This window comes from Microbacterium sp. SA39 (assembly GCF_000967865.1).
Lineage (GTDB): Bacteria > Actinomycetota > Actinomycetes > Actinomycetales > Microbacteriaceae > Microbacterium.
Genome location: NZ_JXRU01000032.1, coordinates 113,235 through 169,907, shown reverse-complemented (window position 1 = coordinate 169,907; position 56,673 = coordinate 113,235). Strand labels below are relative to the sequence as shown.

General features: G+C 68.1%; 57 protein-coding genes and 1 tRNA gene (2 of these 58 running past the window's edge). 28 read left to right on the top strand and 30 right to left on the bottom strand.

Annotation, left to right across the window (positions count from 1 at the left end; translation table 11 throughout):
* Positions 1–1,404, bottom strand: the 5' portion of a protein-coding gene (locus tag RS85_RS08515; RefSeq protein WP_046012994.1) for an NAD(P)H-quinone dehydrogenase. The gene continues 45 nt to the left of window position 1, outside the view; 1,404 of the gene's 1,449 nt are visible here — the first part of the coding sequence; its start codon is at positions 1,402–1,404; its stop codon lies beyond the left edge, outside the window.
* Positions 1,405–1,452: 48 nt separating this feature from the next.
* Here RS85_RS08515 and RS85_RS08510 point away from each other — a divergent pair, with 48 nt between their 5' ends.
* The 3 genes from RS85_RS08510 to RS85_RS08500 are packed head-to-tail and all read left to right on the top strand — an operon-like array spanning position 1,453 to position 4,264.
* Entirely contained in the window at positions 1,453–2,286 is an 834-nt protein-coding gene (locus RS85_RS08510; RefSeq protein ID WP_046012993.1) for a purine-nucleoside phosphorylase, read from the top strand.
* Positions 2,287–2,327: 41 nt separating this feature from the next.
* The gene (locus RS85_RS08505; protein WP_046013074.1) at positions 2,328–3,998 is read left to right on the top strand and encodes a phospho-sugar mutase; all 1,671 of its coding nucleotides are present in this window, start codon (positions 2,328–2,330) and stop codon (positions 3,996–3,998) included.
* A gap of 2 nt (positions 3,999–4,000) precedes the next feature.
* Positions 4,001–4,264, top strand: coding sequence for an HPr family phosphocarrier protein (locus RS85_RS08500; RefSeq protein WP_046012992.1), 264 nt, complete (start codon positions 4,001–4,003; stop codon positions 4,262–4,264).
* Between the two features lie 9 nt (positions 4,265–4,273).
* Here the strand turns inward: RS85_RS08500 and RS85_RS08495 are convergent, their stop codons facing one another.
* Complete coding sequence (locus RS85_RS08495) at positions 4,274–6,196, bottom strand: BglG family transcription antiterminator (protein ID WP_046012991.1); 1,923 nt, start codon at positions 6,194–6,196, stop codon at positions 4,274–4,276.
* A gap of 168 nt (positions 6,197–6,364) precedes the next feature.
* On the opposite strand from RS85_RS08495, the gene RS85_RS08490 reads away from it, so the two are divergent.
* From RS85_RS08490 to RS85_RS08455, 8 genes are all read left to right on the top strand, one after another.
* Complete coding sequence (locus RS85_RS08490; RefSeq protein ID WP_046012990.1) at positions 6,365–6,682, top strand: PTS sugar transporter subunit IIB; 318 nt, start codon at positions 6,365–6,367, stop codon at positions 6,680–6,682.
* A complete protein-coding gene (locus tag RS85_RS08485; protein WP_046012989.1) occupies positions 6,679–6,960 on the top strand; it encodes an HPr family phosphocarrier protein in 282 nt (93 codons plus the stop codon). Before RS85_RS08490 ends, RS85_RS08485 begins: the two co-directional genes overlap by 4 nt.
* Positions 6,957–8,642 carry a phosphoenolpyruvate--protein phosphotransferase gene (ptsP, locus tag RS85_RS08480; RefSeq protein WP_082087548.1) on the top strand — a complete coding sequence of 562 codons (1,686 nt, stop codon included), beginning with the start codon at positions 6,957–6,959 and terminating at the stop codon, positions 8,640–8,642. The genes RS85_RS08485 and ptsP overlap by 4 nt, the downstream gene beginning before the upstream one ends.
* Positions 8,639–10,261, top strand: coding sequence for a PTS mannitol transporter subunit IICB (locus RS85_RS08475; protein WP_046012988.1), 1,623 nt, complete (start codon positions 8,639–8,641; stop codon positions 10,259–10,261). Before ptsP ends, RS85_RS08475 begins: the two co-directional genes overlap by 4 nt.
* On the top strand, positions 10,261–10,692 hold the full coding sequence (locus tag RS85_RS08470; RefSeq protein ID WP_046012987.1) for a PTS sugar transporter subunit IIA: 432 nt from the start codon (positions 10,261–10,263) through the stop codon (positions 10,690–10,692). Before RS85_RS08475 ends, RS85_RS08470 begins: the two co-directional genes overlap by 1 nt.
* Before the next feature lie 17 nt (positions 10,693–10,709).
* Positions 10,710–11,867, top strand: coding sequence for a mannitol-1-phosphate 5-dehydrogenase (locus RS85_RS08465; protein WP_046013072.1), 1,158 nt, complete (start codon positions 10,710–10,712; stop codon positions 11,865–11,867).
* 104 nt (positions 11,868–11,971) lie between these two features.
* Positions 11,972–13,267, top strand: a complete 1,296-nt coding sequence (locus RS85_RS08460; RefSeq protein WP_046012986.1) for a flavin-containing monooxygenase — start codon at positions 11,972–11,974, stop codon at positions 13,265–13,267.
* 45 nt (positions 13,268–13,312) lie between these two features.
* Entirely contained in the window at positions 13,313–14,059 is a 747-nt protein-coding gene (locus RS85_RS08455) for an alpha/beta hydrolase (RefSeq protein WP_046012985.1), read from the top strand.
* 19 nt (positions 14,060–14,078) lie between these two features.
* On the opposite strand, the gene RS85_RS08450 is transcribed toward RS85_RS08455, so the two are convergent.
* The 9 genes from RS85_RS08450 to RS85_RS08410 form a co-directional block, all read right to left on the bottom strand.
* Entirely contained in the window at positions 14,079–15,179 is a 1,101-nt protein-coding gene (locus RS85_RS08450; protein ID WP_052703494.1) for a polysaccharide deacetylase family protein, read from the bottom strand.
* Between the two features lie 35 nt (positions 15,180–15,214).
* The gene (locus tag RS85_RS08445; RefSeq protein WP_046012984.1) at positions 15,215–16,330 is read right to left on the bottom strand and encodes an adenosine deaminase; all 1,116 of its coding nucleotides are present in this window, start codon (positions 16,328–16,330) and stop codon (positions 15,215–15,217) included.
* Between the two features lie 55 nt (positions 16,331–16,385).
* Entirely contained in the window at positions 16,386–17,690 is a 1,305-nt protein-coding gene (locus RS85_RS08440) for a thymidine phosphorylase (protein WP_046012983.1), read from the bottom strand.
* On the bottom strand, positions 17,687–18,085 hold the full coding sequence (locus RS85_RS08435; RefSeq protein WP_046012982.1) for a cytidine deaminase: 399 nt from the start codon (positions 18,083–18,085) through the stop codon (positions 17,687–17,689). Before RS85_RS08435 ends, RS85_RS08440 begins: the two co-directional genes overlap by 4 nt.
* A 26-nt stretch (positions 18,086–18,111) precedes the next feature.
* Complete coding sequence (locus RS85_RS08430; RefSeq protein ID WP_046012981.1) at positions 18,112–19,398, bottom strand: ABC transporter permease; 1,287 nt, start codon at positions 19,396–19,398, stop codon at positions 18,112–18,114.
* A complete protein-coding gene (locus tag RS85_RS08425) occupies positions 19,395–20,714 on the bottom strand; it encodes an ABC transporter permease (RefSeq protein WP_046012980.1) in 1,320 nt (439 codons plus the stop codon). The genes RS85_RS08430 and RS85_RS08425 overlap by 4 nt, the downstream gene beginning before the upstream one ends.
* Positions 20,711–22,225 (bottom strand): ABC transporter ATP-binding protein, encoded by a 1,515-nt coding sequence (locus tag RS85_RS08420; protein ID WP_046012979.1) that lies wholly within the window; start codon positions 22,223–22,225, stop codon positions 20,711–20,713. The genes RS85_RS08425 and RS85_RS08420 overlap by 4 nt, the downstream gene beginning before the upstream one ends.
* 118 nt (positions 22,226–22,343) lie before the next feature.
* A complete protein-coding gene (locus RS85_RS08415; RefSeq protein WP_046012978.1) occupies positions 22,344–23,456 on the bottom strand; it encodes a BMP family lipoprotein in 1,113 nt (370 codons plus the stop codon).
* 148 nt (positions 23,457–23,604) lie between these two features.
* The gene (locus RS85_RS08410) at positions 23,605–24,720 is read right to left on the bottom strand and encodes a mannose-1-phosphate guanylyltransferase (RefSeq protein WP_046012977.1); all 1,116 of its coding nucleotides are present in this window, start codon (positions 24,718–24,720) and stop codon (positions 23,605–23,607) included.
* Positions 24,721–24,912: 192 nt separating this feature from the next.
* Between RS85_RS08410 and sdhC the strand changes: the two genes are divergently transcribed.
* The 6 genes from sdhC (at position 24,913) to RS85_RS08380 (ending at position 30,542) form a co-directional block, all read left to right on the top strand.
* Entirely contained in the window at positions 24,913–25,347 is a 435-nt protein-coding gene (gene sdhC / locus RS85_RS08405) for a succinate dehydrogenase, cytochrome b556 subunit (RefSeq protein ID WP_082087547.1), read from the top strand.
* Positions 25,347–25,790, top strand: a complete 444-nt coding sequence (locus tag RS85_RS08400) for a succinate dehydrogenase hydrophobic membrane anchor subunit (protein WP_046012975.1) — start codon at positions 25,347–25,349, stop codon at positions 25,788–25,790. The genes sdhC and RS85_RS08400 overlap by 1 nt, the downstream gene beginning before the upstream one ends.
* Before the next feature lie 19 nt (positions 25,791–25,809).
* Positions 25,810–27,636, top strand: coding sequence for a succinate dehydrogenase flavoprotein subunit (gene sdhA / locus RS85_RS08395; protein ID WP_046012974.1), 1,827 nt, complete (start codon positions 25,810–25,812; stop codon positions 27,634–27,636).
* Positions 27,637–27,638: 2 nt separating this feature from the next.
* Positions 27,639–28,406: a succinate dehydrogenase iron-sulfur subunit gene (locus tag RS85_RS08390; RefSeq protein WP_046012973.1), complete on the top strand. Its 768-nt coding sequence runs from the start codon at positions 27,639–27,641 to the stop codon at positions 28,404–28,406.
* Positions 28,407–28,483: 77 nt separating this feature from the next.
* On the top strand, positions 28,484–29,692 hold the full coding sequence (locus RS85_RS08385; protein WP_046012972.1) for a YihY/virulence factor BrkB family protein: 1,209 nt from the start codon (positions 28,484–28,486) through the stop codon (positions 29,690–29,692).
* 10 nt (positions 29,693–29,702) lie between these two features.
* Complete coding sequence (locus RS85_RS08380; RefSeq protein WP_046012971.1) at positions 29,703–30,542, top strand: exodeoxyribonuclease III; 840 nt, start codon at positions 29,703–29,705, stop codon at positions 30,540–30,542.
* A 25-nt stretch (positions 30,543–30,567) separates the two neighbouring features.
* On the opposite strand, the gene RS85_RS08375 is transcribed toward RS85_RS08380, so the two are convergent.
* From RS85_RS08375 to RS85_RS08365, 3 genes are all read right to left on the bottom strand, one after another.
* Entirely contained in the window at positions 30,568–30,882 is a 315-nt protein-coding gene (locus tag RS85_RS08375; RefSeq protein WP_152642369.1) for a hypothetical protein, read from the bottom strand.
* 10 nt (positions 30,883–30,892) lie between these two features.
* Entirely contained in the window at positions 30,893–31,534 is a 642-nt protein-coding gene (locus RS85_RS08370; RefSeq protein WP_046012970.1) for a DUF4166 domain-containing protein, read from the bottom strand.
* A gap of 73 nt (positions 31,535–31,607) precedes the next feature.
* Positions 31,608–31,856 carry a hypothetical protein gene (locus RS85_RS08365; RefSeq protein ID WP_152642368.1) on the bottom strand — a complete coding sequence of 83 codons (249 nt, stop codon included), beginning with the start codon at positions 31,854–31,856 and terminating at the stop codon, positions 31,608–31,610.
* Between the two features lie 63 nt (positions 31,857–31,919).
* On the opposite strand from RS85_RS08365, the gene trpS reads away from it, so the two are divergent.
* The gene (gene trpS / locus RS85_RS08360) at positions 31,920–32,924 is read left to right on the top strand and encodes a tryptophan--tRNA ligase (protein WP_082087545.1); all 1,005 of its coding nucleotides are present in this window, start codon (positions 31,920–31,922) and stop codon (positions 32,922–32,924) included.
* A gap of 26 nt (positions 32,925–32,950) precedes the next feature.
* Positions 32,951–33,607: a hypothetical protein gene (locus tag RS85_RS08355; RefSeq protein ID WP_046012968.1), complete on the top strand. Its 657-nt coding sequence runs from the start codon at positions 32,951–32,953 to the stop codon at positions 33,605–33,607.
* A 15-nt stretch (positions 33,608–33,622) separates the two neighbouring features.
* Here the strand turns inward: RS85_RS08355 and pth are convergent, their stop codons facing one another.
* Together pth and RS85_RS08345 are read right to left on the bottom strand one after the other, a co-directional pair.
* Entirely contained in the window at positions 33,623–34,204 is a 582-nt protein-coding gene (pth, locus tag RS85_RS08350; protein WP_046012967.1) for an aminoacyl-tRNA hydrolase, read from the bottom strand.
* 101 nt (positions 34,205–34,305) lie between these two features.
* Positions 34,306–34,935: a 50S ribosomal protein L25/general stress protein Ctc gene (locus RS85_RS08345; RefSeq protein ID WP_046012966.1), complete on the bottom strand. Its 630-nt coding sequence runs from the start codon at positions 34,933–34,935 to the stop codon at positions 34,306–34,308.
* 224 nt (positions 34,936–35,159) lie between these two features.
* Between RS85_RS08345 and RS85_RS20135 the strand changes: the two genes are divergently transcribed.
* The gene (locus RS85_RS20135) at positions 35,160–35,285 is read left to right on the top strand and encodes a hypothetical protein (protein WP_268748004.1); all 126 of its coding nucleotides are present in this window, start codon (positions 35,160–35,162) and stop codon (positions 35,283–35,285) included.
* A gap of 25 nt (positions 35,286–35,310) precedes the next feature.
* On the opposite strand, the gene RS85_RS08340 is transcribed toward RS85_RS20135, so the two are convergent.
* The gene (locus RS85_RS08340; RefSeq protein WP_082087544.1) at positions 35,311–36,366 is read right to left on the bottom strand and encodes a D-2-hydroxyacid dehydrogenase; all 1,056 of its coding nucleotides are present in this window, start codon (positions 36,364–36,366) and stop codon (positions 35,311–35,313) included.
* 164 nt (positions 36,367–36,530) lie between these two features.
* On the opposite strand from RS85_RS08340, the gene gndA reads away from it, so the two are divergent.
* Positions 36,531–38,000, top strand: coding sequence for an NADP-dependent phosphogluconate dehydrogenase (gene gndA / locus RS85_RS08335; protein ID WP_046012965.1), 1,470 nt, complete (start codon positions 36,531–36,533; stop codon positions 37,998–38,000).
* Positions 38,001–38,060: 60 nt separating this feature from the next.
* Here the strand turns inward: gndA and RS85_RS08330 are convergent, their stop codons facing one another.
* The gene (locus RS85_RS08330) at positions 38,061–39,311 is read right to left on the bottom strand and encodes an FAD-binding oxidoreductase (protein WP_082087543.1); all 1,251 of its coding nucleotides are present in this window, start codon (positions 39,309–39,311) and stop codon (positions 38,061–38,063) included.
* A gap of 93 nt (positions 39,312–39,404) precedes the next feature.
* On the opposite strand from RS85_RS08330, the gene RS85_RS08325 reads away from it, so the two are divergent.
* From RS85_RS08325 to RS85_RS08315, 3 genes are all read left to right on the top strand, one after another.
* Positions 39,405–40,133 (top strand): response regulator transcription factor, encoded by a 729-nt coding sequence (locus RS85_RS08325; RefSeq protein WP_046012964.1) that lies wholly within the window; start codon positions 39,405–39,407, stop codon positions 40,131–40,133.
* 26 nt (positions 40,134–40,159) lie between these two features.
* Positions 40,160–41,653: a sensor histidine kinase gene (locus RS85_RS08320; protein WP_082087554.1), complete on the top strand. Its 1,494-nt coding sequence runs from the start codon at positions 40,160–40,162 to the stop codon at positions 41,651–41,653.
* Between the two features lie 188 nt (positions 41,654–41,841).
* Positions 41,842–42,675, top strand: a complete 834-nt coding sequence (locus tag RS85_RS08315; RefSeq protein ID WP_052703490.1) for a type IV toxin-antitoxin system AbiEi family antitoxin domain-containing protein — start codon at positions 41,842–41,844, stop codon at positions 42,673–42,675.
* A 141-nt stretch (positions 42,676–42,816) separates the two neighbouring features.
* Here RS85_RS08315 and RS85_RS08310 read toward each other — a convergent pair whose 3' ends face one another.
* The 6 genes from RS85_RS08310 to RS85_RS08285 all read right to left on the bottom strand — a co-directional run bounded on the left by RS85_RS08310 (position 42,817) and on the right by RS85_RS08285 (position 48,414).
* Entirely contained in the window at positions 42,817–44,391 is a 1,575-nt protein-coding gene (locus RS85_RS08310; protein ID WP_046012962.1) for an FAD-dependent oxidoreductase, read from the bottom strand.
* A 15-nt stretch (positions 44,392–44,406) separates the two neighbouring features.
* Positions 44,407–45,294: an FAD:protein FMN transferase gene (locus RS85_RS08305; protein ID WP_046012961.1), complete on the bottom strand. Its 888-nt coding sequence runs from the start codon at positions 45,292–45,294 to the stop codon at positions 44,407–44,409.
* A gap of 18 nt (positions 45,295–45,312) precedes the next feature.
* Positions 45,313–45,780 carry an FMN-binding protein gene (locus RS85_RS08300; RefSeq protein ID WP_046012960.1) on the bottom strand — a complete coding sequence of 156 codons (468 nt, stop codon included), beginning with the start codon at positions 45,778–45,780 and terminating at the stop codon, positions 45,313–45,315.
* Between the two features lie 92 nt (positions 45,781–45,872).
* Positions 45,873–46,907: a ribose-phosphate diphosphokinase gene (locus RS85_RS08295; protein WP_046012959.1), complete on the bottom strand. Its 1,035-nt coding sequence runs from the start codon at positions 46,905–46,907 to the stop codon at positions 45,873–45,875.
* Between the two features lie 6 nt (positions 46,908–46,913).
* Positions 46,914–48,341, bottom strand: a complete 1,428-nt coding sequence (glmU, locus tag RS85_RS08290) for a bifunctional UDP-N-acetylglucosamine diphosphorylase/glucosamine-1-phosphate N-acetyltransferase GlmU (RefSeq protein WP_046013065.1) — start codon at positions 48,339–48,341, stop codon at positions 46,914–46,916.
* A 1-nt stretch (position 48,342) separates the two neighbouring features.
* A tRNA-Gln gene (locus RS85_RS08285) sits at positions 48,343–48,414 on the bottom strand.
* A 113-nt stretch (positions 48,415–48,527) separates the two neighbouring features.
* Between RS85_RS08285 and RS85_RS08280 the strand changes: the two genes are divergently transcribed.
* The 3 genes from RS85_RS08280 to RS85_RS08270 are packed head-to-tail and all read left to right on the top strand — an operon-like array spanning position 48,528 to position 50,470.
* Positions 48,528–49,034, top strand: a complete 507-nt coding sequence (locus RS85_RS08280; protein ID WP_082087542.1) for a GNAT family N-acetyltransferase — start codon at positions 48,528–48,530, stop codon at positions 49,032–49,034.
* Between the two features lie 7 nt (positions 49,035–49,041).
* A complete protein-coding gene (locus RS85_RS08275) occupies positions 49,042–49,533 on the top strand; it encodes a MarR family winged helix-turn-helix transcriptional regulator (protein ID WP_046012958.1) in 492 nt (163 codons plus the stop codon).
* Between the two features lie 22 nt (positions 49,534–49,555).
* Positions 49,556–50,470 carry a pseudouridine synthase gene (locus RS85_RS08270; protein ID WP_200894809.1) on the top strand — a complete coding sequence of 305 codons (915 nt, stop codon included), beginning with the start codon at positions 49,556–49,558 and terminating at the stop codon, positions 50,468–50,470.
* On the opposite strand, the gene RS85_RS08265 is transcribed toward RS85_RS08270, so the two are convergent.
* The 5 genes from RS85_RS08265 to RS85_RS08245 form a co-directional block, all read right to left on the bottom strand.
* A complete protein-coding gene (locus RS85_RS08265; RefSeq protein WP_052703489.1) occupies positions 50,433–51,134 on the bottom strand; it encodes an HAD-IA family hydrolase in 702 nt (233 codons plus the stop codon). The genes RS85_RS08270 and RS85_RS08265 overlap by 38 nt on opposite strands.
* An 8-nt stretch (positions 51,135–51,142) precedes the next feature.
* Positions 51,143–52,192: an NAD(P)-dependent alcohol dehydrogenase gene (locus RS85_RS08260; RefSeq protein ID WP_046012956.1), complete on the bottom strand. Its 1,050-nt coding sequence runs from the start codon at positions 52,190–52,192 to the stop codon at positions 51,143–51,145.
* Between the two features lie 31 nt (positions 52,193–52,223).
* Complete coding sequence (locus tag RS85_RS08255; RefSeq protein WP_052703488.1) at positions 52,224–53,093, bottom strand: carbohydrate ABC transporter permease; 870 nt, start codon at positions 53,091–53,093, stop codon at positions 52,224–52,226.
* On the bottom strand, positions 53,090–53,947 hold the full coding sequence (locus RS85_RS08250; protein ID WP_152642367.1) for a carbohydrate ABC transporter permease: 858 nt from the start codon (positions 53,945–53,947) through the stop codon (positions 53,090–53,092). The genes RS85_RS08255 and RS85_RS08250 overlap by 4 nt, the downstream gene beginning before the upstream one ends.
* 62 nt (positions 53,948–54,009) lie before the next feature.
* The gene (locus tag RS85_RS08245) at positions 54,010–55,389 is read right to left on the bottom strand and encodes an ABC transporter substrate-binding protein (RefSeq protein ID WP_052703486.1); all 1,380 of its coding nucleotides are present in this window, start codon (positions 55,387–55,389) and stop codon (positions 54,010–54,012) included.
* A gap of 135 nt (positions 55,390–55,524) precedes the next feature.
* On the opposite strand from RS85_RS08245, the gene RS85_RS08240 reads away from it, so the two are divergent.
* Positions 55,525–56,433 (top strand): sugar-binding transcriptional regulator, encoded by a 909-nt coding sequence (locus RS85_RS08240; protein ID WP_160298616.1) that lies wholly within the window; start codon positions 55,525–55,527, stop codon positions 56,431–56,433.
* Here the strand turns inward: RS85_RS08240 and RS85_RS08235 are convergent.
* Positions 56,368–56,673, bottom strand: partial view of a hypothetical protein gene (locus RS85_RS08235; protein ID WP_046012954.1) — the 3' portion only. Its footprint extends 69 nt past the window's final position; only the last 306 of its 375 coding nucleotides appear in the window; its start codon lies off the right edge, out of view; the stop codon is at positions 56,368–56,370. The two genes, RS85_RS08240 and RS85_RS08235, sit on opposite strands and share 66 nt — an antisense overlap.

Here is a 56,673-nt window from a genome sequence, read left to right as displayed (position 1 = left end):
ACTGCTCGACAGCGACGGGTACGCGGCGAAGACGCGGGAGACCTGATCGACCGTGAGACGCCGTTCCACGGCGACCGCGATCGGGTAGATGAGCTCGGAGGCCTTCGGCGCCACGATCACACCGCCGATCACCGTGCCCGACCCCTTGCGCGCGATGATCTTCACGAAGCCGTCCTTGATACCCATCATCTTCGCGCGAGGGTTGGCGGCGAGCGGCAGCTTGTAGACCAGGCCGTCGGCGATGCCGTCTTCGACATCCTTCTCGGAGTAGCCGACCGTGGCGATCTCGGGTGCCGTGAAGATGTTCGAGGTGATCTTGATCAGCTCGAGCGGGATGACGATGTCGCCCAGCGCGTGGAACACCGCGGTGCGTCCCTGCATGGAGGCGACGGATGCCAGCGGGAAGAAGTTGGTGCAGTCTCCGACGGCGTACACATTCGGCACGGAGGTGCGCGCGACCTTGTTGACCCGCACGTGGCCCGACTCGTTGAGTTCGACGCCGGCCTCCTCGAGTCCGATCCCGGCGGTGTTCGGGATGGAGCCGACCGCCATCAGGCAGTGGCTGCCCTCGACGGTCCGACCGTCCGAGAGCGTGACCGTCACGCCCTCCTTCGTGGCCTCGACCTTGTCGGCGCGGGACTTCGAGAGCACCGTCATCCCGCCGCGCTTGAAGACCTTCTCCAGCACGTGGGCCGCATCCTTGTCTTCGCCGGGCAGCACCTGGTCGCGGCTGGAGACGAGCGTGACCTTCGCGCCGAGGTTCATGTAGGCGGAGGCGAACTCCGCGCCCGTCACGCCGGACCCCACGACGATGAGGTGCTCGGGGAGGGCCTTCATGTCGTACAGCTGCGTCCAGGTGAGGATGCGCTTGCCATCGGGCTTGGCGGAATCCAGCTCGCGCGGCGAGGCGCCGACGGCGACGATGATCGTGTCGGCCTCCACCCGGTCGAAGTCGGTGCCGTCCTGCCCGGTGGAGACGATGATCGCGGTGGCGCCCTCCAGGCGGCCGTGACCGGAGAGGATGCGCACGCCCGCGTCCATCAGGGTCGCGCGCATGTCCTCGGACTGCTGACCGGCGAGCGCGACCAGCCGCTTGTTCACAGCGGCCAGGTTGATCGCGATCTCGGGCTTGAGCGGCTTGCCGGTGTCGCCCTTGGCGTAGAAGTTCACGCCCAGGTCGCTCGCCTCGGAGATGGCGACGGCCGCGTCGGCCGTCGCGATCAGGCTCTTCGAGGGCACGACGTCGGTCAGGACGGCGGCTCCGCCGACACCCACCCGCTCGATCAGCGTCACCTCGGCTCCGAGCTGGGCGGCCGCCAGGGCCGCCTCGTATCCGCCGGGTCCGCCGCCGAGGACGGCGACGCGCTGAGTGCGCTCGAAAGGGGTGGAAGTCATGGAATCCATTCTTCCGCAATCCTGGCCCCCGAGCTTGCACCTTCCTAGAGTGGATCCATGCCCGAAACCCACAGCAACCCCCTCGACGACCCGACCGCGAACCCGTTCGAGGTCGCTGCACAGGCCGCCGCCGACATCGCGCGCCTGACCGGAGTCGAGAAGCACGACATCGCCCTCACCCTCGGCAGCGGCTGGGGCAAGGCCGCCGACATCATCGGCGAGACCGTCGCGACCGTCCCCGCCACCGAGGTGACCGGATTCTCGAAGCCCGCTCTGGAGGGCCATGTCGGCACGCTCCGCAGCATCCGCACCCCCGGCGGGAAGAACGTGCTGGTGATCGGCGCTCGCACCCACTACTACGAGGACCACGGCGTGCGCCGGGTCGTGCACAGCGTCCGTACCGCCGCCGCCACGGGGGCGAAGATCATGGTCCTGACCAATGGTGCCGGCGGCATCCGCGAGACGTGGACGCCCGGGCAGCCCGTGCTGATCAGCGACCACATCAACCTCACGGCCGACTCGCCTCTCGAAGGTGCGACCTTCATCGACCTGACCGACCTCTACGCGAAGCGACTGCGCGACATCGCTCGAACGATCGACCCGTCGCTGGACGAGGGCGTCTACACGCAGTTCCGCGGACCGCACTACGAGACCCCGGCCGAGGTGCAGATGGCGAAGCACATCGGCGGGCACATCGTCGGCATGTCCACCGCCCTCGAGGCGATCGCCGCGCGCGAAGCCGGCATGGAGATTCTCGGCTTCTCGCTCATCACGAACCTCGCCGCCGGCATCCAGCAGACCCCGCTCAGCCACGCCGAGGTCATCGAGGCGGGCCGCGAGGCCGAACCCGTGATCTCCGCGCTCCTCGCCAAGGTGGTCGAGGCACTGTGAGCGAGCAGCAGGTGAGCGAGCAGCAGGTGAGCGAGCAGCAGGTGAGCGACGAGCTGCTGGCCACGGCGCGCGCCTGGCTCCGCCAGGATCCGGACCCCGAGACGCGCGACGAGCTCGCCGGCCTGATCACGCGCGCCGGAGGTGGCGACACCACCGCCGTGGCGGATCTGGACGACCGCTTCGGTGCGCGTCTCGCCTTCGGCACCGCGGGTCTGCGCGGAGAGCTCGGCGCGGGCAGCAACCGGATGAACCGCGTGCTGGTGGCACAGGCGGCCGCGGGTTTCGCAGCCTACCTCCGGCAGAAGTCGCAGGGCGGGACTCCCACCGTCGTGATCGGCTACGACGGTCGCCGCAACTCGCGCCGGTTCGCCACCGACTCGGCGGAGCTGTTCGCCGGTGCCGGACTCCGGGCGATCCTGCTGCCCCGGCTGCTGCCGACCCCCGTGCTGGCCTTCGCGGTGCGTCATCTGGGGGCGGATGCCGGTGTCATGGTCACCGCCAGCCACAATCCGCCGAACGACAACGGCTACAAGGTGTACCTCGGCGGGTCCGACCAGGGGTCGCAGATCGTCGCGCCCGCGGATGCCGAGATCGCCGCGCACATCCAGCGGGTCGCGGATGACGCCGACGCGTCGCTCCTCCCCCGTTCGACCGCGTACGAGACAGCCGGCGACGAGATCGTCGAGGCGTACATCTCGGCGACCGCTGCGGTCGCTCCGGCACCGGCAGGGGCGTCGGCGCTGCGCTGGGTCTACACCGCGATGCACGGCGTGGGCTGGGAGACGCTGTCGCGCATCCTGAGGGCGGCGGGCTATCCGCAGCCGGTGGTCGTCGACGAGCAGCTGAAACCCGACGCCACGTTCCGCACGGTCTCGTTCCCGAATCCCGAGGAACCGGGGGCGATGGATCTCTCGTTCGCCACGGCCCGCCGCGCCCGCGCGGACTTCATCCTCGCGAACGACCCTGATGCCGACCGGCTCGCGCTCGCGATCCCCGACGACACCGTGCCTGGCGGGTGGCGGCGCCTGACCGGGAACGAGGTGGGACTGTTGCTCGGCGCCCGCGCGGCGCGTGCCGCCGCCGGAACCCCCGGAGCGTCGCTCGCGTGCTCGCTGGTCTCCTCCCCCGGTCTCGGAGCCGTCGCCGCTCACCACGGTCTCGATTTCCATGAGACCCTGACCGGCTTCAAGTGGATCTCGCGGGCCCCCGGCATCGTCTTCGGTTTCGAGGAGGCTCTCGGCTACCTGGTCAACCCGGAGACGGTCCGCGACAAGGACGGCATCTCCGCCGCGATCGCCATCCTCGGCCTGGCCGCCGAGGCCCACGGACGTGGAGCGACGCTCGCCGACCTCCTCCGCGAGCTGGGAGAGACCTACGGCCACTTCGCCAGCGGGCAGGTCTCGGTGCGCGTCGACGACCTCTCCGTGATCGGGAACGTCATGCTGGCCTTGCGCACGCTGCCGCCGACGCAGATCGCGGGCCGGTCGATCGCCTCGGTCGAGGATCTGCTGCACGTAGGGCCGGGGCAGCCGTCCGGCGATGTGCTGCGGTACCGCCTCACCGACGGCTCCCGTGTGATCGTGCGACCGAGCGGCACCGAGCCGAAGCTCAAGGTCTACATCGACGCCCGTGCAGAATCCGCCGACGGCGCCATCGCGGCGGTGGCGGAGCTCGAGACCGGCGTGCGGGCACTGCTCGACGAGCGTTCCTGACGATGCCGAGCAGACGAGTCATCGTCAGCGCCCACAACGGCGTGCACGCCCGGCCGGTCGCCGAGCTCGTGCGACTCGCGCAGTCGCACGAGCGGGCGATCACTCTCCGCACCGCTGACGGGTCGACGGTCGACCTCAGCAGCGTGCTGGCCGTGATGGACCTCGCGATCGGCCCGGGCGACGCCGTCGTGCTCGAGACGGCGGAGTCGGCGTCGGCTCATACGGTGCTCGATCAGCTGGCCGAGGTGCTCGACCCTCGAGCGTGAGCGGTTCGATCAGCCGTCGATGACGGCGACGAGCTCGTCGAGAAAAGCCTCGAAGGTCGTTCCCCGGCGGACGATGCGCTGCACGCTCTCGCGCTCGCTGAACACCTCGACGAGCTGCTCGAACACGGTCTGGAACGCGGCGCGGTCGCTCTCGCTGAAGGCCGCGAGCGCGACGACCTGCACGCGACCGCCGCCCCACGCCGCCGAGCCGTCGGCGACCCCGATCGCGATGGCCGTGCGTGTCGCCGTCATCTGCAGCGCATGCGGCACCGCGAGAGCATCCGTGAACGCGGTCGACGACATCCGCTCTCGGAGGATGGTGTTCTCGACGTAGTCCTCGCCGATGAGACCGGCGTCGACGAGCAGCCCGCCGAGGCGCCGGATGATCGCCTCCTCCCCCTCGTCGGGGAGCGGGAAGACGAAGGCATCTGCGTCGAAGTAGCGCGCGAGTTCGCCGCGGAGGCGGGTGAGCCTGCGGCCGCGGCGGACCCGCGCTGCGGCCTGCTGGATGCGGTCGACGTCGGCATCCGTGAGGAACGGCTGGATGCGGACGAAGCGATCGCCGGGCGACCCCGGCTCGATGGTGCTGAGGACGAGATCGGTGTCGAACGACGCCCAGTCCGGGTCGACGTTGGTGATCACGCTGGTCACCTCGATGGCGGAACCGAGGGACCGGTCGACGCTCGAGCGCAGCAGCTCATGCAGCTCGTAGTAGCCGGGGCAGACGATGGTCGCCGTCAGGATGGACTCCGCCTTCCTGCTGCGTTCCAGGCGGCCGCCGACGTGCATGGCGATGTAGGCGATCTCGTCGTCGTGGATCGGCGTGCCGACGCGGTCGTGCAGCCCGCTCGCGATCGAGACCGCGACCTCGAAGATCATCGGGTAGGTCGTCTTGAGCGAGCGGGTGAGCGGGTTGCGGGTCAGCGCGCTCTCCTCAGCTCGCCGCAACAGGTTCTGCACATGCAGGGCGAGCCGCAGGACGAAGGTCTCGTCGACGAGGTCGACCTGGTAGTCCTCGGCGGCGCGGGCGATCTCGGCCCGAACGGCCGCTTCCACCTCGGGTTCCACTCCGCTGCGCGCGACATCGCGCGTGGCATCCTCCCCCGGTGCGACGATCCGTGTGAGGACGAGCGAGGCGAGGTGGCTGCTGTCGCCCTCGCCGAGCACGACGTCGAAGTTCTCCTCGGCGAGACGCGCGATGACAGCCCCGACCCGGGGGATCTCCTCCCGGGCACCGACCGGCGATGAATCCAGCGCGTGACCTGCGGCGACCCTCTCCGCGGCGATCGCGATGTGCAGCAGCACGTCCGCGATCGCGAGTTCGTTCACGTAGTAGCCGAGCTCGCCGAGCTCGCGAACGAGCGCGGTCTTGAACGGCCCGACGGCGTGTGCGGCGACGGCACTGCCCGACAGGGCGCGGCGGAACGTCTCCGGGTGGAAGGAGGCATCGTCCATCTCGTCGTGGGCCAGCCTGCTGAGCAGGCGCCGCTGGGCCGTCTCGTTGCCCCGCAGCCGCACCGTCTCGCGCTCGCGCTCCAGCGCGAGGTCGGTGCCGTCGAGCAGACCCCGGACGCGCACGAGGTCCGCCTCCAGCGTCGCCTCGCTCACGTGCAGGTCATCTGCGGTGTCGAAGACGTCGATGCCGGCGGGTACATCGAGGAGCGTGCGCACCAGCGCGTGCAAGCGGTCGCGCGGCGCCGACTCCCCGGTCTGCCGCAGGCGGATCGCGCCGCGGGCGCCGGGACCGGCCCGGTATCCCGCCGGTCCCGATTCGATCACCCCGGCGCCGGGCGTGCGGGCGTTGAGCGCGGCGACATAGGAGCGGATGCTGCGCGGCGTGACGCCGAGCATGTCGGCCAGGCTCGCGGCGGTCGCCCATCCCTCCTGCCGGAGCAGGGTGGCGAGGAGCAGGTCCTGACGCTGTCGCGACATGATCCTCCCGCTCTCCCTGCTGACTGCACTGTCCTCGCGTGCTCTCCATGATGTCAGCTACGGGCGCGCCGGTGCGCGGAAGCCGCCGTTCCGCAGGGGCGGAAAGGAACCTGTTGGCGCGAGACCCCCTCCCGTTCACAGACTGTTCTCAGGAAGGTGGAACGATCGATGAGGATCCTCGTGGTGTGCGGCGCCGGTGCGTCCAGCACGTTCGTCGCCCAGCGTCTCCGGCGCGCGGCGACCAATGCCGGTCTGGATTGGGATGCCTCCGCAGGGATGGAGCATTCCGTCCCCGGAAGCGACCATGACCTGATCCTCGTCGGCCCGCATCTCGCCGATCGCCTCGATGTGATCCGCCAGCACGCGCACTCCCCCGTCGCGGTGCTGCCGGACGACGTGTTCGCCGACCGCGACGGCGCGCTCACGCTCGCCTTCGCGCGCTCCTTCCTCGACGACCTCAGGACCACCCCGAAAGGAACACCATGACCGCCACACGCACCGTTCGGATCGGCTCCTCCCACGGACTGCACGCGCGGCCGGCGAAGCTCTTCGCGCAGGCCGCCAAGGAGTCGGGCCTCGCCGTCACGATCGCGAAGGACTCCGGCAAGCCCGTGAACGCCGCGAGCATCCTCGGCGTGATCTCGCTCGCGGTGGAATACGGCGACTACGTGACGCTCACCGCCGAGGGCGACGGCGCCGAAGGCGTGCTGGACACCCTCACCGAACTGCTCACGACCGACCACGACCAGGACGCCGCCGGATGAGCGAGCTCCGCGGCGTCGGCATCGGCCTCGGAGTCGCCCAGGGCACCGTCATCCGGATGACCGAGGCGATGCCGGCGCCCGAGAACACTCCGAGCACCGTCGGTGCCGAGGCCGAGCGCGCCAGGGTGCGCGAGGCCATCGCGGTCGTCGCCCGGGAACTGACCGCGCGCGGCGAGACCGCGGGCGGTTCGGCGCAGGAGGTGCTCGAGGCTCAAGCGATGATCGCCGAGGACCCCACGCTGCAGGACGAGGTCGACGAGCGCATCGATGCGGGGGCCACCGCTGAATGGGCCGTGCACGACGCCTTCGCCGGCTTCCGCGCGACGCTGGAAGCTGTCGGCGGCTACCTCGGCGAGCGCGCCGCCGACCTCGACGACATCGCGCAGCGGGTGCTCGCCGGCCTGCGCGGGGTGGACGCGCCCGGAGTCCCCGACCCGGGGCATCCGTTCGTGCTCGTGGCACGCGACCTCGCACCGGCCGACACGGCACTGTTGAACCTCGACCAGGTGCTCGGACTCATCACGGTCGACGGCGGACCGACCTCGCACACGGCGATCCTCGCCCGCGAGAAGGGCATCGTCGCGATCGTGGGCGTCGCGGACGGCTTCTCGCTCGTCAACGGCGAGACGGTGATCGTGGATGCTGCAGCCGGTGTCGTGACGACCGACCCGTCGACGGAGGACACGGATCGGGCGGCGCAGCGCGCGGCCGCTCGCCAGTCCGCCGACGCGGCACCGACGACTCCCGGCGCCCTCGCCGACGGCACGCCGATCGCGCTGCTGGCCAACCTGGGGAAGCCCGCGGACGCGGCCGATGCGGTCGAACGGGGGGCCGAGGGCGTCGGGCTCTTCCGCACCGAGTTCCTGTTCCTCTCGTCGTCGCAGGCGCCCACGGTCTCGCAGCAGCGCGAGTCCTACCGCGAGCTCCTGGCAGCTTTCCCCGGCAAGAAGGTGGTCGTGCGGATGCTCGACGCCGGGGCCGACAAGCCGCTCGCGTTCCTCAACGACGCGCACGAGGAGAATCCCGCACTGGGTCTCCGCGGCATCCGCGCACTGCGGGCGAGCGAGGACATCCTGCGCGAGCAGCTGACCGCTCTCGCCGAGGCGGAGGCCGAGACGGATGCCGACCTGTGGGTCATGGCGCCGATGATCGCGACCGTCGAGGAGACGATCTACTTCACCACTCTCGCCCGCGAATACGGGCTGAAGACCGCCGGGGTCATGGTCGAGGTTCCCTCGAGCGCTCTGCTGGCCGACCGAGTGCTCGCGCACGCCGACTTCGCGTCGATCGGCACCAACGACCTCACGCAGTACACGATGGCTGCCGATCGGATGCTCGGCTCTGTGGCCGCCTTCCAGAACCCGTGGCATCCGGCCGTGCTCCGTCTCGTGCGCGAGGTCGGAGCCGCGGGCGCACGCCTCGGCAAGCCGGTCGGGATCTGCGGCGAGGCCGCCGCCGATCCCCTGCTCGCGGTCGTCCTCGTCGGCCTCGGGGCGACGAGTCTGTCGATGGCTCCCTCCGCCCTGGCGGACGTCCGGCACACCCTCTCCGAACACACCCTCGACGAGGCCCGCAGCCTCGCCGAGACAGCTCTTGCGGCTGACGATGCCGACAGCGCACGCCAGGCCGTGGTCGAAGCCACAGCATCCCTCCCCTCCCACCAGAAAGAGACGACATCATGACGACGACGTCACCAGCCGCCACGAAGACAGGCGGCGGCCTCCGAACAGGCGTGCAGCGCGTAGGCACGTTCCTGTCCGGCATGATCATGCCCAACATCGCGGCGTTCATCGCGTGGGGCTTCATCACCATGCTGTTCATCCCGGACGGCTTCTTCGGCGCGCGCAGCCCGTTCGGCTGGCATTGGGCCGGCGTCGCCGAGATCGTCGGCGGCGGTGGCGACTCCGCCATCATCGGATGGCAGGGCGCCATGACGTCGGTCGCCGAGGGCGATGGCGGGAACATCCTCGCCTATGTCGGCCTGGTCGGTCCGATGGTGACCTACCTGCTGCCGCTACTCATCGCCAACACCGCCGGCCGCATGGTCTACGGCGAGCGCGGCGGCGTGGTCGCGACCATCGCGACGATGGGCGTCATCGTCGGCACGAACATCCCGATGTTCCTCGGAGCGATGATCATGGGGCCGCTCGCCGCCTGGATCACCAAGCAGATGGACCGGCTCTGGGACGGCAAGATCCGTCCGGGCTTCGAGATGCTGGTCAACAACTTCTCCGCCGGCATCCTCGGCATGATCCTCGCGATCTTCGGCTTCTTCGCGTTCGGACCGGTGATGCTCGGCATCAGCGCCGTGCTCGGTGCGGCGGTGGACTGGCTGGTGACGCTGAGCCTGCTCCCGCTCGTCTCGATCATCGTCGAGCCGGCGAAGGTCCTGTTCCTCAACAACGCGATCAACCACGGCGTGTTCACGCCGCTCGGCATCGAGCAGGCCGCGGAGACCGGCAAGTCGATCCTGTTCCTCATCGAGGCGAACCCCGGCCCCGGCCTCGGTCTGCTGCTCGCGTTCTCGTTCTTCGGCGTGGGCGTCGCGAAGGCGTCGGCTCCCGGCGCTGCGATCATCCAGTTCTTCGGAGGCATCCACGAGATCTACTTCCCGTATGCGCTGAGCAAGCCGACCACGATCCTCGCGCTGATCGCGGGTGGAGCGGCCGGCGTCACCACGAACATGATCCTCGGCGGCGGGCTCGCCTTCCCGGCGGCTCCCGGCAGCATCATCGCCGTCACGGCTGCGGCTTTGGGCGCCGGTGTCGGCAACCTCCTGGTCGTCTACCTCTCGGTGATCATCGCCGCCGTGGTGACCTTCCTCATCACCGGCGTCATCCTGCGGGCCTCGCGCAAGCGCGACCTCGCAGCCGAGGGTGACTCCTTCGGAGCCGCGATCGCGCAGACCGAGGCGAACAAGGGCAAGTCCTCCGCGGCGATGGATGCCCTGCGGGCCTCCTCGGCAGCGGGCGCCGCCGGCGCCGCGACGGGCGTCGCCACTGACCGCCGGATCGAGAACGTCGTGTTCGCATGCGACGCCGGGATGGGCTCCTCCGCTATGGGCGCGAGCGTCCTGCGGAATAAGTTCAAGAAAGCCGGAGTCGAGGGCGTCACCGTCACGAACCAGTCCATCGCAAACCTCGACGGCACGGCCGACCTCGTGATCACGCAGCAGCAGTTGACCGATCGCGCGAAGGCACAATCTCCGAACTCGGTCCATGTGTCGGTCGACAACTTCATGAACGCACCGCAGTACGAAGAGGTCGTCGAGATGGTGCGCGAACAGCGAAAGGAATCATGATGAGCGTTCTGACCCTCGGGCAGGTCCGCATCCACTCCGGCACCACCACCCAGGATGCCGCCCTGCAGGAGGCCACCGACATCCTGGTGTCGGCCGGCGCCGTCACCCCGGCATACGTCGACGCGATGCATCAGCGCGAAGCGACGGTCTCCACCTACATGGGCAACGGCCTCGCGATCCCGCACGGCACGAACGAGACCAAGGACGCGATCCTCGGATCGGCTCTGTCGGTCGTCCGCTACGACGGCGGCGTCGACTGGGCCGGGGAGCAGGCCACGTTCGTGGTCGGCATCGCCGGTCGCGGCGACGAGCACCTCGAGATCCTGTCCCAGATCGCGATCCTGTTCTCGGACGAGGACGACGTCGAGAAGCTCAACGCGGCTCAGACGCCGGAAGAGCTGTTCGCGTTGCTGTCCGCCGTCAACGAGTGATGGTCGGTGAACCGGGGATGAAAGCTGTCCACTTCGGCGCCGGCAACATCGGGCGCGGCTTCGTCGGCCTGCTGCTGCACGAGGGCGGGTACGAGGTCGTGTTCTCCGATGTCGCCGACGCCCTCGTCGACGCCATCAACGCGGTCGACGAGTACACCGTGCACGAGGCGGGGCCCGGCGGCGTGGATCACGTCGTCACCGGGTTCCGTGCGGTCAACAGCCGCACCGACCCGGATGCGCTCACGCGGGAGATCGCGACGGCCGATGTCGTCACGACCGCCGTGGGTCCGACCGTGCTGCGGTTCGTCGCTCCGGCGATCGTCGCAGGCCTCGCCCGGCGCTCTCCGGACGCCTCGCCCCTGCAGGTGATGGCCTGCGAGAACGCGATCGGTGCGACCGACCTGCTCCGCACCGAGATCGAGTCGGCGGCAGGAGCGGATGCCGGAGCGCTGATGTCTCGCGCCGTGTTCGCGAACACCGCTGTCGACCGCATCGTTCCGGCGCAGCCCGCCGGCGGCGGCGTGGACGTCACGGTGGAACCGTACTTCGAGTGGGCGATCGAGTCGGTGCCCTTCGGGGGCGAGCTGCCGCGCATCCCCGGAGCGCACTTCGTCGACGACCTCGCTCCGTTCATCGAGCGCAAGCTGTTCACGGTGAACACCGGGCACGCGGCGACGGCGTACTTCGGCGCTCATGCCGGGATCGAGCGCATCTCCGACGCGCTCGCCGACCCCGAGATCGCCGCGCGCGTCTCGGCGGCGCTGGAGGAGACATCGGCGGTCCTGGTGGCCGAGCACGGCCTGGATCCGGACGATCTCGCCGCGTATCGGGCGACGATCCTCGAGCGGTTCCGCAACCCGGAGCTGGTCGACACCGTCCAGCGCGTCGGTCGTCAGCCGATGCGGAAGATCTCGCGGAACGAACGCTTCATCGGCCCCGCTGCGATGGCCGCCGAGCGCGGCCTGCTTTCGGATGCTCTGGTCGCCGCGGTCGCGGCGGCGCTGGAGTTCGATGACGCCGAGGACGAGCAGTCTCTGGAACTCCAGCGCCTGCTGCGCTCGGAGGACGCCCGCGACCTCACCGAGCTCGTCACGGGCCTCGACCCCGAGCATCCGCTGTTCCCGTCCGTGCAGGAAGCCGTCGCAGCGCGTCAGGAGGCCGTTCGCGAGGCATGACCCGCTCTGCTCCGTGATCGTCCTCGCCCACCCGTTACGATCGGGAGGTCGGGGGCGATTTCGCGAGCACCGGATTTCACGCACGACGACGTGCAGGGAGCAGCATGAGCAGATACGCGGTGATCGGGGCAGGTCCGTCGGGCCTGGCCACGGCGCGCGCTCTGCAGAAACGCGGCATCCCGGTCGACGGCTACGAGGCGTCGCACCGCGTCGGCGGCCTCTGGGACATCACGAACCCGCGCAGCACGATGTACGAATCGGCGCACCTCATCTCGTCGCGCACGACCACGGAGTTCACCGAGTTCCCGATGCGTTCGCGCGTCGACTATCCCGGCCACCGCGTGCTGCGAGAGTACTTCCAGGAGTACGCCGACCACTTCGACCTCACCGGGAAGTTCCGCTTCGAGACACGGGTGACCCGGCTCGAGCCGCGCGACGACGGCTGGGACCTGACCAGCATCGGGCCCGACGGCGAGCAGACGCACAGGTACGCGGGCGTGGTGCTCGCGAACGGCACGCTCTCCGCGCCGAACCTCCCGATGTTACCGGGTCATTTCACGGGCGAGCTGCTGCACACGAGCGCCTACAAGTCCCCGCAGCAGCTAGCCGGAAAGCGGGTGCTGCTGATCGGGGCGGGCAATTCCGGCTGCGATATCGCGGTGGATGCCGTGCACCACGCGGCATCCGTCGACATGAGCGTGCGGCGCGGATACTACTTCGTGCCGCGCTACCTGTTCGGCCGGCCCAGCGACACCTTGAACCAGGGTCGTCCCTTGCCGGCGCGGATCAAGCAGGCGCTCGACAGCCGGGTGCTGCGGGCGTTCACGGGCGACCCTGTGCACTTCGGGTTCCCGAAGCCCGACTACCGCATCTACGAGTCCCACCCGATCGTGAACACCATGATCCTGAACCATCTGGGTCAGGGTGACCTGCGGATCCTGCCCGACGTCGAGCGATTCGACGGCGAGACAGTGCACTTCCGCGACGGCAGCGCAGCTGACTATGACCTGGTGATGCTGGCGACCGGGTACACGCTCGACTACCCGTTCGTCGACCGCGAGCACCTGCACTGGCGCGGCGCCGCGCCCCGCCTGTTCCTCAACCTCTTCCCCGCATCCTTCAACGGCCTGTACGTGATGGGCATGATCGAGGCATCGGGCATCGGGTGGCAGGGCCGCTACGAGCAGGCGGACCTCCTGGCCTCGTACCTCGACGCGGTCGAGCACGACACCTCGCGTGCAGCCCGGTTCCGTGCCCGGGTCACCGGTGCCCCCTGGCCCGACCTGACCGGCGGGTACCACTACCTCGGACTCGACCGCATGGCCTACTACGTGAACAAGGACGCCTATCGCGGCGCGGTCCGGCGCGAGAAGACCGCGCTCGAGGCGACCCACCCATAGCTCGCCGCGGCCGGTGCGGCTCCGACTCCGGAGTAGCGTTGAGAGGTGCGGAAGAAGCGTGGGCGTCGGGTTCTGAAGGGTGTCCTCTGGGGCCTCGTGATCGTGCTGGTACTCGGTGCCGGTGGCATCATCGCGTGGAGTCAGATCGGAGTGATGGCCGCCGAGCCGGAACCGCTGGCGAGCGTGCGGGAGAACCCGGAGATCACGGTCGAGGATGCCGCGCAAGGGATCGTGCTCGCGCCCGCCGACGGCGAGTCCGACCTCGGGCTGGTGTTCGTCCCCGGCGCGAAGGTCGACCCCTGGGGATACGCCGCGATCCTGCAGGGCCTGGCCGAGGAAGGCATCACGGTCGTGATCACCCGGCCCTGGCTGAACCTGGCCTTCTTCGATCCGCGCGGGCTCGACTCGTTCACCTCGGCGGCACCCGACATCGACGAGTGGAGCGTCGGCGGGCATTCGCTCGGCGGGGTGCGCGCGTGCCAGCTCGCGGCGGATGCCGATGCGCTCGTGCTGTTCGGCTCCTACTGCGCGACCGACCTCTCGGCGACCGATCTGCCGGTGCTGAGCCTGGCCGGCAGCGCGGACGGGCTCTCCACCCCCGAGAAGATCGACGACGTGCGTGACCAGCTCCCCACCGACGCCGAGATGATCGAGATCGATGGCGCCTCACACGCCTCCTTCGGCGACTACGGGCCGCAGGCCGGTGACGGCACGCCCACGATCTCGTCCGAGAAGATGCACGCCGAAGTGACGGACCGCGTGGGCGCGTTCCTCGAGAACCTCCCCCGGTGACGGCGGGTGCCGAGCACCGTCAGCCGATGCGCTTGATCAGCGACTCCAGACCCATCCCGTAGTCGATGCGGACCACCGGGAGTGCCAGCTTGTCGGTGCCGATCCCGACGTAGCCCGGTTCGATGGTGCGCGCCATCTGGAAACCGGCCTGCAGCACGCCCTGCTTCGCCGTGTCGTTGTAATGGCCGAACGGGTAGGCGATGACCTCGCGGACGCCGAGCGTGTCGCCGGACGCATTGAGGTCGGCGGCGATCTCTTCGACACTCCAGTTGACGATGCGTCCCTTGCCGTTCGCGCCGGCCTGATGCATGTCGTGGGTGTGCGACCGACGGAGCACATAGATCGACGGCGGAGGATCCGACCGGTAGGCGGTGACCATGAACGACGTCGACAGCAGGTGATGCCTCTCGATCACGGGGACGGCGAGATCGAACCAGGTCTGATCCGCGTCGTCGTCCGTGATGATCACCGAGCGCGCCGGCAGATGAAGCCGCCCGTCGATGAAGGCGCTCAGTTCATCCCAGGTGGGCAGGTAGAAGCCCGTCGTGGCGATGTGGTTCATCTGGGCATCGAAGTCACCGGTATACGCGTAGTTCCCACGCAACCACCCGGACTCGCCGTCCGGGTTCGCCGTGAACTGGTGGTACATCAGGATCGGGACCTGCGTGTGCTCCGCGAGGTTCTCCTCCGGCGTCTTCCACGCTCCATGCAGCTCGATCTGCTGGTCCGTGCAGCTGACCGGATCGGCGCCGTTGATACGTGATGCAGACGTGAACGCCGCAGCGTCGTCGGCCGAGGGATACCAGCCGGCGAAGACGAAACCCTCCTTCGCCGGGATCGGCAGTGCCACGTACAGTCCGTTCTGCCACTGCAGCATCGGAACCTCGGCGATCCCGTCACCGGCGAAGCTCACGGCGCACGCGAGGGGATTGTTGGCGTCCGCCAGGAGCTGTTCCGCCGGCGTCAGCGGGGTCGGCTCAGGCGAAGGTGCTGGCGTCGACGACGAGGTCGCCGTCGACTGCGGACCCGCGCCGGCGGACGCCGCGTTCATCCCGGCGAGCACAGCGAGCGCTCCCCCGCCCGACACGACGACGACAGCACTCACGATGATGACGACCATGCTCGCCCGACGTCGGTTCCCCCCGGACACCGGCGTCAGACGTCGAAGCCGTCGGCGATCATCTCGACGAGTTCTTCGCGCTCCTCGACAGGGAGGAAGGCCGCGGCCGCCGCGTTGAACTGGAAGGTCTCGAGGTCGTCGAGATCGTACTCGAACGCCTCGACGAGCAGCGCCAGCTCGCGGGTGAGCGAGGTCGCGCTCATCGTGCGGTTGTCGACGTTCACCGTCACTGCGAAACCGAGCTGATACAGCAGGTCGAACGGGTGGTCGACGAGCGCGGTGCCCCAGGCCGCGACCGCTCCGGTCTGCAGGTTCGACGACGGCGAGAGCTCCAGCGGGATCTCGCGATCGCGCACCCACCGCGCCAGCTCGCCGAACTGCACCTGCACCTCATCGCCCTCCTGCGTGATGACCTGCAGGTCCTCGGCGATGCGAACGCCATGGCCGAGTCGCAGCGCTCGACCGTCGAGCAGCGCGGAGCGGATCGATGCGGGACCGGCCGCCTCACCGGCATGCACGGTGACCGGGAAGAAGTTCTCGGCGAGGAAGTCGAACGCCTTGCGGTGGTTCGACGCCGGGAATCCGTCCTCGGGACCGGCGATGTCGAAGCCTACGGCTCCGCGACCGCGGAAGTCGACCGCGAGCTCCGCGATCTCCAACGACCGGTCCGTGTGCCGCATCGCGGTGATCAGCTGCCCCACCCGGATGCTGCGCCCGTCACGGTCCGCGGCGTCCTCGCCCTCCTCGATGCCCTGCTGCACGGCTTCGACGGTCTCCTCCAGCGTGAGTCCGCGGCTCAGGTGCTGTTCCGGAGCCCAGCGAACCTCGCCGTAGATCACGCCGTCCGCAGCCAGGTCCTCGACGAACTCGCGCGCCACGCGGGTGAGCCCCTCCTTGGTCTGCATCACCGCGGTGGTGAGGTCGAAGGTCTTCAGGTACTCGACCAGCGAGCCCGAATCGCTCTGCTTCGTGAACCACGAGCCGAGAGCCGCTGCATCGGTCTCCGGTACGTCGACCTCTGCGGCATCCGCCAGCTCGATGATCGTCGCGGGCCGCAGCGCACCGTCGAGGTGGTCGTGCAGCGACACCTTCGGCAGGCTCCGCAGGGAGGTCCCCTGGATGGTGACGTCGCCGTTCGCATCGATCGACATGGTGGTCCTCTCGGTCGCGGAAATGCTCAGTTCAGGGTAGCGGTAGCGACAGCGGTCACGCGGTGATGCGCTCGCGCACGATCGGGCCGGCCTCCGGCGCATGTTCGCCGAGCGCCCACGAGCCCTCGAGCGCCTCGAGCGCGCGTGGGAACCGCGCCGCATCCGCTGCGGACAGCGTGAACAACGGCTGTCCCGCGTCAACACGATCTCCCGGCTTGGCATGCAGGTCGATGCCCGCCTCGAAGATCACCGGGTCCTCGGCCCTCGCGCGGCCCGCGCCCAGACGCCAGGCGGCGATGCCGAACGGCAGGGCGTCCATGCGGGTGACGACGCCGTCGGTCTGCGCGGTGACGACGTGCGTCTCGCGAGCGGTCGGCAATGCCGCATCCGGATCGCCGCCCTGCGCGCGGATCATGGCCTTCCAGCTGTCCATGGCACGGCCGTCGTCGAGCGCCGCCTCCACGTCGGCATCCGGCTTGCCCGCGAGCGCCAGCATCTCCTGCGCGAGGGCGATGGTCAGTTCGCGCACGTCGGCGGGCCCGCCTCCGGCGAGGATCTCCACGGATTCGCGGACCTCATTGGCGTTGCCGATCGCGAAGCCGAGCGGCACGTTCATGTCGGTCAGCAGCGCGGTCGTCGCGACACCGGAGTCGGTGCCGAGGGCGACCATCGTGCGCGCGAGTTCGCGCGCACGATCGATGTCCTGCATGAAGGCGCCGGAGCCGAACTTCACATCCAGCACGAGGGCGTCGGTGCCCTCGGCGATCTTCTTCGACATGATGCTCGAGGCGATCAGCGGGATCGCCTCCACGGTGCCGGTCACGTCGCGCAGCGCGTAGAGCTTCTTGTCGGCGGGGGCTAGCCCGGAGCCGGCGGCGCAGATGACCGCGCCCACGTCGCCCTGCATCTGCGCGAACATCTCCTCGTTACTGAGGGCCGCACGCCATCCCGGGATCGACTCGAGCTTGTCGAGCGTGCCGCCGGTGTGACCGAGACCGCGACCGCTCAGCTGCGGGACCGCCACGCCGAACGAGGCGACCAGCGGCGCGAGCGGCAGGGTGATCTTGTCGCCGACCCCGCCCGTCGAGTGCTTGTCGACGGTCTTCTTGCCGAGGGCGGCGAAGCTCATCCGCTCCCCCGAGGCGATCATCGCGTCGGTCAGGACCCGGATCTCGTCGCGCTCCATGCCCCGCTGGAAGATCGCCATCGCGAACGAGGCCATCTGCGCGTCGGAGACGTAGCCGCGCGTGTAGGCGTCGACCATCCACCGCAGCGCCTTCTCGGGAACGGCGCCGCCGTCCCGCTTGGCGCGGATGACATCCACCGCGTCGAAAGGCTCGATGGTGCCATGACCGGTCATCGGGCGTCCTCCAGGTCGCGCGGCCCGAACGCGTCGGGCAGCACCTCGTCGATCGTGCGGATGCCGGAGACGGTCTCCAGCAGCATGCCGGGCATCGCGTGCTCGAAGAGCAGCTGTCGGCAGCGCCCGCACGGCATGATCGTCTGCCCGTCGTTGTTCACGCACACGAAGGCGACGAGCTGACCGCCGCCCGACATGTGCAGATCGCCCACGAGGGCGCACTCGGCGCACAGCGTCACGCCGTAGGAGGCGTTCTCGACGTTGCAGCCGGCCACGATGCGGCCGTCGCCCACGAGTGCTGCGGCGCCGACACGGTACCGCGAGTACGGCGCATACGCCTTGGTCATGGCATCCGTCGCGACCTGGCGCAGCTCATCCCAGTCGATGTCTGTCATTGCAGTGCTTCCTCTTCCGGACGGATCTAGGACTTGATGTACGGTTTGCCGTCGGCGGCGGGCGCCTTGATCTGACCGGCGAACCCGGCCACTGCGAGCAGGGTCACGAGGTACGGCAGCATCAGCATGAACTCGCCGGGGATCGGCGTCTTCAGGATCGAGAGCAGGTTCTGCAGGTTCGTCGCGAAGCCGAACAGCAGGGCCGCCAGAGTCGCGCGGATCGGATCCCAGCGACCGAAGATGACCGCCGCGAGGGCGATGAAGCCGAGTCCCGCGGTCATGTCCTTGCCGAACTGCGGCACCGAGACGAGAGTGAAGTACGCGCCACCCATGCCGGCGATCGCACCGGCGAGCAGCACGTTCCAGAACCGGGTCGGGTTGACCTTGATGCCCACGGTGTCGGCGGCCTGCGGGTGCTCGCCCACCGCGCGGAGCCGGAGTCCCCATCGCGTGCGGTAGAGGCCCCAGGCGACGACGGCGACGGTGACGAACATCAGGTACCCGATGAAGGTCTGATTGAACAGCACCGGTCCGATGATCGGGATGTCGCTGAGCAGCGGGATCTCGACACGCGGGAAGCGTACGGGAGTGTTGAGCGTCTCCTCGTTCGGCGCGAGCAAAGCGCCGTAGAGGAATCCGGTGAGCCCCGTGACCAGCACGTTGAGCACGACGCCGACGATGACCTGCTCGACGAGGTACTTGATCGCGAACGCCGCCAGCACGCTGGCCACCAGCACGCCCCCGACCATCGCGCCGAACAGACCGACGAAGGGGTTTCCCGTGATGCTGGAGAGGAGTGCGGCGGAGAACGCGCCCAGGAGAAGCTGTCCCTCGATCGCGACATTCACCACGCCGGCACGCTCGCCGATGACACCGCCCAGAGCGCCGAACACCAGCGGCACCGACAGCGAGACCGCCCCGAAGAGCAGACTCGTCACCGGGACGAGGCCGCCGGCGGCGGCCCACACGAGGAAGGCGAACACGGCCAGCACGCTGAACCCGACGACCAGCCACAGCGACGGACGGCGGTAGGTCCACGCCCTGAGGAAGGCTACGGCGGTGAGGACGACGAGAAGGCCGATCACGACCCAGAACGTCGTGGCCGTGGGCAGGGCGACGTCCGGCAGTGCGAAAGCCGACGATTGGTCGGAGAGCCGGAAGGTGCTCACTCCGGAGCGCGGCACGAGCAGGAACAGCAGCACGAGCAGCACGGTGGCCGCGGCCAGCACGATCGGCGCCTTGAGGTGCCGCTCCTTCACGGTCGCGAGCTGCACGGTGCCGTCGGCGGCCTGGGTCTGCACGAGGTTCGTCATGCCGTCACCGCCTTCTTCGCGGCCTTGGCTCTGAGCCTGGCCGCCTTCTCGATGTCGGTCTTGGGCAGGAAGAACACGGCGCGCAGCAGCGGGGGCGCGGCGATGAACAGCACGACGAGCGACTGGACGACGAGCACGATGTCGACCGGGATGTCCTGCGCCTGCATCGAGAACGATCCCGCCTTGAGCGCACCGAACAGAATGCCGGCGGCGAACGTGCCCCAGGCGCGGCTGCGTCCGAGAAGAGCGACCGTGATCGCGTCGAATCCGATGCCTGCGTCGATGGTCTCGGTCACACCCGTGGTGACGGCGCCCTGGATCTGGTTCATACCCGCGAGGCCCGCGAGGCCTCCGGCGAAGAGCATCGCGTACACGTAGATGCGCTGCACGCTGATGCCGGCGGCGCGCGCCGCGTGCGGGTTCTCACCGACGGCGCGCATCCGCATGCCGAGCGATGACCGCTCGATGAGCCACCAGACGAACAGCGTCGCCACGACCACGATCACGAACCCGAGGTCGAGCAGCGGGAACTGCGGTCCGAGCAGAGTCGGGAACTGCGCGCTCTCCGGCGTGGCCGAGCCGAGCGCCTGGTTCGTGCCCGGCTTCTGCAGCAGACTCGGTGTGCGGATCATCCACAGCAGCAGGTAATAGGCGATGTAGTTGAGCATGATCGTGAGGATCACCTCGTGCGCACCGGTGCGGGCCTTGATCAGACCCGCGATGGCGCCCCAGAGCGCACCACCGGCGATCCCGGCGATCAGCGTGACGGGGATGTGCAGCCACAGCGGCAGGTCCAGCGAGAACGCCAGCAGAGCGGCGACCGCGACACCGATGAGCATCTGCCCGCGGGCGCCGATGTTGAACAGGCCGACCCGGAACGCGAGAGCGACACCCAGGCCCGCCGCGATCAGCGGGGCGGCGAAACCGAGGGTGTTCGTGAGCGGACGGATCTGCGCGGCGAAGTCGGCACCGCGCGCGTTGAAGATCGCTCCGCGGATCAGCGCCTCGTAGCCGTTGTAGACCGCGTTCCACGCGGCGGCGATCGTGTCGGTGGGCCGTGAGAAGAAGTACCCGGAGGCCTCCTGCACGTCGGTGTTGGTCAACGCGATGAGGATGCCGCCGACGATCAGCGCCAGCACGATCGCGAGGATCGTGGTGACCGCGCTGCCGCGCAGCATCTCCTTGAGGATGACGTTGCCGCGCGGGGGCGGTGGCACATCCGACGAGTCGCGAGGGACGGTGCCGGTGGGCGTGCCGAGCTGCTCCGGAGGGAGGCCCTTGGTCACGTCTCCCGCACCGGGCGTCGATCCGCTCACGCGGCCACCTCTCCTTCTGCCGCTCCGGCCATCATGAGTCCGAGTGTCTCTCTGGGTGTGTCGCCCGGAACGATGCCGACGATCGCGCCGCGGTACATGACCGCGATGCGGTCGGCGAGAGCCGCGACCTCGTCGAGCTCGGTGGAGACGACGACCACCGGCACACCGGCATCCCGCGTCTCGATGATGCGCTTGTGGATGAATTCGATCGAGCCGACGTCCACACCGCGGGTCGGCTGCGCGGCGACCAGCAACCGCAGGTCACGGCTCATCTCCCGCGCGATCACGACCTTCTGCTGGTTGCCGCCCGAGAGCGTCCCGGCGGGGGTGTGCGGTCCCTGCGTGCGGATGTCGTACTCGCGGATGCGGTCTCCGGCGAACTTCTCCAGAACCGACCGCAGGATGGTGCCGCCCCGGCTGAAGGCACGGTCATCCGTCCGGTCCAGGATCAGATTCTCCGCGACCGAGAATCCGGCGACGAGGCCGTCCTCGGTCCGGTCCTCGGGCACGTAACCGACGCCCTCATCGAGGATCGCGCGCACGCTCTTGCCGACGAGCTCCGTCCCGTCGAGGGTGATGCTTCCCTCGACACGGGCCGCGAGACCGACGATGGCCTCCACCAGTTCCGTCTGTCCGTTCCCCTGAACGCCGGCGATCGCGAGGACCTCCCCGGGACGCACCGCGAAGTCGATGCCGTCGACCACGATCGCGCCGGTCGGTGTCAGCACGCGAAGGCCCTTGACCTCGAGTCCGCCCTCTCCGATGCGAGGAGCGTCCTTGTGCACCGTGAGCTCGACCGCTCGTCCCACCATGAGGGAGGCGAGTTCGGCATTCGTCGCCGAGGGGGACGCCTCGCCGACGATCCGCCCGAGACGAACGATGGTGATCGTGTCGGCGACCTCGCGCACCTCGCGCAGCTTGTGGGTGATGAAGACGATCGCGGTGCCCTCGTCGCGGAGCTGGCGCATGATGCCCATCAGCTCATCGGTCTCCTGCGGAGTGAGCACAGCGGTGGGCTCGTCGAACACCAGAACCTTGGCATCGCGGGAGAGCGCCTTGATGATCTCGACGCGCTGCTGGACGCCTACGGGGAGGTCGCCGACGAGCGCGTCGGGATCGATGTCGAAGCCGAACCGCGCGGCGACCGCTCGCACGTGCTCTCGCGCCTTCGCGATGTCGAGCGTGCCGAGGGCCTTGGTCTGCTCGTGACCGAGCATGACGTTCTCCGCCACCGTGAAGACGGGGACGAGCATGAAGTGCTGGTGGACCATGCCGATGCCGGCCGCCATCGCGTCGCCGGGTCCGCGAAAGCGCTGGACCTCGTCATCGAGGAGGATCTCGCCCTCGTCGGCCTGATACAGGCCGTAGAGCACGTTCATGAGGGTGGACTTGCCGGCACCGTTCTCACCGAGCAACGCGTGGATCTGCCCCGGCTCGACGACCAGATCGATGTGGTCGTTGGCGACGAGAGTACCGAATCGCTTGGTGATGCCGCGAAGTTCGAGCTTCATATCTGCACCTTATCCAGAAGAGTCATCCAGAAGTGATCCCGCAGGACCTTCGTCCGGTCACAGTGCGGGGCGAGTGGCAGACTGCTCACCACTCGCCCCGCACCTGCACCGTTTCGACTTACGGGGAGTTCTCGGACTCCACCGTGATGTCACCGGAGATGATCTGCTCCTGGAGCGCTGCGATCTCGTCGAGGAGACCGTCCGGGAGCTCGCCTTCGAAGTCGCCGAATCCGGAGAGCTTGACGCCCTCGTTATCGAGCGTTCCGACGTACGGCGCCGCGTCGAACTCGCCGGCGGCGGCTGCGGTGGTCGCATCCTTCACGGCGACGTTGATCGCCTTCATGATCGAGAACATCGTGACGTCTGCGACGCTCGGGTCGGCGACCGCGAGGTCGCTGTCGACGCCGACCATCAGCGTCTCCTTGCCGCTGTCGGCGATGGCTGCCGCGGCGCTCTGGTAGATCGGTCCACCGACGGGGAGGATCACATCGACGCCCTGGTCGAGCACGCCCTGTGCGGTCTGCTTGGCGGTGTCGTTCGCATCGAAGCCACCGGTGAAGGAGCCCTCCTGCGTGGCGACGTCCCAGCCGAAGACCTGGACGGCGGCGGACTTGTCCTCGTTGTACTTGTCGACGCCGAGCGCGAAACCGTCCATGAACACGGCGACCGAGGGGATCTGCATCCCGCCGAACGTGCCGACCTTGTTGACGCCGCTCTGGGCGGACCAACCTGCTGCGGCGTATCCGCCGAGGTAGGCGGCCTGAGCCGTGTCGAAGACGAGCGGCTTGATGTTCGGAGCATCGGTGGTGCCGTCGAAGTCAGTGTCGGCGTAGTCATCGATGATCGCGTAGTCGATCTCGGGGTTCGCGGTTGCGGACTCGACCGTCGCGGCAGCGAGCTTGAAACCGACGGCGACGATGAGCGAGCAGCCTTCGGAGACCGCGGTCTCGAGGTTCGGTGCGTAGTCGTTGTCGTTCGCGGACTCGAACTCGAGGGGCTTGATGCCCAGCTCTTCAGCGGCGCTGTCCATGCCCTCCTTGGCCGACTGGTTGAACGACTTGTCGTTCCAGCCGCCCGCGTCGGAGATGAGGCAGGGAAGGAAGTCGGAGTCTGCCGGGCCCTCGGAGCCGGCCGGCTCGTCGGCGGGCGCCTGGCCACAGCCGGCGAGCGCGAAGATGACGCCCGCGGCGACTGTCGCGCCGAGCAGCTTCTTGGTGGTGGAGATGGTCAACGGGTGCCTCCCTCAACGAAACCGCGGCCATCGCGGATCGCTCAAAGTTACCTACTGTTCCACCTTTTGTGCATGCTCGCCTCGCACGTGCTGGCGAATGGTTACCAAGCTGAAATCAACCCGGCCGATGAGCATCGGCCTCTGCTCATCAGAGCACATCGCCCTGCCCGTTGAGCTTGAGCGACTCGACGACGCCCTTCACCCTCTGTGCGTGCTGCACCGTGGTGACCAGCAGCGCGTCTGGTGTGTCGACGACCACGATGTCCTGCACTCCGACGAGGCTGATCACCCGAGACGTCTGACTCACCAGGATCCCGCTCGCGGCATCCGACAGCACCCTGGCGTTCGGACCGAGAACAGCGAGGTCGTTCTTGCGCCCGTTCGTGATCAGCTTGGTCAGGGATGCGAAGTCGCCGACGTCGTCCCAGTCGAAGTGACCGGGCACGACCGCGAGCCGCCCACGCCGGGCTGCGGGTTCCGCGACGGCGTAGTCGATCGCGATCTTCTTCAGACGGGGCCAGATCCGGTCGACCGCGGGACCGCGGCGCTCACGGTCGTCCCATGCCTCGGCCAGTTCCATCAGGCCCGCATGCAGGTCGGGCTCGTTGGACTCCAGCTCCTCCAGCAGCACGCTCGCTTTGGCGATGAACATGCCCGCGTTCCACAGGTACCCCCGATCGGCGAGGTAGGCCTTCGCGGTCTCCAGGTCGGGCTTCTCGACGAAGCTCTCGACGAGAGCAGCCTCCCGCGCGCGCTCGACCACGAGCTCCGGACCCTTCTTGATGTAGCCGAATCCGATCGCCGGCTCCGTCGGGGCGATGCCGATCGTGCAGATGTAGCCCTCGCGAGCGACCTCGACCGCGTCGCGGACGGCGAACTCGAACACGCGAGTGCCGCGGATGACGTGATCCGCACTGAACGAGCCGATGATCACGTCGGGGTCGCGCCGATGCAGGATCGCTGCGGCGAGCCCGATCGCCGCAGCCGATTCGCGCGGCTCCGACTCCAGGAACACGTTGAGATCCGCGATGCCGGGGAGTTCGGCCTCGACGGCAGCACGGTGCGCACGGCCGGTCACGACCGCGATCCGATCCGGCCCCGTGAGCGGCACCAGCCGATCCCAGGTGTCGCGCAGCAGCGAGTGCCCGGATCCGGTGAGGTCGTGCAGGAACTTGGGCGCATCCGCGCGCGAGAGCGGCCACAGTCTGCTGCCGATGCCGCCGGCGGGGATCACCGCATAGAAGTCGGGGATGGGCGAGGTCATCGTGCCAGCGTATCGGGCGCCCTCTCCGTTCTCTCCCTCGCGAGTCGCACCTCGAACTCTCTCGACGTCGAGAGGACTTAGGCTCCCCTTCGTCGCTCCCCTGCTGAGACGGGAATAGGATGGACAGCGATCGGGCGTGCCTGACACCTGCGCAGCACGCGACCGATTCACATCGATCCAGGGAGGACGACCGTGTCCACGAGCGCTCGCTTGACACCGTCGATTTCGGAAACCACTTCCAAGACACCGCGCGGCACCCTGTATCGGGGTCGCGAGGGCATGTGGTCGTGGGTGCTTCATCGCATCACCGGAGTCGCCATCTTCTTCTTCCTGTTGGTGCACGTGCTCGACACGGCGCTGATCAGGGTGTCGCCGGAGGCGTACAACGCCGTCATCGGCACGTACAAGAATCCGATCATGGCCCTCGGCGAAGTCGTCCTGGTCGCCGGCATCGTGTTCCACGCGATGAACGGCCTCCGGATCATCGCCATCGACTTCTGGTCGAAGGGCGCTCAGTATCAGCGTCAGCTCTTCTGGGGCGTCCTGGCTGTGTGGGTCGTCATCATGGCCGGTTTCGTGCCGCGTCACCTCATGCTCGCCTTCGCCGGCTTCGGAGGAGGAGAGTGATGGCCACGCAGACCGTCGCCGCCCCGAACCGCCGTCAGCGCGGTTTCAACCTCGAGAAATGGGGCTGGATCTTCATGCGCGCCTCGGGCGTCGTGCTCGTCGTGCTGATCTTCGGCCACCTCTTCATCAACCTCATGGTCGGCGACGGCATCCACGCCCTCGACTTCGCGTTCATCGCCGGCAAGTTCGCCACGCCGTTCTGGCAGTGGTGGGATGTCATCATGCTCTGGCTGGCACTGCTTCACGGCGCCAACGGCATGCGCACCATCGTGAACGACTACGTCACGAACAACACCGCTCGCAAGGCGCTGACCTGGGCGCTCGGCCTCGCCGCAGGTCTCCTGATCCTGCTCGGCACGCTCGTCGTGTTCACGTTCGACCCCTGCTTGGGTGTCACCGAGTCGAGCACACTGTGGGAACAGTGCCAGACGCTGGGCAAGTAGAAGAGAAGGCATACGAGAAGTGACCACTGAGACCCAGGATTCCGTCGTCCGCGACGGCGTTCATTACCACCAGTTCGACATCGTCATCGTCGGCGCCGGAGGCGCCGGGATGCGGGCAGCCATCGAGGCCGGCTCGGGCGCGAACACGGCGGTGATCTCGAAGCTCTACCCCACGCGTTCGCACACCGGCGCAGCACAGGGCGGCATGGCGGCAGCACTCGCCAACGTCGAAGAGGATTCCTGGGAGTGGCACACCTTCGACACCGTCAAGGGCGGCGACTACCTCGTCGACCAGGATGCTGCGGAGATCCTCGCGAAGGAGGCCATCGACGCGGTCATCGACCTCGAGAACATGGGCCTGCCCTTCAACCGCACGCCCGAGGGCAAGATCGACCAGCGCCGCTTCGGCGGCCACACCGCCGAGCACGGCAAGACGCCGGTGCGACGCGCCTGCTACGCGGCCGACCGCACGGGCCACATGATCCTGCAGACGCTGTTCCAGAACTGCGTCAAGCTCGGCATCAACTTCTTCAACGAGTTCTACGTGCTCGATCTGCTGACGGTGAAGGATGCCGACGGCAAGACGCAGGTCTCGGGCGTCGTGGCCTACGACCTCGCCACGGGTGAGCTGCACGTCTTCCAGGCCAAGGCCGTCATCTTCGCGACCGGCGGTTTCGGCAAGATCTTCAAGACGACCTCCAATGCGCACACCCTCACCGGTGACGGCGTGGGCATCGTCTGGCGCAAGGGCCTGCCCCTCGAGGACCTCGAGTTCTTCCAGTTCCACCCGACCGGGCTCGCCGGTCTCGGCATCCTCCTCACCGAGGGCGCGCGAGGCGAGGGTGCGATCCTCCGCAACGCTTCGGGCGAGCGGTTCATGGAACGCTATGCGCCCACCATCAAGGACCTCGCTCCGCGTGACATCGTCGCGCGCTGCATGGTGCAGGAGGTGGCCGAAGGACGCGGCGCAGGCCCGCACAAGGACTACGTCCTCCTCGACTGCACGCACCTGGGCGCCGAGGTTCTCGAGACCAAGCTCCCCGACATCACCGAGTTCGCCCGCACGTACCTGGGAGTCGACCCGGTCGTCGAGCCGGTGCCCGTGATGCCGACCGCGCACTACGCGATGGGCGGCATCCCCACCAACAACGACGCCGAGGTCCTCGCGGACAACACCACGGTCGTCCCGGGGCTGTACGCCGCCGGCGAGTGCGCCTGCGTTTCCGTGCACGGCGCGAACCGCCTGGGCACCAACTCCCTCCTCGACATCAACGTGTTCGGCAAGCGCGCAGGACGCAAGGCCGTCGAGTACGTCAAGACGGCGGACTTCGTGCCGCTGCCGGAGAACCCGGCCGGCTTCGTCTCCGGCATGCTCGAGGACCTGCGCAACAACCAGGGCACCGAGCGCATCGCCGTGCTGCGCAAGGCACTCCAGGACGAGATGGACAAGGGCGCCCAGGTGTTCCGCACCCACGAGTCCCTCGAGCACGTGCTCGGCGTCATCAAGGAGCTGCGCGACCGCTACATGAACATCCATGTCGACGACAAGGGCAAGCGGTTCAACACCGACCTCCTCGAGGCCGTCGAGCTGGGCTTCCTGCTCGACATCGCCGAGGTCGTGGTCTACGCGGCGCAGAACCGCAAGGAGAGCCGCGGCGGGCACATGCGCGACGACTTCCCGCAGCGCGACGACGAGAAGTACATGCAGCACACGATGGCCTACCTGACCGGCGACCCGCATTCGTCGACGCCGAGCGACCACATCAAGCTCGACTGGAAGCCCGTGGTGTTCACCAAGAACGAGCAGGGCGAGTTCAACTACCCGCCGATGGAGAGGAAGTACTGAGCATGTCCACCGCCATCGCAGAATCCCCGGCGAGCACGACCGAAGAACCGGCCATCCAGTCGTTCATCGTCACCTTCAACATCCGTCGCTTCGACCCCGAGGTCGACGCCGAGCCGCATTGGGTGGACTACGACGTGGAGCTCTACTCCACGGACCGGGTCCTCGACGCGCTGCACAAGATCAAGTGGGAGGTCGACGGTTCGCTGAGCTTCCGGCGCTCCTGCGCCCACGGCATCTGCGGCTCCGACGCCATGCGCATCAACGGCCGCAACCGCCTGGCCTGCAAGACGCTGATCAAGGATCTCGACATCTCGAAGCCGATCTACGTCGAGGCCATCAAGGGCCTGCCGCTCGAGAAAGACCTCATCGTCGACATGGAGCCGTTCTTCGCCTCCTACCGCGAGGTGCAGCCGTTCCTCGTCGCGAGCTCCGTGCCGGAGAAGGGCAAGGAGCGCGTTCAGTCGATCGCCGACCGCGAGATCTTCGACGACACCACGAAGTGCATCCTGTGCGCCGCGTGCACCTCGTCGTGCCCCGTGTTCTGGACCGACGGACAGTACTTCGGCCCGGCCGCGATCGTCAACGCGCACCGCTTCATCTTCGACTCGCGCGACGACAACGCGGCTGTCCGCCTCGACATCCTCAACGACAAGGAAGGCGTCTGGCGTTGCCGCACGACCTTCAACTGCTCCGAGGCGTGCCCTCGCGGCATCGAGGTCACCAAGGCCATCGCCGAGGTGAAGCAGGCGGTCCTCCGGGGCCGTCCCTGACGGCCTCCGAGTGACGATAACGGGCGGGATCCCTCGAGGGATCCCGCCCGTTATCGCTGTGTGGATAGGGTGAGGACGTGTCAGATCCCGATCGCGCTGCAGCCGAGCCCGGTCGCCTCGACGCGGCTGTCGAGCGCGCGACCCTGCTGACGAGGCGAACTCTCGGGCTGTTCCCGGTGCGCGTCTGGCGTCATTTCCTGCAGCACAACGGGTTCCTGCTCGCAGCAGGCGTGAGCTACCAGGCGCTCTTCGCCATCTTCGCCGCGATCTATCTCGCCTTCGCCATAGCCGGCCTCTGGCTCGGCGGCAGCACCGAGGCGGTCGACGGCATGATCGAGATCATCAACAGCTACATCCCGAACCTGATCCAGGAGCAGGGGGGCGTCGTCACGCCCGAGCAGGTGCAGGAGATCGCGGCGAGCACGACAGGGGTTCTGGGCATCACCGGCCTGATCGCTCTCGGCACGGTCATCTGGACGGCCATCGGGTGGGTGACGTTCTCGCGACGCGCCACCAGGGACATCTTCGGACTGCCGCCGGACACCCGCAGCTACGTGATCCTGAAAGCGCGCGACCTGCTCGCCGCACTGATCTTCGGCGTCGCGCTGATCCTCGGTTCGCTCCTCAGCTCTGCGAGCGCCGTGGCGCTGAGCTGGATCCTCAGCCTGCTGCGCTGGGACGGAGGTTCGGACGGCTTGAACATCAGCATCCGCATCGGGACGGTGCTGATCTCCTTCGCGATGATGTCGGCCGCACTCGCGGCCATGGTGCGTTTTCTCACCGGTACGTCGCTGCAGTGGCGGGTCATCTGGCCCGGCTCTCTTCTCGGCGGCGGCGCGATGACCCTCCTCCAGTTCGGCGCGGGGTTCCTGCTGAGCTACACGCCGTCGAATCCTCTGCTGGCGACGTTCGCGATCTTCATCGGTCTGCTGCTGTGGTTCCGTATCAACGGAGTGGTCATGCTGGTGGCGTCCTCGTGGATCGCGGTGGCCGCGCAGGACCGGGATCTCCCGCTCCTGACGCAGACGGAGGCGGAGCGACGCAGGGCCGAGCATGAGACGCTTCTTCAGGCGGCGCACATCCGCGTGCGGGAGGCCCAGGCCGCGCGAGACGCCGCGCCGTGGTACCGGGGGTGGCAGGCGGAAAGGGCCGTCCGTACGGCAGAGGCGCAACTCGCGGCCGTCGAGGCGTCAGCGCCTCCTCCCGCGGATCCGGGTCCTCCCTTCGCCCGGCGTCTGCTGAGCGAGGTGCACCGCTCGTCTCGGGATGTCGGCGGCCCTCGTTAGGCTTGTGTCCATGCCTCATCTGCGTATCGCCACGGTCAATGTCAACGGGATCCGGGCGGCGGCTCGCAACGGAATGGGCGCGTGGCTCGATGCGGCAGACATCGACATCCTGACCCTGCAGGAGGTCCGCGGGCAGGACGAGCACCTCGAGGCGGCCCTTCCGGGGTGGACCTTCGTTCACGACGAGGCGGTGGCCAAGGGTCGTGCCGGTGTCGCGATCGCCAGCCGCGTTCCTGCTCTCGCCTCGCGCACCGACTTCGGCCCCGAGGACTTCGACTCCAAGGGGCGCTGGATCGAGGCGGACTTCCTGATCGGCGACCGTCCTCTCACCGTCGTGAGCGCGTACGTGCACTCCGGCGAGGCCGACACTCCCAAGCAGGACGAGAAGTGGAAGTTCCTCGACGCATTCGGCATCCGTCTGGCCGAGCTGGGCGCCGGCGGCGCGCTGGCGCTGGTGACCGGCGACCTGAACGTGGGTCACCGAGAGCTAGACATCAAGAACTGGCGCGGCAACCGCAAGAAGGCGGGTTTCCTCCCCCGGGAGCGCGCGTACTTCGACCGATTCCTCGGCGAGGCCGGCACGCAGGTCACCGGCGTCGACGGCTCGGTGGGTCCGGGCCTCGGATGGGTGGACATCGGTCGCCGCTTCCACGGTGAGGTGGACGGGCCGTACACCTGGTGGTCGATGCGCGGACAGGCGTTCGACAACGACTCGGGATGGCGCATCGATTACCACCTCGCGACTCCGTCCCTCGCCGAGCGGGTGCAGACGTACCAGGTCGCTCGTGCTGTCGCGTACGATCAGCGCTGGAGCGATCACGCACCGGTCGTGGTCGACTACACGTATTGAACGAGCCCAGGCCGACCGGGCGATCTCAAGCGGTGAGCAGAGCCGCGATCAACCCCGCCGCGACGACCACGTAGGCGACCAGGCTCACGGAGTAGGCGGTGCCGCGGCTTCCGGAGCGGAAGACCAACGGCACGACGAACGCGAGGGCGAGTCCTGCGAGCAGCGCCAGGAACGTCCCGAAGATCAGCACGTATCCATGCGGATCACCGGTACCTCCACCGAAGCGGCTGCTCAGCGTCATCCACGCGAAGCACAGGAATGTGACGCCGAACACCGCTGTCAGCACCATCCCGACGATCCGTACGAGGCGGCCGCCGGCAGGACTCTGCGTGCGGGTCATGGACGGCATTCTACGACGACGCCGGAACTCCTTCTGAGTCGATCAGCCGGTACCAGCCGCGGTACTCGAGAACGGTGCCGAGGAGCGGGTGTCGGGCTCGCATCGAGATGGTCCGACGGCCGTGCACCTCGTCCCAGCCGTCCTCCAGATCGACCGAGATGCCGAGGATGCCGCGCAGCGCGAACCGTCGACCTCCGAGCCGAAGGGCGATACGACGGGTCTGCATGCGCAGGGCGCCTTCATCTGTGACGCTGCACTCCTCGATGAGCTCGACGCGCCCCCGCGCTCCGAGGAGGTTGCGCACCAACCCAGGAACCACGCTCGTCGTGAGCCGGTCGGTGATGCGCTGCGCTGACCCGGGGAAGCGGAACTCGCGAGTGGTGTCGAGGGTCGGCCGGCCGAGAGCATCGCGCTCGGCACGCATCGAGAGGGTGAACGGCACATCGCGCCCGAATCGCGTGACGAGCATCTGCGATCCCACGACCGGCAGCGCGAGCGCACCCAGCTGTCCGAAGCGGCTGCCTGCGACGGCGAACACGCCCTCCGCGCGATCCGCCGGCACGACCGCCTGCATCTGGGTCAGGATCTCAGGATGCAGGCGCTGCGCGTCCTCGCCGAGCGCCCGCAGGAAGACCTCGCCGCGTGCGATCATTCGCGCACCTCTTCGCGCGTCGGCTTCACCGTCTCGTCGCCGAGAGCCCGGTCGAACGCTCCCCCGCCGCCGCTCACGCGCTGACCTCCGCGAGCGGCGACAGCCGATCCGCCGAGTCGAACGCGAGCGCCGAGGTCCGCTCGCCGTTCCGGCCCTCACGATCTCCCAGAGAGACGCCGGTTTCGCGAATGGCGTGGATGCCGAGACCGAGCTCGTACCGGAACTGCGAAGCGCCGTTCTCCCACATGCCGGTCGAGACGATCGCGGAGAACCGCCCGTCCCACCGCGCGTGCTGCGCCGGTGTCTGGGGATCAGTCGTCATGCCCACAGCGTAGAACGCTGTCGGACGCAGACCGGTCACCGGCATCCCCATAGGATTGGTGTCGTGACGAAACCTCGCCTGTACTCCGGAATGCAGCCCTCTGCCGACTCCCTCCAGATCGGCAACTACATCGGCGCGCTCCTCCAGTGGCGTGACCTGCAGACCTCGTACGACGCGTACTTCTCCGTCGTCGACCTGCACGCACTCACCGTCGCGCAGGACCCGGCCGAGCTGCGCGAGAAGACGCGGCGCACCGCGGCGCAGTACATCGCGGCAGGCATCGAGCCGTCGAAGTCGACGCTGTACGTGCAGTCGCACGTGCGCGCTCACGCCGAGCTCGCCTGGATCCTGAGCACCATCACCGGCTTCGGCGAGGCCGGCCGCATGACGCAGTTCAAGGACAAGTCGGCCCGCTACGGGCAGGACCAGACGAGTGTCGGCCTGTTCACGTACCCGGTCCTGATGGCCGCCGACATCCTGCTCTACCAGACCGATGTGGTGCCGGTCGGCGACGATCAGAAGCAGCACGTCGAGCTCACGCGCGACCTCGCCGACCGGTTCAACACGCGCTTCGGGGCCACGTTCACGGTGCCGGTGCCGGTCATCCAGAAGGAGACCGCCCGCATCTACGATCTGCAGAATCCGACGTCGAAGATGTCGAAGTCCGCAGAGAGCGACGCCGGCGTGCTGTGGATGCTCGACGATCCCGCGAAGTCGGCCAAGAAGATCATGCGCGCCGTGACCGACAACGAGGGCTCGGTGCGCTTCGATCGGGAGAACAAGCCCGGTGTCTCGAACCTCCTGACGATCTACGCGGCACTCTCGGGTCGTCAGGTCGCAGCCATCGAGGACGAGTACGCTGGCCGCGGCTACGGCGACTTCAAGAAGGGCCTGGCCGAGGTCGTCGTTAGCGAGTTCGAACCGGTTCGTGCACGCGCCCTGGAGCTTCTGGACGACCCCGCCGAGCTCGACCGCATCCTCGCGGAGAACGCCGGACGAGCGGATGCCGTCGCCGACAAGACGCTGTCCGACGTCTACGACCGGGTGGGTCTGCTCCGCCGCGTGTGAACCGGCACGGCCTCTAGGATGGGGGCGTGACAGATCCGCAGCTGCCTCCCCCGTCCGGCGCCGTACCACCCGTGCCTCCCGCGCCGTTCGGTGCCGTGCCGCCGCCTCCGCCGGCGTATCAGGGCGCACCCGCCGCACCCGCCTATCCGGCGCCTGCATATCCGTCCGCTCCCGCCTACCCGGCGTCTCCCCCAGCCTCCGTCGCCGTACCTCAGGCCGCGCCTCCCGGGGCATACCAGGTGCCGGTCGGTGGCTACGCGGCGCCCGCCGGAGCCTACGTGGTGCCCGATGCGTCCCCGCGTGCTTCCGGCTTCCTCGGGATCCTCGCCCTGATCCTCGCGGTCGTCGCTGCCGTCGTCACGCCGATCGTCGTCGGGGTCGCCGGCTTCGAGATCGGACGGCGTCTCCCCCAGGGGATCTCCACCACGAGCGACGATGTCCTCAGCGTGCTCTCGCCCGCTCGGGACCAGGTGCTGTGGGCAGAGCTGTCGTTCTGGACCGGCACCATTCTCGGGATCGCCGCGATCGTGATCGGCATCATCGCGATCAGGAAGAAGCAGGGTCGCGGCGCGGGCATCGCCGCACTCGTCGTAGCCGTGATCGCGCCGATGATCTTCTTCGTGGTGCTCACGATCGCGTTCTCGACCGGCAGCGCCGCAGGCTTCATCGATTTCGCGAGCTGACGAAGCGATGCCGCGTCACCGTGGCGCGTGGTGTTTCTGCTGAGCAGCGAGCAGACCTTCGGCGACGAGGAGCTCTACCGCGTCCGCGGCATCCGACACCAGGATCGGCAGGTTGGGCCTCTCCTCCTTGCCGAACGGCGCGAGCACCCAATCGGCGGGATCCTGACGACCCGCGGGGCGACCGATGCCGACGCGCACGCGAGGGAAGTCCGGCGTGCCGAGAGCACGTGCCACGTCGCGCACTCCGTTGTGACCGCCGTGGCCGCCACCGCTCTTGAGCTTCACGGTGTCGAACGGGATATCGAGTTCGTCGTGCACGACGATGACCTGCTCCGCGGGAACCGAGTAGAAGCGCGCGAGCGCCGCCACGGGCGTGCCCGACACGTTCATGAACGAGTTCGGCTTGGCGAGCACCAGCTTGTCGCCACCGGGACGCAACCACGTCTCGACGACTCGCGCTCCACCCTTGTGCTCGCGGAAGCTCTCACGGCGCCGCGCCGCGATCTCGTCGACGACCATCTGACCGACGTTGTGCCGGGTGCTCTCATAGCGCGGGCCGGGATTGCCCAGACCCACCACGAGCCAGGTGGATGACATGTCCTCGTCCTTTCACGCCGCGTCCGGCCACGGACCCGGTCAGGATACGACAGAGGGGACGCGATGCGATCGCGTCCCCTCTGCCCTGAAACTGTCGGAGATCACTCCGAGGCGGAGTCCTCGGCGGCAGCTGCGTCGCCCTCGGCAGCAGCTTCGCCCTCGGCCGCCCCATCCTCTTCACCCAGGTCCTGCTCTGCAGGAACGGAGATCGCGACGACGAGCACCTCGGGGTCGGCCAGCAGGGTCGAGCCCTTCGGCAGCACGACGTCGGCAGCGGTGATGTGCGCGCCCTCTTCGAGACCCTCGACGGAGACCTCGAGGTTCTGCGGGATGTGCGTGGCCTCAGCCTCGATCGACAGGGTGTTCGCGTCCTGGTTGACGATCGTGCCCGGAGCGGGCTCGCCGGTGACGATGACGGGAACGTCGATCGTGACCTTCTCGCCCTTGCGCACGACGAGCAGGTCGATGTGCTCGATGATCTGGTGCACGGGGTCCTTCTGGACGTCCTTGACCAGCGCGAGCTGCTCCTTGCCCTCGATGTCGAGCTCGAGGAGCGCGTTCGCGCGACGGATGATGAGCGCGACCTGGTGACCCGGAAGGGCGACGTGGATCGGCTCGGTGCCGTGACCGTAGATGACGGCGGGGATCTTGCCCGCGGCGCGGAGGCGGCGAGCGAAGCCCTTGCCGAAGCTCTCGCGGAGCTCGGCGTGGACCTTGGTGTCTTCAGACATGAGGTTCTCCTTCAGGCACGCAGCGAAGTCGCCGCGCGGTGGTCTTGTAATTGTGATCTCGAACGCAGACGCGTGAGGAAAGCCACCGGGCTTGCTTCGCCGCGTCGATAACGGATGACCGCGCACGCGCAGCAGCATCCCTCGCCGAGGTACTAGGTCAATGGTACCGGATGACCCGATAGGCTGAGGACACCGATCCTTTCCTGCAGATCACGGAGTACCCCATGCTCGACGGCGCCTTCTTCTCGCACGTAATCCTCTGGCTCATCGGCGGGATGACCGTGTGCGCCGTCGTCGGCAGCTTCGCGGCCCTGTTCTCGATGGGGCGCTCCGGCTACCGCAAGGACTGAGTCCTGCGGCACCGGTCAGCTTCGCTCAGTAGAACTCGACGGTGTCGACCACTGCGCGGAGTTCCGCGCCGTCCAGGAGCCGCGTGGCGTTCTCCGCGAAGCGGCGTGCGATGCGCTCCTCCTCGTTCGAGTTGAGCGCGGCTGTGTGCGGGCTGACCAGCACGTTCGGGTGACCCCACAGCGGTGACGCAGCATCCAGGGGCTCGTTCTCGAAGACGTCCAGACCGGCGAACGCCACCCTGCCGTCATCGAGCGCGGCGAGCAGCGCTGATTCGTCGATGACCGTGCCGCGTCCGACGTTCGTGATGGTCATTCCCGGCTTCACAGCCGCGAACACCTGCTCGCCGATCAGATGGTGCGTCTGCGCGGTCCCGGGGAGCGTCACCACGATGGCATCGACCTCGCCCACCGCATCGACGAGCCGGTCCAGCGGGACGAGCCGATCCACACCCTCCACGGGGTCTCCCGACCGGGTCGTGCCCCACACTCGTGCCCCGAGAGCGTGGAAGCGGCGCGCGCACTCGGCTCCGATGCCGCCGAGACCCACGATCAGCACGGTCATCTCGTCGAGCTGCCGCATCTGCCAGCGATCGGGCCAGGTCCGGCTGCGCTGATCGGTCAGGAGGCGCGGAAGCCCCTTCGCTCCGGCCAGCACGGCGAACACCGAGAACTCGGCGAGCGTTCCCCCGTGCACGCCGGCGCTGGTGGTGAAGACGATCCGGTCGAGGTCGGTGCGCGAGAGCTGCGCCTCCTTGACCGTGCTGCCGCCGCCGGCCGCCGTCGTCATGACCCAGCGAAGTCGGGGATTGGCGTTCACGGTGCGTACGAGTGCGGAGGCGTCGACATCGGGGATGCCGAAGAGCGCGTCGGCGGAATCGACCAGTCCATCGAACGCGGCCTGCTGCTCGGGGGTGCGGGTGAAGTCGGGGTCACCGGTCCAGTCCGCGGGTCCGCGCATCGGCGGCACCAGACTCGGATCGCTGATCACCTCGACACGCGGTTCGAGCGTCTCGATGAGCCGGCAGAGCTCCTCCGGCAGCGGCACCGCCACGACGACCCGTAGCCTGTTGTCCGAACTCACGATGGCGATCCCTTCTTTCGACGATCGCGTCCAGCGTATGACCTCCTGACCGCGTCCTCCGCTGCGCGAGCCGGGCTTTCGTCGCAATCCGTGACACAGGCGTAACGGCGGTCCGCACAGCGATACGCTGAAAGCACCCCTTCTTCACGATCGAGGAGCCATCTGTGCCCGAAGCATCAGCGAACATCGGAGTCGTCGGACTCGCCGTCATGGGTTCGAACCTCGCCCGCAACCTCGCAAGCCGCGAGGGAAACACCGTGGCGATCTTCAACCGCAGCTATGAGAAGACGCAGACCCTTCTCGGCGACCACCCCGAGGCCGGGTTCGTCGCGGCATCCACGTATCAGGAGTTCGCCGACTCGCTGCAGAAGCCGCGCACCGCGATCATCATGGTCAAGGCCGGCGGCCCGACGGATGCCGTGATCGACTCGCTGGTCGAGGTGTTCGAGCCCGGCGACATCATCGTCGACGGCGGCAACGCGTACTTCCCCGACACGATCCGCCGCGAGAAGGCGGTCCGCGAGACGGGCATCAACTTCGTCGGCGCCGGGATCTCCGGCGGCGAGGAAGGCGCTCTCACGGGCCCCTCGATCATGCCCGGCGGCTCGGACGAATCCTGGATCACACTCGGCCCGATCCTGAAGTCGATCGCCGCGATCGCCGAGGGCGAGCCGTGCGTGACGCACGTCGGCCACGACGGTGCCGGCCACTTCGTGAAGATGGTGCACAACGGCATCGAGTACGCCGACATGCAGCTGATCGCCGAGGCGTACGACCTCATCCGCCGCGGCACGGGCAAGTCCCCCGCCGAGATCGCCGACATCTTCGCCGAGTGGAACGCCGGCGAGTTGGAGTCGTACCTGATCGAGATCACTGCAGAGGTGCTGCGCCAGGTGGATGCCGAGACCGGCAAGCCGCTCGTCGACGTGATCCTCGACCAGGCCGGCGCCAAGGGCACCGGCGCGTGGACCGTGCAGACCGCGCTGTCGCTCGGCGTTCCGGTCTCCGGCATCGCCGAGGCCACGTTCGCCCGCTCGCTGTCGTCGCACCCCGAGCAGCGTGCGGTCGCCGTCTCGCTCCCCGGTCCGGATGCCCTTCGACAGGCTCAGGGACCCAGCTTCGCAGTGGACGACGAGGCCGCGTTCATCGAAGACGTCCGCCTCGCCCTGTATGCGTCGAAGATCGTCGCGTACTCGCAGGGCTTCGACGAGATCCGGGCCGGCGCCGCCGAATACGGGTGGAACATCGACCTCGGCGCGATCTCGAAGATCTGGCGCGGCGGCTGCATCATCCGCGCCCAGTTCCTCAACCGCATCGCCGACGCCTACGCCGAGAACCCGGACCTTCCGGTCCTGATGACCGCCCCGTACTTCGCCGAGGTCTTCACGCGCGGCCAGGCGTCCTGGCGCCGCGTCGTGGTCACCGCCGCGCAGGCCGGCATCCCCGCTCCCGCGTTCTCGTCGTCGCTGTCGTACTACGACGGCATCCGCGCCGACCGCCTGCCCGCCGCCCTCGTGCAGGGTCAGCGCGACTTCTTCGGAGCGCACACCTACAAGCGCATCGACAAGGAAGGCACCTTCCACACCCAGTGGTCGGGCGACCGCACCGAGATCGAGGCCGAAGACACCCACTGACCCGGAATTTCCGCGTTCGACGAGGGCCGGACACCGCGCAGGTGTTCGGCCCTCGTCGCGTCAGACGAGGATGTTGTGGTTGCGCCGGAAGACGTTCTGCGGGTCCCAGCGCGACTTCACCTCGCGCAGCCGGACGAGCGCCTCGTCGGTGAACATGCCGGGTACGGCATCCGGCCGCTCGGTATCGGCGAAATTGCCGTACTCCGCGAGGCGACCGGTCTCGATACCCGCCCAGTCCGCGCGGACCGCCGAGCGCGTGTCGTCGTCGACCAGGCCGGGGATGTCGAACGCTCCGGCCATGACGAACCAGGTCGCTGAACGCGCGGGGAAGGCGGTGTCCTCCTGCGGCACCTCCCCGAAGGCCCCTCCCAGAGACCGCAGGAAGACCACGGATGCCGGATACGCGCGGCGGAACGCGACGAGGCGCTCGATCAGCTGATCGTCGAGATCGGCGTACAACCCGTTGCCTCCGATGAAGCCCGGCGGAGTCACCTGCTCCTCCCCCTCGGGCTGGGGCATCTCGATCAGGATGTCGCGGTAGGCCGGTGCCGTGATCTCGGTGTGCACGCCGCCGATCGCCGAGATCGGCTCGAGCACGGCGCGCAGGCGGTCGGGATCCGGTGCGGCCCAGACCCCGCTCAGCCGAGCACCCGCCGGCGCACTGGGGTCCATCGGCGGCACATCCATGAAGGTGACGGTGAGTTCACGCGGCGCCTCACGGAGCAGGTCGCGCGCGGCGCGGAGCACTGCGGTCGCATCGCCGTCGATGATGCTCTCCGCGAACGCGATGCCGGGCAGCCGGTGAGCGGCGAAATCGAACCGCGTGACCACCCCGAAGTTGCCTCCCCCTCCGCGCAAAGCCCAGAAGAGGTCAGGATGAACGTCGGCCGAGGTCTCGACGACGTCGCCGGAGGCCGTCACGACCTGAGCGCCGATGAGCTGATCCACGGCCAGCCCCCAGGCGCGCACCATCCAGCCGATCCCGCCCCCGAGGGTCAGGCCGCCGACCCCGACGGTCGCCGTGTCGCCCGAGCTGATCGCGAGCCCGTGGTCGGCGAGTGCCGTCGCGACGTCGCCCCACACCGCACCTCCCCCGATGCGGACGGTCGTGCCTTCGACGTCGATACCGGCGAGTCCGCCGAGCTCGATGCGAATGCCGGGTTCCGGCTCGTGCGACCAGGGGCCGTGCCCGCCGGCGACCACGGTGATCGGGACGGACCCCTGCACCGCGCTTCGGATGATGCCGGCCACCTCCTCGACAGAGGTGGGACGGTGACTCGGGGACGCCAGAGCATCTGTGCTGTCGGTCATGCCGTCATGGTAGCCACCGCCGCCGACATCACTCCCAGGCAACGCATAGCGCATCCCATAGAAATCACATAGGAGATTCCGCAGAATGGAGACATGACCAGCGACCTGCCCGACCTCCGCCGCCCGGATGGCTCCCCTCTTCGCATCCTCGCCGTCGACGATGAGCAGATGCTCACGGACCTTCTGGCGATGGCCCTGCGGATGGAAGGCTGGGAGGTGCGCACTGCCTCCTCCGGCATGGAGGCGCTGCAGGTGGCGCGCGAATTCGAGCCGGATGCGCTGGTGCTCGACATCATGATGCCCGACCTCGACGGCATGGCCGTGCTGCGGCGACTCCGCGAGTCCGGAAGCCTCGTCCCGGTCCTGTTCCTCACGGCGAAGGATGCCGTCGGCGACCGTGTGGCCGGCCTCACCGCGGGTGGCGACGACTACGTGACGAAGCCGTTCAGCCTGGAGGAGGTGATCGCGCGTCTGCGCGCCATCATCCGTCGCACGGGTCACGCCACGGCGGACGACGGGCAGTCGATCCTGCGCGTGGCTGACCTCACCCTCAACGAGGACAGCCACGAGGTCATGCGCGACGGCGTCGAGATCGACCTCACGGCGACGGAGTTCGAGCTGCTCCGCTACCTGATGCGCAACGAGCGCCGCGTGCTGTCGAAGGCCCAGATCCTCGACCGCGTGTGGAGCTACGACTTCGGCGGCAAGTCGTCGGTCGTGGAGTTGTACATCTCGTACCTGCGCAAGAAGATCGACGCAGGACGCACGCCCCTGCTGCACACGGTCCGCGGAGTCGGCTACATGATCAAGGCTCCACAGTGAGCCATGCGGCGATGACGCACCGGCCGATGAGCCTGCAGACACGGCTGATGACCGCCGTGATCGGGTTCGTGTCGCTGATCCTCGTCATCGTCGCCGTCATCACCAGCGCAACGCTCAGCCGCACCCTCGAGGATCAACTGGACCAGAAGCTCTTCGGCAACCTCAAGGCGCTCGCGGCGCTCGTCGGACAGGTCCCGCCGAGCGCCGCGACCGTGGGGAACATCCTGGAGAGGCCGCTCTCGCAGGTGCCGCCAGGGCTGCTCTTCGCCGTCTCGAACCCGGTCAGCGGCACGAGCGGCGTCATCTTCTCGGGCACCGAGGTGGATCTCGGCGGCACCACGAGGAACCTCACGAAGGCACAGCTCTCGCAGGTCGCCGCGGCACTCGACGGCAGCCAGGTCGCGAATGTCGCGATCGAGGACATCGGCTCGTATCGGGTCGCCATCACGTCGACGTCCAGCGACGTCGCCGTCGTCGCCGGTCTCCCCCGGGACGACATCCAGAACCAGCTCACGCAGCTGCTCACCGTGATCGCGCTCGCGACGATCGGCGGCCTCATTCTGCTCGCCCTCACGACGGCGATCACGATCCGTGTGAGCCTCCGTCCCCTCCGCGCCGTCGCTCGGACCGCGACCAGGGTGGCGAACCAGCAGCTCGACCGGGGCGAGGTGATCATCACCGAGCGCGTCCCGGCATCCGAAGCCGACCCGCGCACGGAGACCGGTCTCGTCGGCGCGTCGCTGAACAAGCTCCTCGATCACGTGAACACCTCGCTCGCGGCGCGCCAGAAGAACGAGGAGCAGATGCGCCGGTTCGTGGCCGATGCGAGCCACGAACTCCGCACGCCCCTCGCGTCGATCCGCGGCTATTCGGAGCTGTCCCTTCGCGCGCTGCGTCAGAATCCGGCCGGAGCGGATGCCCCGGACGCGATCGAGAGCACGACCTCGTCTCTGGAGCGCATCCAGGCGCAGTCCCTGCGCATGACCCGGCTCGTCGAGGACCTGCTGCTGCTCGCACGTCTCGACGAGGGGCGTGAACTGGTCTACGGCACCGTCGACCTCACCCAGCTCGCCCTCGAGGGGCTCTCGGATGCCCGCCCTACCGCCGCCGACCATCACTGGGTCATCGACGTGCCCGACGAACCGGTCTCCATCCTCGGCGACGCGGGACGGATGCACCAGGTCGTCGCGAACCTGCTCGCCAACGCCCGGACGCACACGCCTGCAGGGACGACCATCACTCTGAGCGTGAGCCAGGAGGGATCCGATGCCGTGCTGCGCGTGCACGACGACGGACCAGGCATCGACCCCGCGCTCCGCGAGGAGCTCTTCGCCCGCTTCGCCCGAGGCGACAGCTCCCGCGCCCGGCAGACCGGAGGAACGGGCCTCGGACTCGCCATCGTCAAGGCGATCGTCGACGGTCACGGCGGCACGATCACCGCGGCGAGCGAGCCGGGCGACACGACCTTCACGGTGCGTCTGCCGCTGACTCCGACAGCGGCGGTGCCGGCCGAGCGCTGACGAGCTGGCCTCGGTCGGGGCCCGGGTCGCGTGCACTTCGTCGGGAGATTTCCGGTTCGTCGGTCGATCTAGGCCTGATACGCCCGGCATCGGCATCCGCTCCCGACGAGGTGACGGTCGGCCGGAGGACTCTCCACAGATTCGCACCCCGATCTCTCCGCGAGGTGCCCATCGACCACGATCGATGCATGCATTCGGCCGCCTTCATCCTCACTCATCACGGCGGCATCGCGCGGGGCGTCCTGCTCAGCCGATTCGGTCTGACACGCCGGATGCTGCGCGCGGAGGTCGCCTCAGGAGCCATCGTCCGAGTTCGGCAAGGCGTCTACGCGCTCCCGACGACGGCGCGCGACATCGTCGCGGCCGCAGAGCACGGCGGATCGCTGACCTGCCGACGCGCTCTGCGCCTCCACGGCATCTGGGTTCTCGACGACGACGCGAACCCTCATGTCTGGCTCGGTGGCCATGGGCGACCCCACCACCAGGACTGCACCTGCGTCGGACACTACTACGACGGCCGCGCAGTCCTCGGTCTCGCCCCGATCGAGGATGCGCTGGTGCACGCGTACCACTGCTCAGGCGCGGAGACCTTCTTCGCGGCGCTGGTATCCGCGCTCCTCCAGGGCAAGATCCGCAGACGGGCTCTCGCGCGCATCCGAGCCAGGATCCCGTCCAACGGGCGCTGGCTCATCGACCTCGCGCGCGACGACGCCGACAGCGGACCGGAGTCGTTGCTGAGGCTTCGCCTGCATCTACTCGACATCACGCTCGACTGTCAGATCGATATTCCGACCGTCGGACGCGTGGACTTCGTGATCGGCGGCCGACTCATCCTCGAGGCGGATGGCAGGGAGAATCACGAGAGCGATCAGAAGCGACACAGCGATCGCGTGCGGGATGCCGCGGCATCCGTTCTCGGATATGAGACCCTCCGCTTCGACTACGCCCAGGTCGTCCACGGCTGGCCCGCGGTCGAGGCAGCGATCGTCGCCGCCGTCGTGCGGCTGCGGGAGCGATTTTGACCGAACGGCACCTCACGAGTCATTCTGTCGGGAGCGGTGCAGCACATTCCGGCGAGTCGCCCCGGAACGACCCGACGAACACGAAATCGCCCGACGGAATGAACGAACGTCGCGAGCGTTTCGCACGGCCCGCCGCGGGCGTCAGTACCCGGCGAACGCGTCGGTGGTCAGGCTGCGCGCCTTCTGCAGCGCAGGAGCGAGATCGGCGATCAGCCGCGGCGGCCCGGAGATGTACGCGTGGCGGCTGCCGAGGTCGGCGACGACCTGTTCCAGGGTCTCGGCGTCGAGTCTCGCGCCCTGCGCCCAGCTCCAGTGGGCGGGCAGGTCCGCGGGTTCGTCTCGGGTGAACACCACGGTGCGCACCCCGGTCGCCGCGAGCTCGTCGCGGAACGCGAGTTCACCGGCATCGGATGCCACGTACACGAGCACGACGTCGCGCTGCTGCCCCGTCGCCTGCAGCTGACGCAGCTGGGAGACGAAGGGGGTCACACCGATACCGGCGGCCACCATCAGCACGGGAGCGTCACCCCGAGGAAGGATGAAGTCACCCCACGTCCCGGTGACCGCGAGAGTCACGCCGGGCTCGGCCTCTGCGAGAGCGCGCTTGTAACTCGACGGATGCTTCTGGTCACCGTTCTTGTACGCGATGCGCAGCGTCGGCAGATCGGCCGGCGCGGAGACGATGCTGAACTCGCGCCGCGTGCCCCGGGCATCCGGCCGGTGATGCGGCACGTCGAGCTCCAGGTACTGACCGGGAAGGAACTTCACCTTCCCCTTCGCGCGGAAGGTCAGCTCCTGGGCGGTCGGCGTCACGAACTCGCGCCGCTCGAGCACCAGGCGGACCGATCCGCGCAGCGCGAAGGCGAAGGCCAGCAGGTTTCCGATCAGCAGGGCGCGCTCCTGCCCGAGGGTGAAGAGCCCGGCCACGGAGATCGGCCATCCGGCGAGCACACCGACCACGGCGGCCACCGCGAACTGCTGGCGGCGGCGCGGAGGGAGCGTCAGCGGTTCCGACACCATGAAGGCGCCGAGGAAGAGCAACGGGGACTGCAGCACGGCGAACTGCAGCGCGGTCAGTAAGTCGAACGAGATGTCGAACTCCTGCGCCTGCACGGCCTGCCGCACGATCGACACCGCGACCGCGACGACCAGGAACACCAGCACGACCCGCACCTTCTCGGTGCGCCACAGCACGGCGAGGCCGAGGATCGCGACCGGGAGGGCCATCGACGGCGTGCCGATCCACCACGAGGAAGAGGTGCCGAGCCATTCGAACGCACCGAAGGCCCCCAGGATCGACACCACGGCGGCGCCGAACGCCGCCGGGTTGAGGATGTGCCGCCCACGCCACGCGATCAGGTACTTCGACAGGCTCGCGAGGGCTCCGGCGATGGCGAGACCGATCAGCGCAGAAGGCTCGACGCCGGGGCGGAGCACGAACAGCAGGATCAGCGCGGTGACCAGCGACGACTCGATGCGCCAGGGCAGGCGCAGGATGCGCTGCGCCGCGGCATCCACGGCGGAGATCACCACCGCGAGCACGACGAACGAGGCGACCAGCTCCAGCGGCGTCGGCGAGACGATCACCCCGGCGAGCGAGAGCACGAACGCGATGACGGCGAGCGCTGCGAGGGCGAACAGGACCAGACGGTACATCGACAACGAGCCGAGAACGGCGAGCACCCGTTGGCGCGCGGCAGCGAGAGACGTGATCACGTGTTCCACTCTTCCCTAGTTCTGTGCAGCGGGGCGCGATCCGCGCCCGCTCCCTGAGACGAACAGCTCGGCCGGGCAGCCGGGCGACCGCTGCGCGCGACCGTCAGTGGACATGCGCACCCACTCGACGCCCCACTGCTCCGCGAGTGCGGGGCCGCCGTCGAAGAAGAGAGCGGTCGCGACGGCATCCGCTCTCATCGCGTCGGGCGCGAGCGCCCAGGTCGCGGCCCACGTGCGCACGGGGATGCCGGTGCGCGCGTCGAGCACGTGATGCAGGCCGTTCCCCCAGGCTCGGCGATTGACGGCGGAGGCGCACAGCGCGCCGTCCTGCACGCTCACCACCCCGACGGCCTTGGCCGCATCGTACGGATGCTCGAGCGCCACACGCACCGGCGTACCGCGCACGCGCATGTCGCCACCGGCGTCGACGACGAGGTCGCCCGGCGTCTCCGCCAGCACGGCGACGACTCGGTCGACCAGGCGCCCCTTCCCCAGTGCCCCGACGTCGAGAAGCGCGGGAACGGATGCCGTCACCCCGGCATCCGTCCACGACACGCGGTCCTCCCAGGCGGCAGGGGCCCGCACCGGATCACCCGCCCTGAGTGAGTAGTCGGCGTCGTATCCGAGGGCGGCGAGGCTGTCGGCGACGAGCGGGTTCACCGCACCGTCAGTCGCTGCGGAGAGGTCACGGTAGGCGTCGAGCATCGGCTGCGCATCGGGAGAGAGCAGCGCTCCCCCGTCACGCCCGAGACGAGCGACACCCGAGTCGGTCCGGAATCGCGACCAGTCGCGGTCGAAGCGCTCGATCTCGACGACGACGGCCGCTCGATCCTGCTCGTCCAGCACGGCCGAGGACTCGATCTCCCAGTGCGTTCCGATCGCGTCGAAGCGCCAGCTCGCCATGACAGAAGCCGTCGGCGCCTACGCGGCGGCCTCTTCCTTGATGGCTTCGACGGCCTCGTTGAAGCCGCCGCTGGTGAGCGACGACCCAGCGACGCGCGAGACGTCGAGCTCGTCGATCGGCTTGCCCTCGACGACGTCGCCGATACCGTCGATGAACTCGCCCTGGTACCGCTCGGACTCTGGAGCCTGCGGGTCACCGGTCACCTCGACGTCGGTCACGACGCCATCGGCGAGTGTGAGCGTGACCGAGATCTTCTCGACCGTCTCGGGGGTCTGGTACTGGCCGTCGGCGGTGTAGGTGCCGTCTTCGTACGTGGCAGCCGAACCGCCGCCGCTGGCTTCGGAGTCCGCGCCGCCGTCGGCGTTGTTCGTCGGCTCGTCGGCGGTGTCAGGGGTGCTGGAGCAGCCGGCGAGGACGAGGAGTCCCGCGACGCCGATGAGGGCGGCTCCCTTGTGGACAGAGGTCGGTACGGTCGTGCGGATCATGATGGTCCTCCCGGCTCGGTGTCACGCGACTGTATGCCGCTGAATCGAACGTAGGGAAAAGGCCTATGCACGGGCTGTGCCGTCGCGCTGGATTACGCGTCGCCGCCGAACATGCTCGTAACCGAACCGTCTTCGAAGACCTCGTGCACCGCGCGGGCGAGCAGCGGCGCGATCGGCAGGATCGTGAGCCGATCCCACCGGCGAGATTCGGTGAGCGGGATCGTGTCGGTGACGACGACCTCGTCGATCGACTCGTCCTGCAGGCGCTCGTGCGCCGGGTCGCTGAAGATCGCGTGCGTGGCCGCCACGATGACGCGGTGCGCTCCGGCCGCCTTGAGTGCCTGCGCGGCCTTCACGATCGTGCCACCCGTGTCGATCATGTCGTCGACGAGCAGGCAGGTGCGTCCTTCGACGGTGCCGACGATCTCGTGCACGGAGACCTGATTGGCGACCTTCGGGTCGCGCCGCTTGTGGATGATCGCGAGCGGGGCGCCGAGGCTGTCCGACCAGGTGTCGGCCACGCGCACGCGGCCCATGTCGGGCGAGACGACGGTGAGGATCTCACGGTCGGCGGGGCTGAGGGTGCGCTGGAAGTGCTCGAGCAGCACCGGCTTCGCGAACAGGTGGTCGACGGGACCGTCGAAGAACCCCTGGATCTGCGCGGCGTGAAGATCGACGCTCATCACGCGGTCGGCCCCTGCGGTCTTCAGCAGGTCGGCGACGAGACGGGCGCTGATCGGCTCGCGGCCGCGGCCCTTCTTGTCCTGACGCGAATAGGGATAGTACGGGGCGACGACGGTGATGCGCTTCGCCGACGCACGCTTGGCGGCGTCGATCATGATGAGCGTCTCCATGAGCCACTCGTTCACCGGCTCGCCGAACGTCTGGAACAGGAAGAGGTCGCAGCCTCGGATCGAGACCTCGAACCGCGCGTAGATCTCACCCGAGGCGAAGGTACGATGCTCGGTCGGCGCGATCTCGGTCCCGAGGGACTCCGCGACGGCCGCGGTCAGCGCGGGATGCGAACGCCCGCCGGCGATGACCAGGCGCTTCTTGGTCTTCGCGACGAGGCCGGGCGCGATGCCGTTGTCACGATCCAGGTCGACGATCTTCTTCTTGCGCGCCATGTCCGCCTATTCCGCCGAATTCTCCCGGGAAGCAGCATCCGCCGCACCCGTGCCTGCTCTGTTCTTCTCGACCCATCCCTCGATGTTGCGCTGAGGGGCGACGGTCATGGCCAGGGCGCCGGCGGGGACATCCTTGCGGACGACGGCGCCTGCACCGGTCTTCGCACCAGCACCCAGCCTAACGGGCGCGACGAGGACCGTGTGCGACCCCGTGTGAACCTCGTCGCCGATCTCGGTGCGGTGCTTGTTCACGTCGTCGTAGTTGGCGGTGATGGTGCTCGCACCGAGGTTGACGCCGCGTCCGATCGTCGCATCGCCGACATACGAGAGGTGCGGCACCTTGCTGCCCTCGCCGATCTCGGCGTTCTTGGTCTCGACGTAGGCGCCGATCTTGCCCTTGGCACCGAGCACTGTGTTCGCGCGCAGGTAGGAGAAGGGCCCGACGGTGGCGCCCGCCCCGATCACCGAGAGTGTGGCATCGCTTCGGCGGACGATCGCATCCTCCCCCACCTCGCAGTTCACGAGGGTCGTGTCCGGGCCGACTGTGGCACCCGCGGCGATCGTGGTCGCGCCGAGGATGTGCGAGTTCGGAAGGATCGTCACATCCGGCGCGAGTGTCGCGTCGTCGTCGATCCAGGTCGTGGCGGGATCGATCACGGTGACTCCCTCGAGCTGCCAGCGACGGACGATGCGTGCGTTCAGCAGGCGTCCGACCTCGGCGAGCTGCGCGCGGTCGTTCACGCCGAACGTCACCGTGACATCGGAGACGACGGATGCCGCCACGCGGTCTCCGTCACGACGCAGCAGCCCCGGAACGTCGGTGAGATACATCTCGCCCTGCGCGTTGTCCACGCCCACCTCTGGGAGATACCTGCGCAGCGTCGAAGCCCGGAACGCGTACATGCCGGCGTTGATCTCGCGGACGGCCGCTTCGTCGTCGCTGGCGTCCTTCTGCTCGACGATGCGGTCCACCCCGCCGTCGGCGTCGCGGATGACGCGGCCGTATCCGCGGGGGTCCTCCACCACGGCCGTCATCAGCGTGGCGGGGGCGCCGGACGCGCGGTGCTCGTCCAGGAAGGCGGAGAGCGTGTCGACATCAGCGAGCGGGCAGTCGCCGGAGAGCACGAGCACGTCACCCTCGAAGTCGTCGGGTAGCGCATCGATCGCGACCTGCACGGCGCGCCCCGTGCCGGGGACCTCGTCCTGGTCGATGAACACGGCGGCGGGATACTCCTCGGAGAGCGCCGCCACGACCTGGTCGCGCTCGTGACGCACCACGACCTCGATGTGCTGCGCCTCGAGGCGCGCCGCGGTGGTCAGTACGTGGCCCACGAGTGGGCGGCCGCCGATCGGATGCAGCACCTTGGGAAGGCGCGACTTCATGCGCGTGCCCTGTCCAGCGGCGAGAATGATGATCGCGAGGTTACCTGTCATGCTCCGCCGCCAGGACTCGAACCTAGACCTAACAGCTCCAAAGGCTGTCGTGCTGCCATTACACCACGGCGGACCGCGGCGTCCTCGAGGACGCCGCCCGTCAAGTCTGCCATGCCCGCGCGTGAGATCTCTGCTGACGTCGGGCACCGTCATCCCTGGGAAACACGTCTTTGGAATGCTGAGGGCATGAGCATCATCATCGAACAGGTCGTGACCGCCCGCCCCGCACTCGCCGCCTTCCTGGAAGCGCACCACGCCGACATGGAGGACACCGCTCCGCCGGAGAGCCGCCACGCACTGCCGTTCGACCGCCTTCTCGTCCCCGGTGTGAGGCTCTTCGCAGCCTTCACCGAGGGCCGTCCGGTCGCCACCGGCGCGCTGGCTTCCGTCGACGAGGAGCACGAGGAGGTCAAGTCCATGCGGACGGACCCCGCGATGCGCGGGCGAGGGCTCGGCCGCACCATGCTCGACTTCCTGCTCGCGGATGCTGCGGCGCGCGGCATCCGTCGGGTGTCGCTGGAGACCGGGAGCATGGACTTCTTCGCCCCGGCCCGCGCACTGTATGCGAGCGCGGGTTTCACCGAGTGCGGTCCGTTCGGCCGCTACCGCCCCGACCCGCTGAGCACGTTCATGACGCTGGCGCTGCCCGCGGCATCCGTCGCGTCCGACGCGGCCGAGGTCGGCACGAGATAATGAGCGGATGAGCGATGAGGATGAGGTCGACCGGATCGTCGGTGCGTGGAACACGCAGCGGCCCGACCTCGACTTCTCTCCGCTCGAGGTGCTGTCTCGGATGGACCGGCTTTCCCGACACCTCGACCGGGCCCGCCGCGACGTGTTCCGGCGCAGCGACCTGGAGCCGTGGGAGTGGGATGTGCTCTCCGCGCTCCGGCGGGCAGGAACGCCGTTCCAGCTCTCCCCCAAGCAGCTCCTCCAGCAGACCCTGGTCTCGAGCGGCACCATGACGAACCGCATCGACCGGCTCGTCGCGCGGCGACTGGTACGCCGCGAGGCCGACCCGGGCGACGGGCGCAGCGTGCTCGTCACGCTCACCGAAGACGGGCGCACGCGGGTGGATGCCGCGATCACGCGGCTCGTCGACGTCGAGGCGGAGCTGCTGCGCGGTCTTTCGCGCGGCGACCGCGACCGACTCGCCGGACTGTTGCGCAAGCTGAGTCTGAGCTTCGACTGATGACGGCATCCGTCTGATGGGTATGCCCTCTCCCCTCCCCATGCGCGACGGTGTGGGTGCGACTCGGCTGCATGTGCCGCTGACCGGTGCATGGCCGACGGTGTCCGCGTACATGGTGGAACGCTTCTTCCACCTCGATCCGGAGTGGCTGCTGCAGCGGTTCGACAGGGGTGAGATCGTGACGCGCGACGGGTCGCCGGTCGCGCGCGATGCGCCGCTCGGCTCCGAGGAGTTCGTCTGGTACTACCGCGAGCCGCCGACGGAGCAGGCGATCCCGTTCACCGAGGAGATCCTGCACCAGGATGACCATCTCGTCGTCGTCGACAAGCCGCATTTCCTGCCGACGACGCCGGGCGGGAAATTCCTGCAGAACTCTGCGCTGGTGCGCCTGCGCAACCGCCTCGGGAACCCTGATCTCGCGCCGATCCACCGGCTCGACCGCGCGACGGCGGGCCTGCTGATGTTCTCTGCGCGCCCGGCGACCCGGGGCGCGTATCAGCTGCTCTTCGAGAACCGTGAGGTGCAGAAGGTGTACGAGGCGGTCTCCGCCCGCCCGGCGGATTGGGACGACACCCGCTTCCCTCTCGTGTACCGGAATCACATCGAGAAGCCGCGCGGACAGCTGCGCGTGCAGGTCGACGATATGCGCGAGCCGAACGCCGAGACCGCCATCGAGCTGCTCGGCGCTGACGAGCGCGTCGTGCACACGCTGCTGCGACCGCACAGCGGCAAGATGCACCAGTTGCGCGTGCATCTCGCCGCCATCGGCCTCGGCATCCTGAACGACCGGTTCTATCCCGAGTTGCTCGACGACGGGCCGGACGACTACGCCCGTCCGCTGCAGCTGCTCGCGCGGGAACTGCGTTTCGTCGACCCGCTGAGCGGCGAGGATCGCGTGTTCACGACCCGACGGATGCTGGCGGAGGCGCCGCACTGAAAGGTCGCATTCGGATACGGACGACCCGCCCTTCCGCGGAGACCACGGAGACATCTGCCAAGGACCTCACGACCAGGTCCGCATGCGCTGCGAGATCCGTCGCGGGGACCGTTCCCATGACGCCCACAGTCCGACATCCCGCTGCTCGCGCGGACCTCAGACCTGCGACGGTGTCCTCGAAGGCGACGGCCGGCGCGGATTCCGGGTCAGGCCGGCGCGCCGAGCGGAAGGGCTCCGGGTGGGGCTTCCCCCGCACCACGTCGTCGCCGGAGACGAGGCGATGCGGCGCGGGGATTCCTCCCGCTGCCAGACGCGCGAACGCGACGGGCCGCGAGGCAGACGTGACGACCCCCCAGCCCTCCGCGGGGAGTGACGACAGCAGTTCGATCGCGCCGGGGAGAGCAGGCACCGGTACCCGCGGGGATTGCTCGATCTCTCGGAGCCTTTCAACGCCCGCTTCGACGCGACCAGCGGGCAGGAGAGACGAGACGAGATCGGCAGCCCGTCGACCGTGGAACGCGTGATGGACCGGGATGCTCACGGCTTCGAGCACCGCCCACTCGCGCCATGCGTCCTCCACGGCCGCGATCGAGTCGATCAGAGTGCCGTCCATGTCGAACAGCAGGTCGCCGACGGTCCATTCGACGCCGAGGTCCCGCGCCACCCGTACCCCTACTCCGCCGCGGCGTGCGTGAGCGCCGGGATCACCATCGTCTTGATGGCGGCCGGGTCGGTCTTCGCCTTCATGAGAGCCTCCTCCACGCCGTCGAGTCCGAATCTCCCGGTCACGATGCCGTCGGTGTCGACCTTCCCGCTGGCGATGAGATCGATGCCCACCGGCCAGGTGTTCACGTACCGGAAGGTTCCGGTGAGCGTGATCTCGCGATGCTGGAGCAGAGCGATCGGCACCTCGAGGTGATGGCCGCCCATGCCGACGAGCACAGCGGAACCGCCTGGTCGGATCGCGTCGAACGCCGACTTGATAGCGCGTCCGTTGCCGGAAGCATCGATATACACGTCGAAGTGCTGATCGTAGGTCGACAGATCGCTGTCGGCCGGATCGAGCGCGACATCGACGCCGCGCGCGAGCGCGAACTCCCGCCGATGCACGATCGGATCGCTGATGACGACCTCCGTCGCACCGAATGCCTTCGCGACTTGCGCGTTCAGGACGCCGATCGGGCCTGCGCCTGTGATGAGCACCTTCGCTCCGGCGGTGATCCCCGCACGCCTGGCCGCGTGCACAGCCACGGAGACCGGCTCGACGAGGGCTGCCTGCTCATCGGTCATGGAGTCGGGGATCTCGTGCGCGAAGTCGTCGTCGACGATGGCGTACTCGACGAAGGAGCCGTCGATCGGCCAGGCGCCGTAGAAGCGGATCTCACGGCAGAGGTGGTAACTCCCCTCTTTGCAGTAGCGGCAACGTCGACACGGCGTCTGCGGCTCCAACGCCACCCGCGCACCGACGCGACTCGGGTCCACGCCCTCGCCGACCGCGACGATCTCTCCGGCGGTCTCATGTCCGAGGACGATCGGACCTTCGACGACGATGTCGCCGATGACTCCCGTCTCGTAAAAGTGGGTGTCTGATCCGCAGACGCCGATCGCGGTCACCTTCACGAGCACCTCGCCTCGCTGCGGGCTGGGGACGTCGCGTCGTTCGAGTTCGATGGTCTCTGTGCGGGTGAGCACGCTCGCGAGCATGGTCGTGGGAATGGGCATGGAAGTGTTCCTTTCGAATGCCATACGGTGATCAGCCCTTGACGGTTCCGGCGGTGAGCCCACCGACGATCCAGCGAAGGGAGAAGAGGGCGAAGATGATGCCAGGGATGAGGGAGATCACAGTCGCCGCAGCCATCGGGCCCCAGTCGATCGACTGGTAGGAGATGTACTGCTGGATGCCTGTCGTGATGACCTGCGTGTTCTTGCCGGCCAGTACCAGCGGCAACGTATAGCTGTTCCACGCCCAGATGAACGACAGCATGAGGCTCGCCCCCAGTCCGGGCGCGATCAGGCGGAACAGCACGTGCCGGAAGGCCGTCCAGCGGTTGCCTCCGTCGACCGCGACCGCCTCTTCAAGCTCGGGCGGAAGATCCTCGATGAACGAGCGGAGCATCCACACCAGCATCGGAAGCGTGACCAGCTGGTACGCGAGGATCAGTCCCAGGTAGGAGTCGTAGAGCCCCGTCTGCTGGAAGATGAGGTAGAGCGGCAGGATGATCAGCAGTTCGGGCGCGAACCGCATCGACAGGATGCCGAAGGCGATGTTCTCGCGTCCTTTGAAACGGAAGCGCGCCAGGGCGTATGCGGTCGGGAGGCCGATCGCAAGCGTGAGCAGCAGCGATCCGGCTGTCACGATGAGCGAATTGACGAACGGCGTCATGAACGCGGAGCCGCTGAGGACCTGCGCGTAGTTGTCGAGGATCGGCACGAACGCGAGCGTAGGCGGATACGCGACGATGTCTTCCGGCTTCTTCAGAGACATCATCACGATCCAGACGATCGGCGCCAGAGCGAAGATCGTCCAGGCGGTGAGCGCCGTGATCGCCCCTCCGTGCTTCAGAGCCTTCGTGCGCCGCCGCCGACGGACGATCCGGGTGCGGTCGAGGAGTGTCGAACTCATGCCATCACCTCCCTGCGCCGCGCCTTCAGCAGGAAGGACGAGAGCACGTTGCAGAGCAGCCACAGCACGATCAGCGAGGCCATCGCCATGCCGAAGTTGAGGTTGCGAATGCCATCGAGATAGGCGAGCACGTGCAGGTTCGTCGTGGCATCCACCGGCCCTCCCTTGGTCGTGGTGTAGATGATGTCGAACATCTTCAGGGAGTCGATTCCTCGGAACGCGATGATGACGATGAGCACCGGCAGCAGCATGGGCAGCGTCACCGAGATGAAGTTCCTGATGGGACCCGCACCGTCGACGGCCGACGCCTCGGTCAGCTCCTTGGGCACGCTCTTGAGCCCCGCCTGGGCCAGCAGCACCACGAACGGCGTGAAGATCCAGACATCGATGAGGATGACCGAGAGCAGGGCGCTGTCCGGTCCGTTCAGCCACAGCATCTTGGGCTGCCCCGCCGACTCGAGCAGCCAGTTGACGATGCCGTTCTCGGTGAGCATCACCTTCCACATGAGCGCGGCGACCACGGGAGGCAGGAGGAGCGGCAGCACGATGAGGAGGCGGAAGACGTTCCCGTACCGGCCGTAGTTGAGCAGCATCGCGAGGGCCACGCCCACCACGCATTCGATGACGACGACGACGACGGCGTACAGGAGGGTGATCCCGACCGCATGCAGTCCCTCCCCCGTCGTGAACAGGGAGACGTAGTTCTTTCCCCAGTTGAATTCGGGGCCGCCTCGATTGAGTCGGTATGAGGTGAACGACCACCATGCGCCGGTCAGGAACGGGTAGAGGACAGCCACCAGCACGGCGAGGGCCGGAAGCACGAGCAGATAGGGCAGATAAGACTTGTGTTTCACGAGGTCAGGCTCCTTCCACGTGTGGTCCGGCCGATGCACCGTGATGCACCGGCCGGACGAGATCACTCGATCGCGGCGTCGATCTTGGCGGCTGCGTCGTCGAGCGCTTCCTCGACGGAGGCCTGCTCGAGGATGGCCGACTGGATGGCCGTGGCCCAGATGTCACCGACCTCGGTCCAGGTGGACGACGGCGCGTACGGCCAGGACGCGTGATCCGCGAGGATTTCCTTCCACACCGTGTTGTAGTCGCCCCATCCCTCGGTGGCCGCCGCCATCTCGGGGCTGTCGGCGACCGAAACGCGCGTGGGGTTCATGTTGCCGTTGCTTATCGCGGTCGTCAGCAGTTCCTTCGACGTCGCCCACTGGATGAACTGCCAGGCGGCACCCTTGTGCTCGGATGCGGCGTTCATGCCCAGGGACCAGACCCACAGGCTCGAGGAACGACCCTCGGGCCCCTCGGGAGGAAGCGCGTATCCGACCTTGCCTGCGATGGCGCTTCCCTCCTTCTCGAAGTCGGGCGCCATGTGATCCGCGTCGATGTAGAAGGCCGATGTACCGGCCAGGAAGTCCTGCTGCGCCTCGTACCACGTGTAGGTGCTGGCCGCCTGCGGGCCGGTCTGCATGAGCTCGACCCACTTGCTGACAGCCTCGACGCCCTCTGGCGAGTTGACGGTCGCCTTGCCATCGGTGATGTCCTTGACGCCGTAGGCGCCGGCGAAGGTCGAGAACGGGTTCAGGGTGGGGAAGGTCTTGTCGCCCCGGCTGACGAACCCGTTGATGGTCTTGCCCTCGAACTCCGTACCGTCCAGCTTCTTCGCTGCGGCGATGAGCTCGTCGATCGTCTGCGGGACCTCGACGCTGTTGGCCTCGAGGATGTCCTTGCGGTAGAAGAGCGCGTAGCCTTCTTCGTTCGCCGGGATCGCCCATAGTCCGCCTTCTCCGGCACCGCCGAAGTCGGTCGTGTCCCATCGTTGCGCCTCGATCAATGCGGGGAAGAAGTCGTCGAAGTCGTAATCAGGCGCAGTCTGCTTCGCGTCGTCGACCCACGGCTGCAGGTCCTCGATCCAGCCGGCTGCGGCGTACTGGTAGTTCATGGGCTGAGATGTCATGAATGCGTCGTAGTTGCCCGAACCGGACTGCAGTTCAGTGAGGATCTTCACCATGTAGTCGGATTCGCTCAGCGTCTCGAGGTTCACCGAGATGCCGGTCTTCTCCTCGAAGTCGGGGAGATTCTCTTTGATCGCCGCGGACACCGGGTGCTCGCTCATCAGCAGGTTGAGCTCCTCGCCCTCGTAGTTCTTCCAGTCGAAGCTCTCGACGTCGCTGGAGGTGTCCGGACTCGAGCTCGTCGTGCATCCCGCCAGCACGGACGCGGCCATCAGTGCGGCGAGACCGACCGCTGCTCTACTGCCGCGATGCAGGCGGCGAACGTGATTGTTCATCAGTACTCCTTCGGACCATGAAGCACCTCGCAGCAGGGATACTGCGCGGTGCGGAACAGGAGACAGACTATTTTTCGTGCTCCACGGAGCAGCTACGATGCTCGAGTGAGCAGAGAGCTGCCTATGGTCTCCAAGATGGTGTACGCATACGCTGCGATCCAGCATCTCGGATACGACCGTTCCACCGTCGACCTGGCCGAGGAGCTCGGGGTGTCGAGATTCATGGTCGGCCGGATGATCAAACGTGCTCGCGATGACGGGCTGATCGAAATCACTCCGCGCCTGCCGGATCCCATCGACCCGCAGCTGTCGCAGGCGCTGGCGGCGGCGTATGGACTGAACGTCGCGATCGTGGTGGTGTCGCCGACGCAGGACGACGTGCACGTGCGAACGATCATCTCGACGGCCGCCGCCCACCTGCTCGCCGACCTCATCGACGAAGACGACATCGTGGGGCTCGGCCCCGGCCGGACGATACTGCAGAGCTGCGAAAGACTCGAAAGCACCGCGCACTGCGATGTGGTGCAGCTGACAGGAGGCGCTGCGGCCGAACCGGAAGAGCACCTCAGCGCCATCATGCGTCTCAGCAGCGTCGCCAAAGGACGCATGTTCGCGCTCCACGCGCCGTTTCTCGCCACGAACGAGAGGTCGTGGACGGCGATCACCGGCGAGCCGGACGTCCGGAAAGCGCTGAGCCGTATGGACCGGGTCGACAAGGCCGTGCTCACGGTAGGCGGGTGGCCGGACAGCTCGCTGCTCGCCTCGCAACTCGAAGAACTTGGTGAGATCGATACACTGCAGGCTCAGGGAGTGGTCGCCGAGTTCGGGACGACCCTGCTGGACGCCGACGGGCAAGAGGTCCGCAGCCTGGACAGACGGCTGATCGGCATCAGCTCCGAACAGCTGAGGCGTGTGCCGTTGAAGATCGCACTCGGGGGCGGCGAGGGCAAGACGCGGGCGGTGATCGCGGCCCTGCGTTCAGGCCTGGTCGACATCATGGTGACCGACGAGGCCACCGCTCGCGCTGCCATCGACGCGCGATAGCCGTCGACCAAAGAATGTCTCGACCTCATGCGTTAGGGAACGGTCGATCTCCAGCCACTCTCTCGCCACCTCCCGCGCCTCGGCGGGGACGGCTGCCACGGCCTCCGGCCCGTCCGCGAGCTCCCAGCGATCGCAGATCTCGGACCAGAGCAGATAGGCGCCGCCTGCCCCCTCGACCCCGACCTCGACCAGGTCGAGAAGCCGACCGGTGCCGTCCATCATGGCGTCGTAGACCTCGAC

Coding starts and splice junctions, on each gene's coding strand:
- RS85_RS08490 (WP_046012990.1), top strand. CDS start 6,365: ATGAGGATCCTCGTGGTGTGCGGCGCCGGTGCGTCCAGCACGTTCGTC.
- RS85_RS08280 (WP_082087542.1), top strand. CDS start 48,528: ATGAGCATCATCATCGAACAGGTCGTGACCGCCCGCCCCGCACTCGCC.
- RS85_RS08460 (WP_046012986.1), top strand. CDS start 11,972: ATGAGCAGATACGCGGTGATCGGGGCAGGTCCGTCGGGCCTGGCCACG.
- RS85_RS08430 (WP_046012981.1), bottom strand. CDS start 19,398: ATGACGAACCTCGTGCAGACCCAGGCCGCCGACGGCACCGTGCAGCTC.
- RS85_RS08320 (WP_082087554.1), top strand. CDS start 40,160: ATGAGCCTGCAGACACGGCTGATGACCGCCGTGATCGGGTTCGTGTCG.
- RS85_RS08245 (WP_052703486.1), bottom strand. CDS start 55,389: ATGAACAATCACGTTCGCCGCCTGCATCGCGGCAGTAGAGCAGCGGTC.
- RS85_RS08450 (WP_052703494.1), bottom strand. CDS start 15,179: ATGGTCGTCATCATCGTGAGTGCTGTCGTCGTCGTGTCGGGCGGGGGA.
- RS85_RS08445 (WP_046012984.1), bottom strand. CDS start 16,330: ATGTCGATCGATGCGAACGGCGACGTCACCATCCAGGGGACCTCCCTG.
- RS85_RS08400 (WP_046012975.1), top strand. CDS start 25,347: ATGGCCACGCAGACCGTCGCCGCCCCGAACCGCCGTCAGCGCGGTTTC.
- RS85_RS08485 (WP_046012989.1), top strand. CDS start 6,679: ATGACCGCCACACGCACCGTTCGGATCGGCTCCTCCCACGGACTGCAC.
- RS85_RS08270 (WP_200894809.1), top strand. CDS start 49,556: ATGCCCTCTCCCCTCCCCATGCGCGACGGTGTGGGTGCGACTCGGCTG.
- RS85_RS08255 (WP_052703488.1), bottom strand. CDS start 53,093: ATGAGTTCGACACTCCTCGACCGCACCCGGATCGTCCGTCGGCGGCGG.
- RS85_RS08370 (WP_046012970.1), bottom strand. CDS start 31,534: ATGATCGCACGCGGCGAGGTCTTCCTGCGGGCGCTCGGCGAGGACGCG.
- RS85_RS08275 (WP_046012958.1), top strand. CDS start 49,042: ATGAGCGATGAGGATGAGGTCGACCGGATCGTCGGTGCGTGGAACACG.
- RS85_RS08435 (WP_046012982.1), bottom strand. CDS start 18,085: ATGACAGACATCGACTGGGATGAGCTGCGCCAGGTCGCGACGGATGCC.
- glmU (WP_046013065.1), bottom strand. CDS start 48,341: ATGACAGGTAACCTCGCGATCATCATTCTCGCCGCTGGACAGGGCACG.
- pth (WP_046012967.1), bottom strand. CDS start 34,204: ATGTCATCCACCTGGCTCGTGGTGGGTCTGGGCAATCCCGGCCCGCGC.
- RS85_RS08420 (WP_046012979.1), bottom strand. CDS start 22,225: ATGAAGCTCGAACTTCGCGGCATCACCAAGCGATTCGGTACTCTCGTC.
- RS85_RS08410 (WP_046012977.1), bottom strand. CDS start 24,720: ATGACCTCGCCCATCCCCGACTTCTATGCGGTGATCCCCGCCGGCGGC.
- RS85_RS08500 (WP_046012992.1), top strand. CDS start 4,001: ATGCCGAGCAGACGAGTCATCGTCAGCGCCCACAACGGCGTGCACGCC.
- RS85_RS08510 (WP_046012993.1), top strand. CDS start 1,453: ATGCCCGAAACCCACAGCAACCCCCTCGACGACCCGACCGCGAACCCG.
- RS85_RS08465 (WP_046013072.1), top strand. CDS start 10,710: ATGAAAGCTGTCCACTTCGGCGCCGGCAACATCGGGCGCGGCTTCGTC.
- RS85_RS08380 (WP_046012971.1), top strand. CDS start 29,703: ATGCCTCATCTGCGTATCGCCACGGTCAATGTCAACGGGATCCGGGCG.
- RS85_RS20135 (WP_268748004.1), top strand. CDS start 35,160: ATGCTCGACGGCGCCTTCTTCTCGCACGTAATCCTCTGGCTCATCGGC.
- RS85_RS08325 (WP_046012964.1), top strand. CDS start 39,405: ATGACCAGCGACCTGCCCGACCTCCGCCGCCCGGATGGCTCCCCTCTT.
- RS85_RS08345 (WP_046012966.1), bottom strand. CDS start 34,935: ATGTCTGAAGACACCAAGGTCCACGCCGAGCTCCGCGAGAGCTTCGGC.
- RS85_RS08260 (WP_046012956.1), bottom strand. CDS start 52,192: ATGCCCATTCCCACGACCATGCTCGCGAGCGTGCTCACCCGCACAGAG.
- RS85_RS08305 (WP_046012961.1), bottom strand. CDS start 45,294: ATGGCGAGCTGGCGCTTCGACGCGATCGGAACGCACTGGGAGATCGAG.
- ptsP (WP_082087548.1), top strand. CDS start 6,957: ATGAGCGAGCTCCGCGGCGTCGGCATCGGCCTCGGAGTCGCCCAGGGC.
- RS85_RS08390 (WP_046012973.1), top strand. CDS start 27,639: ATGTCCACCGCCATCGCAGAATCCCCGGCGAGCACGACCGAAGAACCG.
- RS85_RS08365 (WP_152642368.1), bottom strand. CDS start 31,856: ATGACGACTGATCCCCAGACACCGGCGCAGCACGCGCGGTGGGACGGG.
- RS85_RS08300 (WP_046012960.1), bottom strand. CDS start 45,780: ATGATCCGCACGACCGTACCGACCTCTGTCCACAAGGGAGCCGCCCTC.
- RS85_RS08295 (WP_046012959.1), bottom strand. CDS start 46,907: ATGGCGCGCAAGAAGAAGATCGTCGACCTGGATCGTGACAACGGCATC.
- RS85_RS08330 (WP_082087543.1), bottom strand. CDS start 39,311: ATGACCGACAGCACAGATGCTCTGGCGTCCCCGAGTCACCGTCCCACC.
- RS85_RS08475 (WP_046012988.1), top strand. CDS start 8,639: ATGACGACGACGTCACCAGCCGCCACGAAGACAGGCGGCGGCCTCCGA.
- RS85_RS08240 (WP_160298616.1), top strand. CDS start 55,525: ATGGTGTACGCATACGCTGCGATCCAGCATCTCGGATACGACCGTTCC.
- RS85_RS08375 (WP_152642369.1), bottom strand. CDS start 30,882: ATGACCCGCACGCAGAGTCCTGCCGGCGGCCGCCTCGTACGGATCGTC.
- RS85_RS08315 (WP_052703490.1), top strand. CDS start 41,842: ATGCATTCGGCCGCCTTCATCCTCACTCATCACGGCGGCATCGCGCGG.
- RS85_RS08470 (WP_046012987.1), top strand. CDS start 10,261: ATGAGCGTTCTGACCCTCGGGCAGGTCCGCATCCACTCCGGCACCACC.
- RS85_RS08495 (WP_046012991.1), bottom strand. CDS start 6,196: ATGTCGCGACAGCGTCAGGACCTGCTCCTCGCCACCCTGCTCCGGCAG.
- RS85_RS08440 (WP_046012983.1), bottom strand. CDS start 17,690: ATGACCGGTCATGGCACCATCGAGCCTTTCGACGCGGTGGATGTCATC.